At 72.1% G+C, this 41,510-nt stretch carries 32 protein-coding genes and 3 pseudogenes; 14 read left to right on the forward strand and 21 right to left on the reverse strand.

Annotation, left to right across the window (positions count from 1 at the left end; all coding sequences use genetic code 11):
• Positions 1-96: 96 nt before the first annotated feature.
• Entirely contained in the window at positions 97-312 is a 216-nt protein-coding gene (locus ACFV7Q_RS21705; protein ID WP_385430670.1) for a dodecin, read from the reverse strand.
• Between the two features lie 165 nt (positions 313-477).
• Here ACFV7Q_RS21705 and ACFV7Q_RS21710 point away from each other — a divergent pair, with 165 nt between their 5' ends.
• The 3 genes and pseudogenes from ACFV7Q_RS21710 to ACFV7Q_RS21720 form a co-directional block, all read left to right on the forward strand.
• On the forward strand, positions 478-1,740 hold the full coding sequence (locus ACFV7Q_RS21710; RefSeq protein ID WP_385430671.1) for an extracellular solute-binding protein: 1,263 nt from the start codon (positions 478-480) through the stop codon (positions 1,738-1,740).
• Between the two features lie 134 nt (positions 1,741-1,874).
• Positions 1,875-2,699 carry a GNAT family N-acetyltransferase gene (locus ACFV7Q_RS21715; RefSeq protein WP_385430673.1) on the forward strand — a complete coding sequence of 275 codons (825 nt, stop codon included), beginning with the start codon at positions 1,875-1,877 and terminating at the stop codon, positions 2,697-2,699.
• A pseudogene (locus tag ACFV7Q_RS21720) lies at positions 2,696-3,223 on the forward strand (lysophospholipid acyltransferase family protein); the annotation flags it as partial. The gene ACFV7Q_RS21715 and the pseudogene ACFV7Q_RS21720, both read left to right, overlap by 4 nt.
• A gap of 239 nt (positions 3,224-3,462) precedes the next feature.
• Here ACFV7Q_RS21720 and egtD read toward each other — a convergent pair.
• The 4 genes from egtD to ACFV7Q_RS21740 are packed head-to-tail and all read right to left on the reverse strand — an operon-like array spanning position 3,463 to position 8,010.
• Entirely contained in the window at positions 3,463-4,509 is a 1,047-nt protein-coding gene (gene egtD / locus ACFV7Q_RS21725) for an L-histidine N(alpha)-methyltransferase (RefSeq protein WP_385430675.1), read from the reverse strand.
• Entirely contained in the window at positions 4,506-5,264 is a 759-nt protein-coding gene (egtC, locus tag ACFV7Q_RS21730; protein WP_385430676.1) for an ergothioneine biosynthesis protein EgtC, read from the reverse strand. The genes egtD and egtC overlap by 4 nt, the downstream gene beginning before the upstream one ends.
• A complete protein-coding gene (gene egtB, locus ACFV7Q_RS21735) occupies positions 5,264-6,640 on the reverse strand; it encodes an ergothioneine biosynthesis protein EgtB (RefSeq protein ID WP_385430678.1) in 1,377 nt (458 codons plus the stop codon). The genes egtC and egtB overlap by 1 nt, the downstream gene beginning before the upstream one ends.
• Positions 6,637-8,010 carry a glutamate-cysteine ligase family protein gene (locus ACFV7Q_RS21740; RefSeq protein ID WP_385430680.1) on the reverse strand — a complete coding sequence of 458 codons (1,374 nt, stop codon included), beginning with the start codon at positions 8,008-8,010 and terminating at the stop codon, positions 6,637-6,639. The genes egtB and ACFV7Q_RS21740 overlap by 4 nt, the downstream gene beginning before the upstream one ends.
• A gap of 131 nt (positions 8,011-8,141) precedes the next feature.
• On the opposite strand from ACFV7Q_RS21740, the gene ACFV7Q_RS21745 reads away from it, so the two are divergent.
• Positions 8,142-8,990, forward strand: a complete 849-nt coding sequence (locus ACFV7Q_RS21745; protein ID WP_385430682.1) for a TIGR02452 family protein — start codon at positions 8,142-8,144, stop codon at positions 8,988-8,990.
• A gap of 117 nt (positions 8,991-9,107) precedes the next feature.
• On the opposite strand, the gene ACFV7Q_RS21750 is transcribed toward ACFV7Q_RS21745, so the two are convergent.
• A complete protein-coding gene (locus ACFV7Q_RS21750) occupies positions 9,108-10,586 on the reverse strand; it encodes an amidase (RefSeq protein ID WP_385430684.1) in 1,479 nt (492 codons plus the stop codon).
• A 412-nt stretch (positions 10,587-10,998) separates the two neighbouring features.
• Here ACFV7Q_RS21750 and ACFV7Q_RS21755 point away from each other — a divergent pair, with 412 nt between their 5' ends.
• From ACFV7Q_RS21755 to ACFV7Q_RS21775, 5 genes are all read left to right on the forward strand, one after another.
• Entirely contained in the window at positions 10,999-12,120 is a 1,122-nt protein-coding gene (locus tag ACFV7Q_RS21755; protein WP_385430685.1) for a LacI family DNA-binding transcriptional regulator, read from the forward strand.
• 152 nt (positions 12,121-12,272) lie between these two features.
• The gene (locus ACFV7Q_RS21760) at positions 12,273-13,472 is read left to right on the forward strand and encodes a thiolase family protein (protein WP_385430687.1); all 1,200 of its coding nucleotides are present in this window, start codon (positions 12,273-12,275) and stop codon (positions 13,470-13,472) included.
• 217 nt (positions 13,473-13,689) lie between these two features.
• The gene (locus ACFV7Q_RS21765) at positions 13,690-15,129 is read left to right on the forward strand and encodes a benzaldehyde dehydrogenase (RefSeq protein ID WP_385430689.1); all 1,440 of its coding nucleotides are present in this window, start codon (positions 13,690-13,692) and stop codon (positions 15,127-15,129) included.
• A gap of 127 nt (positions 15,130-15,256) precedes the next feature.
• Positions 15,257-15,628, forward strand: coding sequence for a thioredoxin family protein (locus ACFV7Q_RS21770; protein ID WP_385430691.1), 372 nt, complete (start codon positions 15,257-15,259; stop codon positions 15,626-15,628).
• 56 nt (positions 15,629-15,684) lie between these two features.
• The gene (locus ACFV7Q_RS21775) at positions 15,685-17,139 is read left to right on the forward strand and encodes a dihydrolipoyl dehydrogenase family protein (RefSeq protein WP_385430692.1); all 1,455 of its coding nucleotides are present in this window, start codon (positions 15,685-15,687) and stop codon (positions 17,137-17,139) included.
• A 180-nt stretch (positions 17,140-17,319) separates the two neighbouring features.
• Here ACFV7Q_RS21775 and ACFV7Q_RS21780 read toward each other — a convergent pair whose 3' ends face one another.
• From ACFV7Q_RS21780 to ACFV7Q_RS21805, 6 genes are all read right to left on the reverse strand, one after another.
• The gene (locus tag ACFV7Q_RS21780) at positions 17,320-17,970 is read right to left on the reverse strand and encodes a hypothetical protein (protein ID WP_385430694.1); all 651 of its coding nucleotides are present in this window, start codon (positions 17,968-17,970) and stop codon (positions 17,320-17,322) included.
• Positions 17,967-18,458 (reverse strand): DUF6114 domain-containing protein, encoded by a 492-nt coding sequence (locus tag ACFV7Q_RS21785; protein ID WP_385430696.1) that lies wholly within the window; start codon positions 18,456-18,458, stop codon positions 17,967-17,969. The genes ACFV7Q_RS21780 and ACFV7Q_RS21785 overlap by 4 nt, the downstream gene beginning before the upstream one ends.
• A complete protein-coding gene (locus ACFV7Q_RS21790) occupies positions 18,449-19,111 on the reverse strand; it encodes a DUF6230 family protein (protein WP_385430698.1) in 663 nt (220 codons plus the stop codon). The genes ACFV7Q_RS21785 and ACFV7Q_RS21790 overlap by 10 nt, the downstream gene beginning before the upstream one ends.
• Positions 19,112-19,241: 130 nt before the next feature.
• Positions 19,242-20,018 (reverse strand): MerR family transcriptional regulator, encoded by a 777-nt coding sequence (locus ACFV7Q_RS21795; RefSeq protein WP_385430700.1) that lies wholly within the window; start codon positions 20,016-20,018, stop codon positions 19,242-19,244.
• A gap of 28 nt (positions 20,019-20,046) precedes the next feature.
• Positions 20,047-21,270, reverse strand: a complete 1,224-nt coding sequence (locus ACFV7Q_RS21800; protein WP_385430717.1) for a methyltransferase — start codon at positions 21,268-21,270, stop codon at positions 20,047-20,049.
• Positions 21,271-21,385: 115 nt separating this feature from the next.
• Positions 21,386-21,736: a tetratricopeptide repeat protein gene (locus ACFV7Q_RS21805; RefSeq protein ID WP_385430701.1), complete on the reverse strand. Its 351-nt coding sequence runs from the start codon at positions 21,734-21,736 to the stop codon at positions 21,386-21,388.
• A gap of 106 nt (positions 21,737-21,842) precedes the next feature.
• On the opposite strand from ACFV7Q_RS21805, the gene ACFV7Q_RS21810 reads away from it, so the two are divergent.
• Complete coding sequence (locus ACFV7Q_RS21810) at positions 21,843-22,808, forward strand: pirin family protein (RefSeq protein ID WP_385430702.1); 966 nt, start codon at positions 21,843-21,845, stop codon at positions 22,806-22,808.
• Positions 22,809-22,907: 99 nt separating this feature from the next.
• On the opposite strand, the pseudogene ACFV7Q_RS21815 reads toward ACFV7Q_RS21810, so the two are convergent.
• The 9 genes and pseudogenes from ACFV7Q_RS21815 to ACFV7Q_RS21855 all read right to left on the reverse strand — a co-directional run.
• Positions 22,908-23,069, reverse strand: a pseudogene (locus tag ACFV7Q_RS21815) (alpha-L-arabinofuranosidase); the annotation flags it as partial.
• Between the two features lie 84 nt (positions 23,070-23,153).
• Positions 23,154-23,867, reverse strand: coding sequence for an L-ribulose-5-phosphate 4-epimerase AraD (gene araD, locus ACFV7Q_RS21820; protein WP_385430703.1), 714 nt, complete (start codon positions 23,865-23,867; stop codon positions 23,154-23,156).
• Between the two features lie 77 nt (positions 23,868-23,944).
• Positions 23,945-25,453 (reverse strand): L-arabinose isomerase, encoded by a 1,509-nt coding sequence (gene araA, locus ACFV7Q_RS21825; RefSeq protein WP_385430705.1) that lies wholly within the window; start codon positions 25,451-25,453, stop codon positions 23,945-23,947.
• A gap of 73 nt (positions 25,454-25,526) precedes the next feature.
• Entirely contained in the window at positions 25,527-27,233 is a 1,707-nt protein-coding gene (gene araB, locus ACFV7Q_RS21830; protein ID WP_385430707.1) for a ribulokinase, read from the reverse strand.
• Positions 27,234-27,535: 302 nt separating this feature from the next.
• Positions 27,536-28,582, reverse strand: coding sequence for a LacI family DNA-binding transcriptional regulator (locus ACFV7Q_RS21835; protein WP_385430708.1), 1,047 nt, complete (start codon positions 28,580-28,582; stop codon positions 27,536-27,538).
• A gap of 270 nt (positions 28,583-28,852) precedes the next feature.
• A complete protein-coding gene (yjfF, locus tag ACFV7Q_RS21840) occupies positions 28,853-29,860 on the reverse strand; it encodes a galactofuranose ABC transporter, permease protein YjfF (protein ID WP_385430710.1) in 1,008 nt (335 codons plus the stop codon).
• Positions 29,857-30,966 carry an ABC transporter permease gene (locus ACFV7Q_RS21845; protein ID WP_385430711.1) on the reverse strand — a complete coding sequence of 370 codons (1,110 nt, stop codon included), beginning with the start codon at positions 30,964-30,966 and terminating at the stop codon, positions 29,857-29,859. Before ACFV7Q_RS21845 ends, yjfF begins: the two co-directional genes overlap by 4 nt.
• Positions 30,963-32,522, reverse strand: coding sequence for a sugar ABC transporter ATP-binding protein (locus ACFV7Q_RS21850; protein WP_385430713.1), 1,560 nt, complete (start codon positions 32,520-32,522; stop codon positions 30,963-30,965). Before ACFV7Q_RS21850 ends, ACFV7Q_RS21845 begins: the two co-directional genes overlap by 4 nt.
• A gap of 65 nt (positions 32,523-32,587) precedes the next feature.
• Positions 32,588-33,580: an ABC transporter substrate-binding protein gene (locus tag ACFV7Q_RS21855; protein WP_385430714.1), complete on the reverse strand. Its 993-nt coding sequence runs from the start codon at positions 33,578-33,580 to the stop codon at positions 32,588-32,590.
• 588 nt (positions 33,581-34,168) lie between these two features.
• Here ACFV7Q_RS21855 and ACFV7Q_RS21860 point away from each other — a divergent pair.
• From ACFV7Q_RS21860 to ACFV7Q_RS21875, 4 genes and pseudogenes are all read left to right on the forward strand, one after another.
• Positions 34,169-35,716: a sigma-70 family RNA polymerase sigma factor gene (locus ACFV7Q_RS21860; protein ID WP_385430715.1), complete on the forward strand. Its 1,548-nt coding sequence runs from the start codon at positions 34,169-34,171 to the stop codon at positions 35,714-35,716.
• Between the two features lie 683 nt (positions 35,717-36,399).
• Positions 36,400-37,263, forward strand: a pseudogene (locus ACFV7Q_RS21865) (endo-1,4-beta-xylanase); the annotation flags it as partial.
• A gap of 51 nt (positions 37,264-37,314) precedes the next feature.
• Entirely contained in the window at positions 37,315-38,697 is a 1,383-nt protein-coding gene (locus tag ACFV7Q_RS21870) for a non-reducing end alpha-L-arabinofuranosidase family hydrolase (RefSeq protein WP_385430719.1), read from the forward strand.
• Between the two features lie 42 nt (positions 38,698-38,739).
• Positions 38,740-41,367, forward strand: coding sequence for an RICIN domain-containing protein (locus ACFV7Q_RS21875; protein ID WP_385430716.1), 2,628 nt, complete (start codon positions 38,740-38,742; stop codon positions 41,365-41,367).
• Positions 41,368-41,510 lie beyond the last annotated feature (143 nt).

Genomic DNA, 41,510 nt, shown 5'->3' on the forward strand with positions numbered 1-41,510 from the left:
GGCCCGCGCTGCTGGGGGTGGGCCCACCCTCACCCCTCTCTGCCGCGACGCCGGGCGGCGGGGCCCGGGGGCGCCCCCCGGGGGCCCCGCGGCGTCTCAGTCCCCCTCGTCGAGCCGGAATCCGACCTTCAGTCCGACCTGGTAGTGGGCGATCTGGCCGTTCTCCAGGTGGCCGCGCATCTGGGTGACCTCGAACCAGTCCAGATTGCGCAGCGTCTGGCTGGCCCGGGCGATCCCGTTGCGGATGGCCTGGTCGATGCCCTCGGTGGACGTGCCGACGATTTCGGTCACCCGGTAGGTGTGGTTGGACATGGGGCTCTCCCGAGCGTGGGGGCTTTGTCGTGTTCTACGGTGCCCCAGTACGCCCCGGTCCGCGAACTTTGGCACGACAATTCCCGGGTGGAAGAGCCTTGACCCACCCATTGGTCTATGCCAATTTTCAAGCCATCTCCGATCACCCGCGGAAGGTGGCCCTTCGTGAAGACGCGTTTCCCCGCCGTGTGCACCGCCCTCGCTGCCGCGGCCGCACTCACCGGGTGCAGCAGCCCGGGAGGTGCGGCCCCCCGGCCGCAAAAGGTGACGCTCTGGCTGATGAAGGGCAGTGCTTCGGAGGACTTCACCACGAGGTTCACCGCCTCCTTCGAGCAGGACCACCCCGGCGTCGACCTCGACGTCAGGATCCAGGAATGGACGGGCATCGGGGACAAGGTCAACGGCGTGCTCTCCGGCAGGAGCACCGAGCGCGCCGACGTCATCGAGGTCGGCAACACCCAGGTCGCCCAGTACATCGAGAACGGCGGCCTCTCCGAGCTCACCCTCGAAGGGCTCCGCAAGTGGGGCAACCAGGACTGGCTCGAAGGTCTCGCCGACCCCGGCAGCATCAACGGCGCCCAGTACGGCGTTCCCTGGTACGCGGCCAACCGCGTCGTGATCTACCACAAGGACCTCTTCGCGAACGCAAACGTCAAGTCCCCGCCCAGGAACCGCCAGGAGTGGATCCAGGCCACCCAGAAGCTCGACAAGGGCGACCAGCAGGGCATCTACCTCCCCGGCCAGAACTGGTACGTCCTGTCGGGGTTCATCTGGGACGAGGGCGGCGACCTCGCCACCGACGGCAACGGCAAGTGGAGCGGCACCCTGGACGACGACCGGGCCCTGGCGGGCATGGAGTTCTACAAGCAGCTCCAGGCCCTCGGCGACGGCCCCAAGGACGCCGACGAGGAGACGCCCCCGCAGGCCGAGGTCTTCGCCCGGGGCAAGGTCGCCCAGATCATCGCCCCGCCCGGCCAGGCCGCGGCCATCGAGGCCGCCAACCCCGCCCTCAAGGGCAAGCTCGGCTTCTTCCCGGTTCCCGGCAAGACCTCCGACAAGCCCGGCGCCGTGTTCACCGGCGGCTCCGTCCTGATCGTGCCCGCGCGGACCGGCCAGCGTGACCACGCCATCGACGTGATCACCGACCTGGTCAGCGAGCGGTGGCAGACCGAACTGGCCCGCGCCATGAGCTACGTGCCGAACAAGACCACCCTCGCGCACGTCGTCGAGGGCGACCAGGGTGCCGCGACCATGGCCGTCGGCGCCGCACAGGGCCGGGCGACCCCCAAGTCCGCCCGCTGGGCCGAGGTCGAGGCGGACAACCCGATCAAGCCCTACATGACGGCCGTCCTCACCGGCCAGGACCCGGAGAAGGCCGCCAGGGCCGCCTCCGAGGCGATCAGCAGGGTACTGAACTCCGCCCGCTGACCCCGCCGAGTTCAGCCTCCGCACATCCGCGGGCCGCGAAGCGGTCATGTCGAATCCAGCCGGTCACGGAAGAAGTAAAGGAGCCGGGTCGCCACACCTGCGGCCCGCACTCCGTGCCCGGACCAGGAGCCGCCATGACCATCGCCCCCCTCTCGCCGTCCGCCGTTCCCCCCATCGCCGCTCCCGCCCCCGCCCTCCTCACCCCCACCCCCACCCCCGAACACGCCGTCACCCCCCGGTACGCCGTCCGCCTCGCCCGCAACGAGGACGAGGTCCGCGCCGCCCAACGGCTGCGCCACCAGGTCTTCGCCGGCGAGCTCGGCGCCCGCCTCGACGGCCCCGAGCCCGGCCTCGACTCCGACGCCTTCGACGCGTACTGCGACCACCTCCTCGTCGTCGAAGAGGAAACGGAACAGGTCGTCGCGACCTACCGGCTCCTGCCCCCGGAGCGCGCCGCCGTGGCCGGACGCCTCTACTCCGAGGGCGAGTTCGACCTCTCCGCCCTCGCCCCCATCCGCCCCGACCTGGTGGAGGTCGGCCGCTCCTGCGTCCACCCCGACCACCGCAACGGCGCCGCCATCGCCCTGATCTGGGCCGGCCTCGCCCGCTACATGGACCGCTCCGGGCACAACTGGCTCGCCGGCTGCTGCTCGATACCGCTCGCCGACGGCGGGGTCCTCGCAGCCGCCGCCCGTGACGACGTGCTGACCCGCAACCTCGCACCCGACGAGTACCGCGTCACCCCGCACGTCCCGTGGAACCCCGAGGGCATCACCTTCCCCGAGCGCACCCAGCTCCCGCCGCTGCTGCGCGGCTACCTGCGGCTCGGCGCCTGGGTCTGCGGAGAGCCCGCCCTCGACGCCGAGTTCGGCTGCGCCGACCTGTACGTCCTGCTCTCGCTGCGCCGCACCAACCCCCGCTACCTCAAGCACTTCCTCTCGCTCGCCCCGACCTCATGAGCGTCTGGCTGCCCACCTCCCCCTGCACCCCGCAGGACTGCGCCGGCCACGACGGACACACCGTCGCCATCTCGCGCGCAGCCCTGCGGCTCACCGGCGCAGCCGCCCTCGTCCTCCTCGGCACCCTGGGCGCACCACCGGTCCGGCTGTTGCCGGCCGGCCCGCGGCACACCGTGATCCGGGCCTGGTCTGCCGCGCTGGTGCGGGCCTTCGGGCTGCGGATCGCCGTCCACGGCAGCGCGGGCGCGGACGGCGCCCGCCTCGTCGTGGCCAACCACATCTCCTGGTTGGACATCCCGCTCGTCGCCGCCGTCCTGCCCTCCCGGATGCTCGCCAAGAGCGACATCCGCTCCTGGCCCGGCCTCGGCCGGCTCGCCGCACGGGCCGGAACCCTGTTCATCGAACGCGACCGGATCCGCGCCCTCCCGGACACCGTCGCCACCCTCACCCGCGCCCTGCTCGCCGGCGACCGGGTCACCGTGTTCCCCGAGGGCAGCACCTGGTGCGGCCGCGCCCGGGGCCCCTTCCGGCGGGCCGCGTTCCAGTCCGCCCTCGACGCGCGCGTCCCCGTCCAGCCCGTACGGCTCGACTACCGGCTGCCCGGTGGGGACACCGCCGGGGCCGCCTCCTTCGTCGGCGACGACCCGCTGACCGCCTCCCTGTGGCGGATCGCCCGCGCCCGCGGCATCCGGGCCGAGGTACGGCTGCTGCCGCGGATCCCGCCGGGCCGCTACGCGCACCGGCGGGACCTCGCGGCCGCGGCTCAGGCCGCGATCACCTCGGGCGACCCGGCCTCCGTCCCCGCCCCTTCCACGCCGCTGCCGGGCCTGCCCGCCCAGCCGGACCCGCCGTCGGCCACCGACAGGGACAGCGCGAACCGGCCCCCGGTATCCGTCCACCACCGGGTCAGTTCCAGACCGGCTGCCGCCAGCTCCTTGCGCACGCCGTCCTGACGGAACTTCGCGGACACCTCCGTCAGGATCTCCTCACCCTCCTCGAACGGCACCAGCAGGTCCAGGGCCCGGACCTTCACCACCAGCTCGGACCGGGCGCGCAGCCGCATCTCGATCCACTCCTGCGCCCGGTTCCACACGGCGACGTGGTCGAAATCCTCGGTACGGAAGTCCGCCCCCAGCTCCCGGTTGATGACGGCCAGCACGTTCCGGTTGAACTCGGCCGTCACCCCCTGCGCGTCGTCGTACGCCGCCACCAGCACGGACTCGTCCTTCACCAGGTCCGTCCCCATCAGCAGCGCGTCCCCCGGCGACAGCATCGCCCGCACGGACGCCAGGAACGCCGCCCGCTCCGCCGGCAGCAGGTTCCCGATCGTGCCCCCGAGGAACACCACCAGCCGCGGCCCGGGCGCCCGGGGAAGCCGCAGCGGCTGGGTGAAGTCGGCCACCAGCGCACGCACCCGCAGCCCCGGGTACTCCTCCTGCAGGATCTGCGCCGCGCCCTCCAGCGCGCTCGCGCTGACGTCCACCGGGACGTACGTGTCCAGCGCGGGCATCGCCTCGAGCAGGTGCCGGGTCTTGTCCGAGGAACCGGAACCCAGCTCGACCAGCGTGCGGGCCCCGCTCACCGCGGCGATCTCCGCGGCCCGCGCCAGCAGGATCTCCCGCTCGGCGCGCGTCGGGTAGTACTCCGGCAGCCGGGTGATCTCGTCGAACAGGTCGCTACCGCGGGCGTCGTAGAACCACTTGGGCGGCAGCACCTTCGGTGACCGCGTCAGCCCGTTCAGGACGTCCTCGCGCAGCGCGGAATCGGCGGTGTGCTCGTCGAGCGTGCGGGTCAACTGGAAATCACTCACTGGACGGTCTCCTTGAGGGGGGTCAGGTCGACCCGTGTGCGACGGGCGGTCAGCAGGGTCCGGTCGGGCACCTCGTGCCAGCGCGGGTCGTCGTCGTACGGCTCCGAGGCCACCACGACGCGTTGCGCCGCCGGATCGGCCAAGTACCACAGCGAATCGCCCCAAGCCGTCGCGGCGATCGCCCGGCCGTCGGTCAACAGCAGGTTCAGTCGGGAGCCCGGCGCGGCCTCGGCGAGCTCCCGCACCGGTTCGGCGAGAGCCGTGCCCAGATCGTCACCCCGGCGCAGCCGGTGCAGCACCAGCGCCCAGACGAGGGCCGAATCCGTGGTCGCGGCCAGCGACAACACGTCGGCGGCCGGCAGGCCCGCCGTGAGCGGAGCCGCCGTACCCGGCCAGCCCCGTACCGCGCCGTTGTGGCTGAACAGCCACCGCCCACCCGCGAACGGGGCGGCCGCGGCCTCCCCCTCCGCCCCCGCCAGCGTGGCGTCCCGTACGGCGGCCAGCGCCGCACCGGCCCGCACCACCCGGGCCAGGTCCGCGAAGGTCAGGTCTCCCCATATCGGCCCCGCCCGCCGGTAGCGGGCCGGCACCGGATCCCCCTCCGCGTACCATCCCACTCCGAAGCCGTCGGCATTGACCGTGCCGTGGCGCTGCCTGCGCGGCCCCCACGACTGCCGCACGAGTGAATGTTCCGGATCGCTGAGCAGCCGCCCCAGAGGCACTTCCGGTCCGAGAAAGGCGATGTGGCGGCACATCAGACGTCCCTCGCGGTCCGGAACCCGGAGAAGATCTGCCGCCGTACCGGCAGGTCCCAGTTGCGGAACGTGCCCCTGCAGGCCACCGGGTCCACCGCGAAGGAGCCGCCCCGCAGCACCTTGTGCTCCGGCCCGAAGAACACCTCGGAGTACTCCCGGTACGGGAACGCCCGGAACCCCGGGTACGGCAGGAAGTCGGAGGACGTCCACTCCCACACGTCCCCGATCAGCTGGCGCACCCCGAGCGGGGAGGCCCCCGCCGGATAGCTGCCCGCCGGGGCCGGACGCAGGTGTCGCTGCCCCAGGTTGGCGTGCACGGGCATCGGGTCGGCGTCCCCCCACGGGTAGCGCGTGGAGCGTCCCGTCACCGGGTCGTGGCGGGCCGCCTTCTCCCATTCCGCTTCCGTCGGCAGCCGCCGGCCCGCCCAGCGCGCGTACGCGTCCGCCTCGTACCAGCTCACGTGCAGGACCGGCTCCTCCTCCGGCACGGGTTCGGTCACCCCGAACCGGCGGCGCAGCCACTGGCCGGACTCCCGGTACCAGAACAACGGCGCACCGATCCCGTGCCTGCGGACCTGCTCGAAGCCCTCCGGCGCCCACCAGCGGCTGTTGACGTAGCCGCCGTCCGCGATGAACGCCTGGTACGCGGCGTTCGTCACCGGCGCCGTGTCGATCCAGAACGGACCCGTCTCCCGGACGTGCGCGGGCCGCTCGTTGTCCAGCGCCCACGGCTCCACCGAGGTCCCCATGGTGAACGGGCCCCCGGGAACCAGCACTTCGGACGCCTCCGGCGGCGGCCCCGGCGGCGGCGACGGGTAGGGGGCCGCCAACACCGGGGCCCCACGCCGCAGCTGATGTGTGATCAACATCGTCTCGTCGTGCTGTTGCTCGTGCTGCGCGATCATCCCGAACGCGAAGCCCGAGTCGAGCAGCCCGGTGCCCTCCAGCGGGGTCCGCTCCAGCAGGTCGAACACCCGCCCGCGCACGTCGGCCGCGTACCGGCGGGCCTCGGCGGGCCCGAGCAGCGGCAGCTTCGGCCGCTCGGACCGCGGATGCTCGAACGCGTCGTACAGCGGATCGATCTCCGGGTGCATGGCCTCACGGCCGCCGACCCGGCGCAGCAGCCACAACTCCTCCTGGTTCCCGATGTGCGCGAGGTCCCACACCAGCGGGGACATCAACGGCGAGTGCTGGGCCGTCAGGTCCTCGTCCGTCACCGCATCGGTCAACCCGGCCGTACGGATCCGTGCCGCGGTCAGGGCTTCGAGCGCCCGCTCGCGGAGGGCCGCAGGCTCGACGGGCACGAAGGAACCGAAGGAACCGAAGGATTCGGAGGGTTCGGAGGGTTCGGAAGTCACGAAGGGTTCAGCGGTCATGGGCGGGCCCCCGTCCCGGTGAGTCGGTACGCGTCCTCGTCGGCCGGGCAGCGCCCGCGCAGCACGAAACGCTCGATGAAGGCGCCCACCGCGTCCTGCACGTGCGAGCTCGCCCCGAGCCGGGGCAGCGCCTCGGCCGCGGACCGGAAGCAGAAGGCGGCCGCCGCCCTCAGCTCGGGGTCGGCCAGGCCGTAACGGGCCGCGGACTGCCACAGCGGATTGCGGGGCGCACGCACCGGCCCGTAGCGGTCGGCGAGCGCCTTCGCGACCCGGTACCCGGTCTCGGCGGCCTGCGGGTCGTCGAACAGCGCGTGCACGACCGCGACCGGGACCAGCCAACCGTCGTCCCCGGGCTGCGCGTCGATCATCCGCAGTTCCAGGTGGCCGCGCGGGCGCACCGGTGGGAACAGCGTGGTCAGGTGGTACGCGAGGTCCTCGGCCGTCGGCGGGCGCAGGGCGCCGCCGGCACGGCGGCGCGGCTGGGATGAGGACGAGGACGAGGACGACGGGGACCGTGGCGGTGACGTGGCGCGCAACCAGTCGCGGAACGTCATCCCCCGGGGCGCCGTCCACGGTCCGTCGCCGTACGACCGCATGCACATGACCTCGGTGTCCAGAGCGTGCCGGACCCACCCCGACCGGGGCTGGGCGTCCAACGGCGGGGCGAGCGCCCGCCGGGCGTCCAGGTCCCGCCAGATCCCCTGGCGGGCACACCGCCATCCGGCGTACGGACCCGTGGTCGCGGGGGAGTTGGCGAACGCCGCCACGAACACTGCACCCAGCAGGTGGCCCAGCCGCCAGCGCCGCCCGTGACCGAGCGGGCCCGGCTCCTCGTAGCCGGCGTCCACACAGACCTGTACGGACGCGGAGGTGCGCATCATGGCGCGCCCCGCCGGCCCGAAGCGGTCGAGGTACGCCTCCATGGCGTCGTAGCGGGGGCTGCTCACCAGCCGGGGAACGGGGGCGCGGGGGTCGCGGCCGATGCCGCGCAGGACCAGGCCCTGGGAGCCCAGCGCGCTCCGTACGGCGGCGAGGTCGGCCCGCAAGCCGTCCACGCAGGCGGAGAGGGAGTCGGCGGGGGCCGAGCTGAGCTCCAGCTGGCCGCCGGGTTCGATGCTGAGGCGGGAGTGCAGGGGGAGTGCGCGGGCCGCGTCGTGCGCGGCCGTCAGCCGATCGGGCGGGAGCGGCTCACCAGGCCGCTCGGCGTCCATCACGAGCCATTCGAGCTCGGCGCCGAGGACGCGGGGCGGGCCGGTCTTGAAGCAGATGCCGTGGACGAGGTCCTCGGCGGCGGCCTCGGTGATGGGGGAGGGGGAGGTCGGTGGAGCGGGTGACGGTGAGGCGGATGGAGCGGGTGAGCCCTGGGGCATGGCCGAATCTCCTGTCCTGGACTGTGACCTGACCATGCCTACCCGTCCTTGTCCGGCTGAAGAGCCGAATCCGGTCGCGTTTGCGCAAATATGAGTGGTCCGAGTGCCCAACTGCGACTGATGATGGCCCGGTGAGCAGCAGATTGCGCGAGATCGCGCGGGAGAACGCGACGATCCTGGCGTCCGGTGGGTACCGGACGCGGTCGGGGCGGCACGTCTCCCTGGCCGCCGCCCTGGCGGAAGCCACGGCGGGAACCAGGATATATGGGCCGAACCAGGTCATTCCAGACGGACGACTTCCGGCCGGGCGACACCGGACGGCCATCGAGGTGACCGGGGAGAGCAGCACGGTCGCAGCCCGAAGGCTCGCCGCGGACGCCCCCGGACCGGGCGCGGTGGCCGTCCTGAACTTCGCATCGGCCCGGAATCCCGGGGGCGGCTACGTCCGCGGGGCCACGGCCCAGGAGGAGGCGCTGTGTCGGGCGTCCGCCCTGTACGAGACGCTTCTCCAGGCCCCGGAGTACTACGAGGTCCACCGCGCGGAAAGCAGCACCTTCTACACCGACCGGGTGATTCACTCGCCCGGGGTGCCCGTCTTCCGCGACGACCGCGGCGAGTTCCTGGAGGAGCCCTTCCGGGTGGGCTTCCTCACCTCCCCGGCCCCGAACGCCGGCACCATCCGCCGCCAGGAGCCGGAACGCGCCGCCGAGATCCCGGCCGCCCTGGCCCGGCGCGCGGAGCGCGTCCTGGAGACGGCGGCCCTGCACGGCTACCAGCGGCTGGTGCTGGGGGCGTGGGGGTGCGGGGTCTTCCGCAACGAGCCGGCGGACGTCGCCGAGGCCTTCCGGGGCCTGTTGCAGGGGCGCTTCACCGGGATCTTCGAACGGGTCGTCTTCGCCGTCCTGGACCGTGACCCGGCGCCGCGCAAGGCCTTCGAACGGGCCTTCACGGGATCGGCGGGCGGCGGTGAGGGCGGCTGAGGGAGGTCGAGGGAGGGTTGAGGGCGGCTGAGGGCGGCTGAGGGCGGTGATACCGGCGCGCAGCTCGTCGACTCCAGCGTCACCCGCTCCCTTCCCTGACCAGCCGGTGAGCGGGGCTCAGCTGCGGTGCGGGGCTGCGGCTCCGCCCGTCTCCGTCTCCGTCTCCGTTCCCGTCTCGATCCCCGTCTCCGCCGGCCAGTGCTCCTGCCACCGCTCCTCCCCCTCCAGTTGGCCGGCCAGGCCCAGCAGCAGGGGCTCCGAGGAATCCGGGCCCAGGAGTTGGGCTCCGATCGGCAGGCCCGTGGCCGTGAACCCCGCCGGGACGTTCACCCCGGGCCAGCCCAGGACGTTCCACGTCCAGGCGTACGGGCAGGCGGCGATCATCGCCCGGTCCGTCGCCATCGCGCTCAGGCCGGCCAGGGCGCCGATCCGCAGCGGGGGTGCGGCCGTGGTCGGCGTCAGGACCACGTCGAACCGGCCGAAGACCTCCCCGATCCGCCACCGCAGGTACGACTCCGCCCGCCGTGACGCGCGCAGCGGCAGTCCGCCCAGGATCCGGCCCGTGCGCATCGCCCCGTGCGTGCGGGGGTCCAGCAGTCCGGTGTCCGGCACGCGGGAGGCCCAGTCCCGTACGCCCCTGGTGGCCCGGGGGACGAAGGTCAAGCCGATCTGGCCGTACCGCGGGTCCTCCGGGACCACCTCGTGGCCCAGCGACTCCAGCCGCCCGGCGACTCGCTCCACCGCCGAACGGATCTCCGGGTCGAGGGACTTCGGGGTCGCCGTGAACGCCGTCCCGAACGACAGGGCGATCCGCAGCCGCCGCGGGGTACGGCGTGCGGCCTCTACCGCCGGGATCGGGGCGGGGCGGTGCCGGTCGCCGGGGTGCGGGCCGCTCGCCGCATCGAGCAGCAGGGCGGCGTCCCCGACCGTACGGGCCAGCACCCCGTTCACGGTGAGTCCGTGGAACGACTCCGGCTCCGGCCAGGTGGAGATGCGGCCCCGCTGCGGCTTCACCCCGACCAGATGCGTCCAGGCCGCCGGGATCCGTACCGACCCGGCCCCGTCGGAGCCGAGGGCCGCCGGGACCAGGCCCGCGGCGACGGCGGCCGCCGAACCGCCGGAGGAGCCGCCCGGCGTGTGGTCCGGGTTCCACGGGTTGCGGGTCGCGCCGAAGGCGCGCCCCTCGGTGAACGGCCACTGCCCCAGTTCCGGGGTATGGGTCTTGCCCACGATGACCGCGCCGGCCACGCGCAGCCGGCGCACCGCCTCGCTGTCGACGGCCTTCGGCGGGAAGTCCCCGGCGCAGCCGAACGCGGTCGGCTCCCCGGCCACGTCCATGTCGTCCTTGACGGCCAGCGGCACACCGAGCATCGGGAGCCGCTCGCCGGCGGCCAGCCGCCGGTCGGCGGCGTCCGCCTCGGCCAGTGCGGCTTCGGCGCGGACGATGCGGAAGGCGTTCAGACGGGGCTGGGCGGCGGCGATCCGGTCCAGCGCCCGCTCGGTCAACTCGCGTGAGGAGACGACCCCTTCGGCGAGATCGCGCGCCATGGCCGCCAGGCCGGCGACCGGTGCCTGTGTACGAGACGAGACGGCCATCGCCCCTCAACCCCTCCCCGTTACCGATCAGTAGGACTGACGGTAACCCCATGGCCCGGGATTCCCTAGAGGGTCGACGCTCCGCACGGCGCGGGCCACCCCCCAGCACGGGTCGGAGCACGCCGCCCCCCTACGAACCGGCTCGCGGTACACCGTGCGGACGCCACCCCGGGCCCGTAGGGGCGTGATCGCGCCAGAGCCCCGCGGCCGCGGGCGGGGGACACCGGCACGGGCCGGGGGAGGGCCGCATCCGCTCCTGCTGGCGGTCCCGGGGGGCGGGGCGGTCCGGACGGGTCCTGCCGCGACGGACGACCGGCTCCCGTCCGGGCCACGACGGGAGGCCGCGGCCCGGACCCGATTCCGGCCAAACGCCCGACGCCGGCCGCGAACGGTCTGGAAGGATGCCACGGCAATGTCACAGTCATCGAAGCCGCCGAAACCGTCCACCCCGGCGCCGACGCCGCCGTCCGTGCCCACCAGCGCCGACGTGGCCCGACTCGCCGGTGTCTCGCGCGCGACGGTCTCGTACGTCCTCAACGACGCCGCAGCGGTCCGCATCAGCGAACCGACCCGCCGCAAGGTCCGCCAGGCCGCCGAGGAGCTCGGGTACGTACCCCACGCCGCCGCGCGCAGCCTGCGTGCCGGCCACACCCGGATCGTGCTGCTGCCCGCCCCCGAGGGGCCGGTCGGCCCGCTCCACAGCGCCTTCCTCAACCAGCTCCAGCGGGCGCTGCGCCGTCTCGGCTACACGGTGGTCCAGTACGGCAGCCTCGGCCTGAGCGGTGACGAGGCGACCCGCGCCTGGGCCGAGCTGCGCCCCGTCGCCGTGGTCTGCCTCGGGCGGATCACCCTCTCGGCCCGCAACGTCGACACCCTCAAGCGGGCCGGGGCCCGGGCGGTGATCACGATGGGCCCGGCCCCGGTCCCCGGAGCCCACGCCCTGGTCACGGACCAGGCCGAGATCGGTGTGCGGGCCGCCGCCCACCTGCTGGAACGCGGCCGCCGGCGGATCGGGGTCGTCGTCCCGGTCGAGGAGGGACCGGCGCCCTCCGCCCGGTCCCGCCTCGAAGGGGCCCGTTCCGCCGTCCGCTGTGCCGTCAGCCCGGCCGCCCCATCCGCCCCGTCCGCCGACGGACCGTCCGGCGCCGCCGCCGCCGACGTCGGCACCGTCTCCGGCGCCGGTGTCGTACCGCTTCCGATGGCCTATACGGAGGAGTCGGCCGCGGAGCTCGCCGCGCGCTGGCGCTCCCTCGGCCTGGACGGGGTGTTCGCCTACAACGACGAGTACGCCATGCTGCTGATGCGCGCCCTGCTGGACGAGGGGCTGCGGGTCCCGGAGGACGTCGCCGTCATCGGGGCGGACGACCTGCTCCTCGGCCGGCTGCTGCGGCCCCGACTGAGCACCGTGCGGATCGCGATGCCGACCGGAGACCACCTCGCGGAGCTGGTGGACCGGGCCGTGCGGGAGTCGCCCGGGACCGCCGACCGGTACGGCCCGGTGGCCGTCACCGCCGTCCACCGCGAGTCCACCTGAGCGCGCCGCCCGACCCCGGACGCCGTTGACAGGCGGTGACCTGCGGACGGACACTGCGGGCGCGCCCCACCGGGCGCGCCCGGCGTCGTGCCCGGTGCCGACGGCGGCACCGTCCCGCCGCCGCCCGCACGGATCCGCCCAGGAGAGACGCGATGAGCATCCGCACCGTCCGCGACGTGTACGTCGTCGACGCCGTCCGCACCCCGATCGGCAAGTTCGGCGGCGCCCTCGCGGGGGTCCGCCCGGACGACCTCGCCGCGCACGTGGTGCGCGCACTGGTGGACCGTACGCCCTCCCTCGACCCGGCCCGGATCGACGACGTGGTCTTCGGCGACGCCAACGGCGCCGGCGAGGACAACCGGGACGTGGCCCGCATGGCGGTCCTCCTCGCGGGCCTGCCGGTGACCGTGCCCGGCGTGACCGTCAACCGGCTGTGCGGATCGGGACTCGAAGCGGTGATCCAGGCCGCCCGCGCCATCGCCCTGGGCGACTCGTCGATCGCCATCGCGGGCGGCGTGGAGTCGATGACCCGCGCCCCCTGGGTGGTCCAGAAGCCCGAGCGTCCCTTCCCCTCCACCCACCAGCAGATGTGGTCCACCGCGCTCGGCTGGCGCATGACCAACCCGCGGATGCCCGACGAATGGACCGTTTCGCTCGGTGAGGGCGCCGAACTCATCGCGGAGAAGCACGGCATCACCCGCGAGGCGCAGGACCTGTTCGCACTGGAGAGCCACCGCAAGGCGGCCGGGGCCTGGTCGGCCGGGCTGTACGACGACGAGGTCGTCCCGTACCCGGGGGTCGACCTCCTCCGCGACGAGTGCATCCGCGAGGGGTCCACCCCAGAGTCGCTGGCCCGCCTGAAGCCGGTGTTCCGCACCGACGGCAGCGGTACGGTCACTGCTGCGAACGCCTCCCCGCTCAACGACGGCGCCGCGGCGCTGCTCCTGACCGACGAGGCCGGGCTGGCGGCCACCGGCCGCGAGCCGCTGGCCCGCATCAGTGCCTCGGCGGTGACCGGCATCGAGCCGCAGCTGTTCGGGCTGGGCCCGGTCGACGCCGTGCAGCGGGCACTCGTCAAGGCGGGCACCGGCCTGTCGGATCTCTCCGTGCTGGAGCTGAACGAGGCCTTCGCGGCGCAGGCGCTGGGCTGTCTCGCCGCCTGGCCGGAGCTGGACCCGGCGGTCGTCAACCCGCGCGGCGGTGCCATCGCCATCGGTCACCCGCTCGGCGCGTCGGGCGCCCGCCTCGCCGGGTCGGTGGCCCACCAGCTCGCGGCGGCCGGCTCGGGCAAGGGCATGGCGACGCTGTGCATCGGGGTCGGACAGGGCATCGCGCTGGTCCTGGAGCGCTGAGCTCCTGGAGCGCTGCCACCGGAGCGGCCGCGGGGGCCGTCGGTGACGGCAGCAGCCGCGGGGGCGCGGCGATCGTTTTCGGTCACCGCCGCCCCTCAACTGCCCTATAACTGAACAGATGTGATGCCTCCGGTCTGGCACGATGGCGCCTGCTGCTGCTGCTCCGCCGCCCCCGCCGCCAGCCGCTCCGCCGACCCCCTTCCGGAGGCCCCGCGCCATGCCGCTCCTCGAACCGACGCTCCGGCAGGACGGGCCGACCCTCACGGGCGGTGCCGCGCCGGTCGTCGAGCCCGCCACCGGCCGTACCCTCGCCAGCCTCGACCTGGCCGCCCCCGCCGACGTCGCGGTGGCAGCCGTACGGGCCGGAGCCGCCCAGCGGGACTGGGCCCGGGCGCCCCACACCGAGCGCGCCGCCGTCCTGCGCCGGGCCGGGGACCTGTTCACCGCCCATGCCGCGGAGCTGCGCGATTGGCTGGTCCGCGAGTCCGGCTCCATACCCGGCAAGGCGGACTTCGAACTGCACGTCGCCGCCCAGGAGTGCTACGAGGCGGCGGCCCTGGCCTCCCGGCCCGCCGGACAGGTGCTGCCGAGCGAGGCGCCCCGGCTCTCCTTCACCCGCCGGGTCCCCGCCGGGGTGGTCGGGGTGATCGCCCCGTTCAACGCCCCGCTGATCCTGTCGATCCGCTCCGTCGCCCCGGCGCTCGCCCTCGGCAACGCGGTCCTGCTCAAGCCGGACCACCGGACCGCCGTGTGCGGCGGCCTCGCGCTCGCCGCAGTGTTCGCCGGGGCCGGTCTGCCCACGGGGCTCCTCCAGGTGCTGCCCGGCGGCGCCGACACCGGGGCCGCGGTGGTCGCCGACCCGCTGGTGAGGGTGGTGTCGTTCACCGGGTCGACGGCCTCCGGTCGGGCCGTCGGCGAACTGGGCGGCCGTCACCTCAAGAGGCTTCACCTGGAGTTGGGCGGGAACTCCGCCCTCGTCGTCCTCCGTGACGCCGATGTCGAGGCCGCCGTCGCCCAGGCCTCCTGGGGGTCGTTCTTCCACCAGGGCCAGATCTGCATGACCACGGGCCGCCACCTCGTCCACGCCTCCCTGTACGACGAGTACGTCGAACGCCTCGCCGAACGCGCCGAGTCGCTGGCGGTGGGGGACCCGTACCGCGAGCAGGTGCACCTGGGACCGCTGATCGACCGCACCCAGCTCGACCGGGTCCATGCGCTGGTGGAGGCCAGTGCCGAGCAGGGCGCCAAGCTCGTGGCCGGCGGCACGCACGAGGGGCCGTTCTACCGGCCGACCGTGCTGGCCGGGGTCGGCGACGACACGCCCGCCTACGCGGAGGAGGTCTTCGGGCCCGTGGCGCCCGTACGGCCCTTCGCCACGGAGGACGAGGCGGTGGCGCTGGCGTCGGCCGGCCCGTACGGCCTGTCCCTCGGCATCGTCACCCGGGACGCGGCGCGCGGGTTGGAGCTCGCCGGGCGGATCCCGACCGGGATCGCCCACGTCAACGACCAGACGGTGAACGACGAGGCCGTGGCTCCCTTCGGAGGGGTGGCCGCCTCCGGCACGGGGATCCGGTTCGGCGGGGAAGCGAACCTGGACGCGTTCACCGAGCTGCGCTGGACCACGCTCCGGTCCGGTCCCGCCCCGCACCCGTTCTAGCCCGGCGGACCGTCGGCCCCCGACCGACGGACGGGACCGCCACAGGAAGTACGGTCCCCGGATCCGGAACGCGCCGGGCGGGCCGTTCGTTCAAGGACCGTACGAGGCAATGAGGAGGTCTGGAAACGTGGCTACCGTCGAGCTCACCAAAGAGAACTTCGACCGAACGGTCAGCGAGAACCCGTTCGTGCTGATCGACTTCTGGGCGGGCTGGTGCCGGCCCTGCCTGCAGTTCGCCCCGGTGTACGAGAAGGCCTCCGAGGCCAACCCCGACCTCCTGTTCGCCAAGGTGGACACCGAGGCCCAGCCGGAGCTGGCCGCCGCCTTCCAGATCACCTCCATCCCGACCCTGATGATCGTCCGGGACCGCGTGGCCGTCTTCGCCCAGCCCGGCGCGCTGCCCGAGCCGGCCCTGGCGGACCTCATCGGCCAGGCCCGCACCCTCGACATGGACGAAGTCCGCGCGAAGATCGCCGCCGCGCAGCAGGACCGCGGCTAGTGTGACGGGGACCGGCGGGGGCTGACCCCGTCCCCGACACCCCCTGGAAGGCGCGCATGTCGGAAGCGGTGGAGTACGACGTCGTGGTCCTCGGCGGCGGACCGGCCGGCGAGAACGTCGTGGACCGGACCCGTGCCGCCGGTCTCAGCACCGCCCTGGTCGAGGCCGAACTCATCGGCGGCGAGTGCTCGTACTGGGCCTGCATCCCCAGCAAGGCGCTGCTGCGCCCCGCGCTGGCCAGGGCGGACGCCCGCCGGGTCCCCGGCCTGGCGGGCGCCGTCACGGGCGCCCTCGACGCGCAGGCGGTCTTCGCGCACCGCGACTACTGGACCGGGAACTGGAAGGACGGCGGCCAGGTCGCCTGGCTCGACTCGATCGGCGCCCACACCTACCGGGGACACGGCCGGCTCGCCGGCCCCCGGAAGGTCGCCGTGGAGGGCGCCGAGGGCGAGCACCGCGTCCTCACCGCCCGGCAGGCGGTCGTCGTCGCCACCGGCAGCCGCGCCGTGATCCCGCCGCTGCCGGGGATCGCCGGGGCGCGGCCGTGGACCAGCCGCGAGGCCACCTCCGCCCAGCACGTGCCGGGCCGGCTGGTGATCGTCGGCGGCTCGGTGGTGGCCGCCGAGATGGCGACGGCCTGGCAGGCGCTCGGCGCCCGTGTCACCGTCCTCGTCCGCGGCTCCCGGTTGCTGCCGCGGATGGAGCCCTTCGCCGGGGAGCTGGTCGCGGAAGCGCTGCGCGGAGCCGGAGCGGAGGTCCGTACGGGCGTCGTGGCGGAGGCGGTGGTCCGGGACGGGCCGTCCGGCCCGGTCCGGGTGGTGCTGGAGGGCGGCGAGATCGTGGAGGGCAACGAGCTGCTGATGGCGACCGGCCGCGCGCCGCGGACCGACGACATCGGGCTGGACACCGTCGGGCTGGCCCCGGGTGAGTGGATCGACGTCGACGAGAGCTGCCGCGTGCCGGGGCACGACTGGCTGTACGCGGTCGGCGACGTCAACCACCGCGCCCTCCTCACCCACCAGGGCAAGTACCAGGCCCGGATCGCGGGCGCAGCGATCGCCGCCCGGGCGGCCGGCACCGCCGCCGGTGCCGCCCCCGGTGCCGCCGAGCCCGAAACCGGCCCCTGGGGCGCGCACGCGGCGACCGCCGACCGGCGGGCCCTTCCGCAGGCGGTGTTCACCGACCCCGAGGCGGCCGCGGTGGGCCTCACCCTGGCCGAGGCCGAACGGGCCGGTCACCGCGTCCGCGCCGTGGACCACGACCTCGGCAAGGTGTCGGGCGCCGGCCTGTACGCCGACGGCTACCGCGGGCGCGCCCGGATGGTCGTCGACCTGGACCGGGAGGTGCTGCTGGGCGCCACCTTCGTCGGACCGGGCGCGGCCGAGCTGCTGCACGCGGCCACGATCGCGGTTGCCGCGGAGGTCCCGGTCGACCGGCTGTGGCATGCGGTTCCCGCGTTCCCGACGATCAGCGAAGTGTGGCTGAGGCTGCTGGAGGCCTACCGGGGATAGCCCCGTGCCCCGGCCCACCCCTGCCCCCGATCCCGCCCGCCGGGCTCCGGCAGCCCCGCCGCCCCGGTGCTCCTCCCGGCCGCGCCGCGCCTCCGGCTCCGTACGCGCGGCAGGCCCGCCCGCCCCGGAACGCCACGGGGTGGGCGGGCCTGCTCGTGCGCTGCGCGGGTCGGGCCGGGCTCAGGGGCCGACGGTGATCTGCTGCGCCGGGTCGGTGGTGTCGGTGACCTTGTAGACGGCGTTGAACGTGGACGTGGTCGCGCTCGTCGGGCAGCCGAACCCGCCCGTGACGGCCACCGGCACGGTCGCGCCCGTGAAGGTCAGGCTCGGCGGGGCGCCGTTGACCCAGGTCCCCGAGACGTTCGCCGGGCCGGAGGGCGCGGCGGTCACCGTGCAGTTGGCCAGGCCGCTCGTTTGCAGGACGAGCCCGCCGGCGGGGACCGTCATGGTGGCGGTGATGGGGGATCCGTCCTGCATCGACACCGACCAGGAACCGCTGGTCGTGACCGTCGGGGTCACGCCCGGCAGGCTGGCGGTGCACGAGCTGTACGTCGGCGGGGTGATCGGGGAGGAGACCGGCCCGGCCGGGTTCTGGTTGCCGGGGGCTGCCGGGACGGTGCCGGTGGCGACGGAGACCGCACAGGTCACCGTGACCGCGCCGGCCTTGAGGGTGGCCTTCCCGCTGAGGGTGGCCTTGAAGGAGTGGCCGGCCGGGGTGACGGTCGTCGAGCCGGCGGCCGGCCGGGGCACGGCGGTGGCGGTGGCCGAGGCCACCGACAGCACTCCGGCGGCTGCCATCCCGAGGGCGAGCGCGGTGCGCTTTCGGCTCATGGCTGTGCTCCTTGGGGATCGTGGTGCGGGGTGGGGGTGGGGGTCGGGGTGCGAGTGGGAGCGGGATCGCGAGCGGGAGGGGACGGAGCGGGCGCCTGCGGGGCCGTGGGGGAACCCTCCGCGGGCGTGGCGGCGGCGCGCGGGGCGGCGTACGGCTGCCAGGCGAACATCAGGCCGCCGCCGAGGATCCCGAGCAGGGTGCCGATCAGGAAGCCGCCGAGGTTGGACAGCACCAGCGCGGCGGTCGCGATGAGCGTGGTCAGGACCCCGGCGAGGCCGCGCTGGGCGGGGGCGAACCAGGCGGTGAGGCCGAGTACGATCAGGACGAGCCCCATGAGGACCGACGGGAGGCCCGCCACGCCCTGCTGGAGCATGACCTTCAGCGGTGCCAGCGGCAGGACGCATATCTCGGCCCCGGCGAGGACGGCGAAGAGCCCGCCCCAGAACGGCCTGGTACGCCGCCACCGCCGCCAGCGGCTCAGAAGCATTCCTTCTTGCCCTTGCTGATGTTCATGCTCAGGCCGGAGAGCTTGAAGGTGCCCGCGTTGGTCGCCCACGCGGTTTGTTGGAGGTCGGTGATGCTGACGGTGTCCGCCTGCTGGGCGAACAGGTCCTGCATGCCCACGGCTTCCGCCGGGCCCTTGTCGAGGGTGGAGGCGTCGCGGCCGATCTCGATGTTGGTGAAGACGGCGTTGCCGGAGAGCTGGGTGGCGTCGACGAAGAGGTTGCTCGCCTCGACCGGGGCCTTCTTGCCGGCGGTGAGGTTGAGGGAGATGTCACCGACGAGGGGGAGCGAGGTGACCACCGACTGGCACAGGTTGTTGAGCCGGGCTTCCTTGATGGCGGTGACCGCCACCGGGATGAGCTCCTGACGGGCGTTGACGTCGATGCTGCCGTACTGGGCGAAGCCCTCGCCCTCCAGGCTCGACGCAGAGACCTTGAACTGCTGCCCCGAGACGGCGAAGGACGCGGCGAGCACGCCTTGTGCGAGGGCGATGCCGAGGCCGGCGGTCACGGCGACGGCGGGGACGGTCAGGACGGCGAAGCGACGCCAGCGGACCCGTCCGGCCCCCTCGTCGGCGGCGGACGCGTCTCTGCCGGGCGGGTCGGACACGTCCGGTAAGTGCGGGGAATCGGTCATGGGATCGTCCCTTATTTTCGGCTGTGCACCGTTGTTACCGACGAGTTGAATGTAAGAGTGCCAATGGGGGTTGGCAAGGTTGCTCGGGCGTACCGTTTCGGCCGAGTCCTACTCGTCGGTCCTGCCCCGTCTACCGCTCCGACCCCAGGAGTTCGGCGACCTCGGCCTCCACCCTCCGGGCCATCGCCCGGGCGAACTCCGCGGCCACGACCTCGCCGGCGACCGGACGCAGGGCCGACGCCGCCTCGCTGATGTGATCCAGCTGCGCGGCCGAAAGGTGCTCCAGCCCGTCCGGTCCGATCACGTGCCGCCGGAACAGCCCGACGAACCGGTCCGCGAGCGCCGCCGCCTGCATCTGGACGAGGTCCCCCGCGTCCAGGATCTCCGTGAGCGGCACGCCCTGCCGCACCAGCGTGAGCGTCGCCTCCAGCAACCGCCGGCTCCGGTGGGTGACCAGGTCCCCGTCGATGCGTACGTACCCCAGCCGGGCCGCCCGCCGGGTGTCCTCGGCGGTCGCCGCCGGCCCGAACAGCTCGGCCAGCTCCGCCAGGGTCATGGTGACCGGCTCCTCCTGCACCCAGTCCCGGGTCATCGCCCGCTCCAGGCCGAGCAGTTGGGACAGGCCCCCGCCCTCCTCCCACGCGTGCAGCAGTTCACCGATGCCGTTGACGGTGTAGCCGCGCCCGAGCAGGTCGCTGATCAGGCGCAGCCGGGTCAGGTGGTCCTCGGAGTACCAGGCGATCCGGCCCTCCCGGCGCGGCGGCGGCAGCAGCCCGCGCTCCTGGTAGTAGCGCAGGTTGCGCACCTTGACGCCGGCCGCCTGCGCCAGCTCCTCGCGGCGGTAGCGCCCCGCGCCGCCGCCGTCCGCGTCCCCACCGTCCACGTCGTCCCGCACCAGGCTGTTCACGCGGCCGAGTGTAGGACGTACTGGCTGGTCACATGGGCCGCGGACGCTTCTCCCGCTTCACGGCCCGCAGGACCACGAACCGCGGTTCGCTCGCGGCGACTTCGCTGTTGCCGAAGAGGCGGCGCAGGTGCGTGTGGTAGCCGAGGTGGCGGTTGGCGACGACCCACAGCTCGCCGCCCGGCCGCAGCGCCCGCCGCGACTGCGCGAACATCCGCAGCGCCGTCGCGTCCGTGGTGGCCTGGTGGGAGTGGAACGGCGGGTTGCACAGGACGAGGTCCACCGACCCGGCGGGGAGCATCGACAGCCCGTCGCCGACGTGGAACTCGGCCCGGTCGCGGCGGCCGTGCCGGACGTTCGCCCCGTACGTGGCCCGGGCGGAGGCCACCGCCTGGTACGACTCGTCCGCGAAGACGAGCTCCGCGTCGGGGTCCGCGACCGCGACCGCCGTACCGACGATGCCGTTGCCGCAGCCCAGGTCGACGACGCGGGCGCCGTCCGTGTTCGTCGGGATGCTCTGCAGGAAGAACCGGGTGCCGACGTCGAGGCGGTCCGCGCAGAAGATCCCCGCGTGGTTGACGGCGGTCAGGCCCGCCCCCGAACCGGCGTCCCGGTCCAGCGTGTACGTCAGCGGCCAGCCGCCACCGCCCGGCGCGCCGGCGGACGCGGCCACTGCCGCCGCCGCTGCCGCGATGACCGCGGGATCCGGGGTGCAGAAGATCAGCCGGGCCTTCTTCTCGGCGAGGGAGGTCCTGGTCGGACCGAGGATCCGCTCGAACAGGTTCAGCGTGGAGGTGTGGATCTCCTTGACCATGCCCGTGCCGACCACGACCGTGCCGGCGTGGACGTGCGGGGCCAGCCGCTGCAACTGGTCCTCCAGCAGCGCCAGGCTCTTGGGCACCCGCACGAGCAGGACGTCGATCCTCTGCGGCGGCGCGTCCTGGGTGGTCAGCAGCGTCACCGCGCCCTCGGTGGCCCCGGCACGCGCCAGGTTGGCCTCGGTGGCGGCGCGGGTCAGGGCGGAGTCGGTGATCTGCGTCGGCCGGTACGCGGCGAGCGCCGTGGTCAGCGCCCCCCAGCGGTCCCCGAGCACCGTGATCTGCCCGGCGCCGGCCAGGTCCACCGGGCCGCGTCCGCCCGTACCGGACTCCAGGTGGCGCAGCAGGTACTCGTCGGCGGCGTCCCAGGCCCGCAGGCGGTCGCGCGGGTCGGCGGGGAAGCGGGTGAGCTCGTAGGAGCCGAAGGGCGTGGTCAGACGGTTCATCGTGCCCCCAGGCTAACCGAGCCGACCGCCCGCCCCGCACGGCCCACGGCGGGACGCGGGGCGGGAACCGGCGCGGGAGGCGGGCCGGGCGTGTCGGCGTGCCGGACTACTCGGGGAACTCGCCGGCCATGGCCGCGGCGAGCCGCAGGTACGGCGCCGCCTCGGCCGAACGGCCCAGGCGCTCCAGCGTCCGGCCGAGCATCAGCTGCGCGTAGTCCTCCACCGGCCAGCGTTCCAGGATCGCGCGGAGCTCCTGCTCGGCGCGCGAGAGCTGCGCGGAGTGGTAGTAGGCACGGGCCAGCAGCAGCCGCGGAGCCAGCTGCTCGGGGACCTCGGCCACCAGCGCGTGCAGGACCTGCGCGGCCGGCGCGTACTCCTTCGCGTCGAAGAAGAGCCGGGCGCGCGCCCAGCGCTCGTCCGCCGTTCCGTGCCCGTAGTACGTCGTCGGCGCGTCCATCGGGTTCCTTCCGCTGCTCCGGTGCTGCGTCCGCCCCCTCCAACACGTGACGGGAGCCGGGCATTCCACGGAACACGGCGACGACGACGGTACTAAGTTGGTCCGTATGAGCAATCTCGATCGCCAGCCCGCTCTCTCCGCCTGTGGCGGCCGCGGCTTCGTCGTCGCCGAACCCGTGCGCGAGCTCCTCAGCCCCCGCACGGTCAAGCTCGGGGAATCCAGCCAGGTCCGCCGACTCCTGCCGAACCTGGGCCGTCGCATGGTGGGCGCCTGGTGCTTCGTCGACCACTACGGCCCGGACGACATCGCGGGCGAACCCGGCATGCAGGTTGCACCCCACCCCCACACCGGCCTCCAGACGGTGAGCTGGCTCCACGAGGGCGAGGTGCTGCACCGCGACAGCGTGGGCAGCCTCCAGACGATCCGGCCGCGCGAGCTGGGCCTGATGACCTCCGGCCGGGGGATCAGCCACTCCGAAGAGAGCCCCCGCACGCACGGCCGGTTCCTGCACGGCGCCCAGCTGTGGGTGGCCCTCCCCGACGCCCACCGCCACGTCGAGCCGCACTTCCAGCACCACGCCGAGCTGCCGCACGTGACCGCCCCCGGCCTGAGCGCCACGGTGATCCTGGGCACCCTCGACACGGCGACCTCGCCCGGCGCGGCCTACACCCCGATCGTCGGCGCGGACATCACCCTGGCGGCGGGCGCCGAGGCCCGGCTTCCGCTGGAGCCGGACTTCGAGTACGCGGTCCTGTCGATGTCCGGCGAGGCCCACGTCGACGGCGTCCCGGTCCTCCCGGGCTCCATGCTCTACCTGGGCTGCGGCCGCAGCGAACTCCCGCTGCGCGCGGCCTCGGACGCAGGGCTGATGCTCCTGGGCGGCGAGCCGTTCGAGGAGGAGATCGTGATGTTCTGGAACTGGATCGGCCGCTCCCACGAGGAGATCGCCCAGGCCCGCGAGGACTGGATGAACGGGTCCCGTTTCGGTGAGGTAAAGGGCTACGACGGTGCTCCGCTTCCTGCCCCAGAGCTACCGCCAACGCATCTGAAGCCGCGGGGTCGGGTGCGCTGAACTGCCAGTTGTTCAGGGATTCGCTGGGTGCGGCACTCGCGCCCCGAGCCATCAAGCGGCGGTCTCGACAGCTTGTGTGGGTGCGGGATTCAGGATGCGAGCCTTGCCGCTGTTGCGGTTGACCAGCACGTACCAGGCGTTGGTGTCGACGGTCGCGGCACTGGCGGGCTGGGCACTGAAGAGGGTTGCCACGAGCAACAACGGCACCAGGGCGGCGACCAGGCGTTTCAAGCCGGCCGGTGGCCGATGGCGAATCCACATCAGAGGACCTGCTTTGGGAGGTTGGGGTGAAGCGACCCGGGGAGGGGGCGGGGGCGCGGAGCGGCCGCGGCGGGGACGGCTTCGTCAGACGGAGTGGGGGTTGCCGTAGTAGGCGTTCGGGCCGTGCTTGCGGGTGAAGTGTCGGTCCAGGACGTGCTGCGGGGGTTCGACCGTGCCCAGGGCGATGGTGTGGAGGGCCATCTCGGCCACCGCCTCGCAGATGATGGCGTGCTCCAGGGAGGTGGTGGCGTCGGTGCCCCAGGTGAAGGGGCCGTGGTGGGCGACGAGGGCACCGGGGACTTCCTCGGCCCGGGTGTCGTCACGGCCCAGCAGGTCCACGATGACCTGGCCGGTGTTGTACTCGTAGTCCGTGGCGCACTGCTGCGGGGTGAGGGGAGCGGTGACGGGGACGGGACCGTTGAAGGTGTCCGCGTGGGTGGTGCCGAGCACCGGTATCGGGCGCCGGGCCTGGGCGAAGGCGACGGCGTGGGTGGAGTGCGTGTGGGTCACGCCTCCGATGGAGGGGAAGGCGAGGTAGAGGCTGCGGTGCGTCTCGGTGTCGGTAGACGGGCGCAAACGGCCTTCGACGACGCTCCCGTCGGACAGGGAGACGACGACCAGGTCCTCCTCGCTCAGTACGTCGTAGGCCACCCCCGAGGGCTTGATGACGAAGACGCCGGCCTGTCGGTCCACACCGCTCACGTTGCCCCAGGTGAGGGTGGCCAGGCCGGCTCGGGGGATGCGGAGGTTGGCCTCCAGTACCTCTCGGCGCAGTTCCCTGGAAACGGCGGTGCTCACGGTGGGCTCCGTCCTGGTGCGAGTGGAGGTGGGCACGGCGCTCTGCAGGGCAGGGGCGGGGGCGGTGGGGTGGGTGCTCACAGGCTCTGGGCCAGACGGTGGTACGCCTGGTTCCAGCGCAGCTCGCGCGTGAAGCGCCCGATGGTGGTGTCTTCGTCGATGACGGCGAGTTCGGTACGGAGCATCTCGGCGAGGTCTTCGAGCTCCTCGCCGCCGAGAGCGGTGGTCAGGACGGTGTGGTGCGGTGCTCCGGCCGTCAGCCAGGCTTCGGTGGAAGTGCGCAGGTCGGGGCGGGGGTGCCAGACGGCTCGTGCGACGGGGAGCTGGGGCAGCGGCTCGGGCGGGGCGACGACGTCGACGTGGTTGGCGACGAGGCGGAACCTGTCGCCCATGTCCGCGAGACCGACGACGACGGCCGGACCCGGATCCGCGTCGAAGACGAGACGGACCGGGTCTTCGCGTCCTCCGATACCGAGCGGATGGATCTCGCAAGCGGGCACTACTGTCGTGAGGGAGGGGCACACTTCGAGCATGTGGGCGCCGAGGACGAGCTCCTGGCCGGCCGTGAGGTCGTAGGTGTAGTCCTCCATGAAGGAAGTGCCGCCGGGCAGGCCGTGGGCCATCGTCTTCAGGGTGCGCAGCAGGGTGGCGGTCTTCCAGTCGCCTTCGCCGCCGAAACCGTAGCCGTCGGCCATCAGGCGCTGCACGGCGAGCCCCGGAAGCTGGCGCAGGCCGCCGAGATCCTGGAAGTTGGTGGTGAAGGCGCGGAACCCGCCCTCCGTGAGGAAGGCGCGCAGACCGGCTTCGATACGGGCGGCGTAGCGGAGGGAGGCGTGGCGCTCGCCGCCCGGCCGCAGCTCGGGTGCGAGGGCGTAGAGGTCCTCGTACTCCTTGACGAGGGCGGCAATGGTGTCTTCGGGGGCAGCGTCGACCGCCGCGACGAGGTCGTTGACGCCGTAGGTGTTGACCGAGACCCCGAACCGCAGTTGCGCCTCGACCTTGTCGCCTTCGGTGACGGCGACGTCCCGCATGTTGTCGCCGAAGCGGGCGAGTTTGAGGGTGGTCAGTTCGGAGCGGCCGACGGCGGCGCGGGCCCATCCGGCGATGCGGTCGACGACGTCGGGGGCGGAGACGTGGCCGGCCACGGTCTTGCGCGGTACACCGAGGCGGGTCTGGACGAAGCCGAACTCGCGGTCGCCGTGGGCGGCCTGGTTCAGGTTCATGAAGTCCATGTCGATGGTGGACCAGGGCAGTTGGCGGTTGGCCTGGGTGTGCAGGTGCAGCAGGGGCTTGCTCAGGGCGTCGAGGCCGGCGATCCACATCTTGGCAGGGGAGAAGGTGTGCATCCAGGCGATCAGGCCGATGCACCGGTCGTCGGCGTTGGCCTCCAGGCAGACTGCGCGGATGGCGGCCGCGTCGGTGAGGACGGGTTTCCATACGAGGCGGACGGCCATCTGGGGCCGGCGGCCGAGGACGTAGCAGATGGCGCGGGACTGGTCGGCGACCTGGGCGAGGGTGTCCTCGCCGTAGAGGGACTGACTGCCGGTGAGGAACCAGATCTCGCGGTCGGGCTGGGCGGGCGTCATGTCGGGTGTGCTCCTCGGAGGTGCTCGGGCGGAGAGGTGGGGCCGATGGAGGCGGGGGCGGGTGGTGCCCCGGTCAGCGGGCGGTGGCGTGGCGTGCGGTGTTGCGGATCCGGCGCAGGCGGTGCAGGAGGAGGTCCGCTCCGGTGCCGAAGTGGTCGTGCAGGGCGCGGTATGCGCTGTACAGCGCGTCGTAGGCGTCCGCCCGTGCGGCGTCGGGGACGTAGGCGTGGCGCTGGACGCCTCCCATGGCGGAGGCGGCGGAGCGGACGTCGGGGTAGGCGCCCGCGGCGACGGCGGCGTGAAGGGCCGAGCCGAGCGCCGGCCCCTGGTCGGATGTGCCGAGGGAGACGGGGCGGCGGAGCACGTCGGCGTGGATCTGCATGAGCAGTGCGTTCTTCTTCAGGCCGCCGGTGACGATGAACTCCTCGACGGGGATCCCGGCGCCCTCGAAGTTCTCGACGATCATCCGGGTGCCGTAGGCGGTGGACTCGAGCAGGGCCCGGTAGACGTCTTCGGGCCGGGTGTCGAGGGTGAGGCCGGCGATGACTCCGGAGAGGTGGTGGTCGACCAGGGGGGAGCGGTTGCCGTTCATCCAGTCCAGGGCGACCAGACCGTGCGCGCCGACCGGGCCGGCCGCGGCCTTGCGGGTCAGGAGCTGGTGGAGGTCCTCGCCGGATGCCGCCGCCTCGGCGCGGTAGTGGCCCGGGACGCCCTGCCGGAGCCACCAGGCGAAGATGTCACCGACCGCGCTCTGGCCGGCCTCGTAGCCGTAGGCGCCCTCGACGACGCCGCCGTCGACGACCCCGCAGATGCCGGGGACCTCGGCGAGGACGGCGCCGTTGAGGATGTGGCAGGTGGAGGTGCCCATGATGGCGAGCATCCGCCCGTTCTCGACGGCGCCGGCCGCGGGCGCGGCCACGTGGGCGTCGACGTTGCCGGCGGCGACGGCTATGCCCTCGGGGAGGCCGGTCCAGCGCGCGGCCCGCCCGCTCAGTGCGCCGACGCGGGAGCCCAGTGGTGACAGTGGGTGCTCCAGGCGCGTGGCGGGGAAGTCGGCGAAGTCCGGGTGCAGCCGGGCCAGGAAGTCGGGCGAGGGGTAGGAGCCGTCCTGGTGGATGCCCTTGTAGCCGGCGGTACAGGTGTTGCGGGACTCGGTGCCGGTCAGCTGCCAGACGATCCAGTCGGCCGCCTCGATCCAGCGGGCGCAGGCCGCGTAGACGGCGGGATCGTCCTCCAGGACCTGCAAGGCCTTCGCATACTGCCACTCGGAGGAAATCTTGCCGCCGTACCGTGTGATCCACTTCTCGCCGTGGGCGTGGGCGAGGGCGTTGATGCGGTCGGCCTGTCCCTGGGCGGCGTGGTGCTTCCACAGTTTGGGCCAGGCGTGCGGGCGGTCGGCCCACTCGGGGATCAGGGCGAGCGGGGTGCCGTCCGGGGCGGTCGGCAGGACCGTGCAGGCGGTGAAGTCGGTGGCGATGCCGATGACGCGGTCGGGGTCGATGGCGGCGTCGGCGACCGCCGCGGGAACGGCGGTACGCAGGACGTCGCGCCAGTCCTCCGGGTGCTGCAGGGCCCAGTCGGGGAGCAGGGGGACGCCGGTGGAGGGAAGGCGGTCCTCGATGACGGCGTGACGGTACTCGTGGACCGACGAACCGAGTTCGGCGCCGTCCCGGACCCTGACCACGACGGCGCGCCCGGAGAGGGTGCCGAAGTCGACACCGATGGTGCAGGCCTCGGGATGATGACGGGTTGCGGGGACGGAAGGCACGTGTGGGGTCACGATGCGGTCTCTCTCGTCATGAGCAGCGGTCGGAGAAGCCCTCTGATTGTTAACGCTCACAATTCTGTTGGACAAGAGCTGTGGGCAGTTCAGTCGAGCATCGGGCAAGGAATGGGGCCTTGGTGTGCGCGCACTTGGTGCCGTGGCCGGAGGGGTGTGCCGGCAGCCCGCGGCGTCCGGTGCGGCGTCGGCGCCGGCACCGACGTCGGCGGAGCGGCGGCCGTGCGCCGCCAGACGCCGAACGGCCGGCAGGAGACCCGCCACCGGCGGTCGGAAGGCGGTGGCAAGAGCCGCCCGGTGCGTCAGTCGTCGCCTGAAGGGCGCGTGCTCGCGCGCATGATGAGCTGCGGTTCCACGAGGAGGTGCTCGGCCTTCCGGGCGCGCCCCTCGATGTGGTCGACGAGGAGTCCGATGCTCCGGCGCCCGATGGCCGCGAAGTCCTGGCGGACCGTGGTCAGGGGCGGAGGGAAGTACTCGGCTTCGGGGATGTCGTCGAAGCCGGCGACGGCCACCTGTCCGGGAGTGCGGATCCCCGCCTCGCGTAGCGCCCGCAGGACGCCGAGGGCCATCTGGTCGTTGGCGACGAAGACGGCGGTGACCGGTGTCGCTCCCCGACGGGCCAGGGCGAGCCCGGCGAGTTCCTGTCCCGCCCGGTATCCGGACAGCGGGCTCCAGTCCCCCGTCAGTACGCGCGGAGGTCTGATGCCGCTCTCCTGCAGGACCGCGCGCCATCCGGCGGTGCGGGCCTCGCTCTCCAACCAGTCGTCGGGACCCGCCACGTGCCAGACGGTGCTGTGCCCGGCGGCGAGCAGGTGCTCCGTGACCATGCGGGCCCCGAGCTCCTGGTCGAGGGAGACGCCGGGCAGGTCGAGCTGATGACCGCCCTCCACGGTGACCACGGGGAAGGGCGCGTCCAGTTCGGCGAGCGCCTGGACGTGCGAGCGCTGCGGGGTGATGGCGACCACACCCTCCACGCCCCAGGACGCGAGGTGGTCGATGGCGCCCTTGAGGCCCTGCCCCTCGCCGGTGCGCAGGCTGACGGTGGAAACCAGGTAGCCCTGCTCCCGGGCCGCCTCCTGCAGGCCGGTCAGGGTGCTTGCGGGTCCGTACAGGGCGGTGTTGACGGCGATGACGCCCAGCGTCCTCGTCCTGCGCGTCACCAGGGCGCGTGCGGCGGAGTTGCGGCGGTATCCCAGCCGCTCGATGGCCCGGGTGACCTGTTCCCGGGTGGCCGCGCGTACGTTGGGGTGGCCGCTCAGCACCCGGGAGACGGTCTGGTGGGAGACCCCCGCCTCGCGCGCGACGTCGGCCATCGTCGGCGGGCGGACGTCTTCCGCGGGATGCGCCACGTTCGCCTCCCTTCTCCCTGCTCACGGCTGTACATCGATGCGAGAGAACCTTAGCGCCTTTCGCATCACGCCATTGTGAACGCTAACAATCCAGCTCGGCCAGGGCGTCGACGCCCTGGCCACCCCGCCGGAACAGTGCTGACCCGATGGGGCGAGGACTCACTTCTGGTCGGGGTGAGCACCGTCCGGCAGCAGGCCGTCGAGGGCCTGGTGCTGCTCGCGGCGGTCGGCTTGGACGTGTGGAAGAAGCACGGGGGAGGAGCTGACACGCTAAGGCGCCGGGCGGGATCCGCCGAAGAGCCGTTGGAGGAGGATGAAGACGAACAGCAGGCCGCCGATGACGATGCGCGTCCACCACGAGCTGAGCGTGCCCTGGAAGCTGATGATGGTCTGGATCAGACCGAGGACCGTCACGCCCAGGGCGGTGCCGAGGACGAACCCGGAGCCGCCGGTCAGCAGCGTCCCTCCGATGACCACGGCCGCGATGGCGTCGAGTTCCATGCCGATGGCGTGCAGGGCATAGCCGGACAGCATGTAGAAGGTCAGCAGCAGACCGCCGAGGGCGGAGCACAGGCCGCTCACGGCGTACACCGCGATCTTGGTGCGTCCCACGGGCAGGCCCATGAGACGGGCCGAGGACTCGTTGCCGCCAATGGCGTACACGGTGCGGCCGAAGCGGGTGTGGTGGAGGACGACGAAGGCGAGCGCGAGCACGACCAGGGCGATGACCACGGCTGGTGAGACGAACAGTCCCCCCGGCAGGAGCACCCGAGTCTGGGCGATCCGCGTGGTCGACGGGTCGGTGAGGGAGATGGACTCGGTGCTGATCGTGTAGCAGAGGCCGCGGGCGAGGAACATGCCCGCGAGGGTGACGATGAAGGGCTGGATCTCGAAGGTGTGGATCACCCAGCCCATCAGTGCGCCGCCTCCTGCTCCCACCAGCAGGACCAGCGGCACCGCCAGGGCGAGCGGCGCGCCGTGCTGTTCGACGAGCCAGGCCGTCAGCATGGTCGACAAGGCCACCATGGAGCCGACCGAGAGGTCGATTCCGCCGGTGAGGATGACGAACGTCGTGCCGATCGCCACCACGAGTAGGAAGCCGTTGTCGATCAGGACGTTGAGCAGGACCTGCCCGGAGAAGAAGCCCTCGTAGTGCACGGAGCCGATCGAGAACATGGCGATCAGCAGAGCGGCGGTGACCATGAGCGGCAGACGGGCGGCATGCCGCACCGGGAACCGCTGGAGCGGCCTGGTGAAGGAGCTGAGGGTGGTGCTCACGGGTGGACCTCCTGCTGGCGGACTCCTGCGTCGCCGACCGCGGGGGCCGAGGCGGTGGGGCGGCGACGGCGTGGGAGTCGCGCGCGGAACGCGGGCGACTGGACGAGACACACGACGATGACGACCAGGGCCTTGAAGACGAGGGTGGTCTCCGGCGGTACGCCGAGGGTGTAGATCGTGGTCGAGAGGGTCTGGATGATCAGCGCGCCCAGGACCGTCCCGCCGAGGGAGAAGCGGCCGCCGGTGAGGGCCGTGCCGCCGATGACCACGGCGAGGATCGCGTCCAGCTCGATCCACAGGCCCGCGTTGTTGCCGTCGGCGCTGGACACGTTGGAGCTGATCATCAGACCGGCCACCGCGGCGCACACGGCACTGACGACGTAGACCGTGACCAGAAGGCCGGCCGCCCTGACGCCCACGAGTCGGCTCGCGACCGGATTGCCGCCCACCGACTCGATGAGCATGCCGAGCGCGGTCCGCCGGACGACGAGGGAGGTGACGGCGACGACGGCCGCGGCCAGCAGGACGGCGAAGGGGAAGGTGAGCCAGTAGCCGCCGCCGATCATCTTGTAGGTGCTGCTGGACACGCTGATGATCTGGCCGTCGGTGATCAGCTGGGCCACGCCGCGCCCGGCGACCATGAGCACGAGCGTGGCGACGATGGGTTGGACGCCCAGCCGGGCGACGAGGAAGCCGTTCAGCAGTCCGATGGCGGCGGCCACGCCGACCGCCACCGTGATCGCCGACATGACGGTGGGCAGATTTCCGGGGTTCTTCGCGTTGGCGATGTGCTCGCATGCGAGGGCGCCGGCGATGGCGACGGTTGAGCCGACCGAGAGGTCGATGCCCCGGGTGGCGATGACCAGCGTCATGCCGAGCGACACCAGGATCAGAGGAGCGCCGAACTGGAGGATGTCGATCAGGCTGCCGTACAGGTGTCCGTTCTGGACGCGGACGGCGAAGAAGTCATGGGTGAACGCGACGTTCCCGAGCAGCAGGGCGGCCAGGAAGGTGGCGGGCCAGAACAGGCGGTGCCCGGTGAGCTGCCGGGCGACAGGCGCCCGGGCCGGACGTCCCCCGGTGCCCGTGTCGTCAGATGGTGTCATGAGGTGGCTCCGGTGGCGATGGTGCCCAGGATCCGGTCGGGCGTCAGGGCCGGGTCGTTGAGGAGGGTGGCGACGAGTCGGTGGTCGCGCAGGACACCCACGCGGTGGCTCAGCCGTAGTACTTCCTCGATTTCGGCGGAGATGAAGACAACTGCAGTGCCTTCCGTGGCCAGGCGGGTGACCAGCTTCTGGATCTCCGTCTTGGCGCCGATGTCGATGCCCCGGGTGGGTTCGTCCAGGATCAGCAGCTCGGGGTCGGTGAGGAGCCACCGGGCGAGCAGGACCTTCTGCTGGTTGCCGCCGCTGAGATTGCGGACCTGGACCTCGGGGTTGGCCGGGCGGATGTCGAGAACCTCGGTCCACCGGGCGGCGATCTCGTCCTGGCGAGCGCGCGAGAGGGGCTTGGTCCAGCCACGGGCGGCCTGAAGGGCGAGCACGATGTTCTCACGGACCGTGAGCTCGGCGATCAGGCCCTCTTCCTTGCGGTTCTCCGAACAGAAGGCGATCCTGCGGGCGATCGCGGCCCGCGGGGACCGCAGGTGGGCACGTTCGCCGTCGATCCGGAGCTCTCCTCCGTCGGCGTGGTCGGCCCCGAAGAGCAGCCTGGCTGCCTCGGTGCGTCCGGATCCGAGCAGTCCGGCCAGGCCGATGACCTCGCCGCGGTGGATGTCCAGGTCGTAGGGCTGGACGGCACCGGAGCGGGCGAGCCCGCGGGCGCTGAGGAAGGGGGTTTCCGCTGGAGCGGGGGCGGCGGTGCCGGTGCGGGAGGTCTCCGCGAGTTCGTCGAGGGTGCGGAGTTCGCTGCCGACCATGCGGTGGACGAGGGTGACGGGGGTCAGTTCGTCGATCCGGTACTCGCCTTCGAGGCGGCCGTTCCGCAGAACGGTCACCCGGTCGCACAGGTCGAAGACCTGGTCGAGGAAGTGGGTGACGAAGAGGATCGCGACGCCCCGGTCGCGCAGCCGGCGCACCAGGGTGAACAGCTGGGCGACCTCGTCCCGGTCGAGGCTGGAGGTGGGCTCGTCGAGGATGAGGACCTTGGCCTCGATGTCCACGGCTCTTACGATCGCCACCAGTTGCTGGACGGCGAGGGACTGCGCGCTCAGCGGCAGGCGGACGTCGAGGTCGAGTTCCAGTTCGGTGATGAGTCCTGCCGCGCGTTCGTGGAGGGCCGACCAGTGGATCAGTCCGAGGCGCCGGGGTTCACGGCCGATGAGGATGTTCTCGGCGACCGAGAGGTTGGGACACAGGTTCACCTCCTGGTAGACCGTGCTGATTCCGGCGTGCTGTGCGTCCGGTGGCGCGGTGAACCGCTGGGTGCTGCTGTCGACGGAGACGGTTCCCGCGTCGGGTGTGTGGACCCCGGTGAGTACCTTGATGAGGGTCGACTTGCCGGCGCCGTTCTCGCCCATCAGCGCGTGTACCTCGCCGGGGAAGAGGCGCAGGTCCACGCCGTCGAGGGCGAGGACGCCGGGGAAGGCCTTGCGGATGCCGTGGGCTTCCAGGACCGGCCGGTCGGTGCGGGTGGGTGTGCAGGGGGTGGGTGGGGCTGCCATCCGCCCTCCTCTCCTGAGGAAGGGGGCGGCGCGAGGGCCGCCCCCGGTCTGGTGCGGGCGGGGGGTCAGTACTGGCGGCCGGGCAGGGCTGCCGTGGCCTGGTCCTGGGTGAAGACGCCCTCCTTGACCTCGATCCGTCGCGGGACGCTCTCCCCCGCCGCGACCTTCTTGGCGAGTTCCATCAGCTGGTCGCCGAGGAGCGGGTTGCACTCGACCACCACGTTGATCTTCTTCTCCTGCATGGCGACGAAGGCGTCCTTGATGCCGTCGACGGAGATCACCTTGATGTCGGTGCCCGGCTTCTTGCCCGCCTCCTCGATGGCCTGGATGGCGCCCAGAGCCATGTCGTCGTTGTGGGCGTACAGGACGTCGATGTCCTTGTGGGACTTGAGGAAGGCTTGCATGACCTCCTTGCCCTTGGCGCGGGTGAAGTCCCCGGTCTGGGAGTCGACGACCTTGAACTTGGGGTCGCCCTTGATGGCGTCGGCGAAGCCCGCCTTGCGGTCGTTGGCGGGGGCGGAGCCGGTAGTGCCCTGGAGCTCGACGACGTTGACCGGCTCGGAGGTTCCCTGGTACTCCTTCACCAGCCACTTGCCGGCCTCCTGGCCCTCCTTGACGAAGTCCGAGCCGAGGAAGGTCCGGTAGAGGGAGGTGTCCTGCGAGTCGACGGCGCGGTCGGTGAGGATCACCGGGATGCCGGCGTTCTTGGCCTCCTTCAGGACGGTGTCCCAGCCGGATTCGACCACCGGCGAGAAGGCGATGACGTCCACCTTCTGCTGGATGAAGGTGCGGATCGCTTTGATCTGGTTCTCCTGCTTCTGCTGCGCGTCGGAGAACTTCAGGGTGACGCCGGCCTTCTCGGCCGCCTCGCGTACGGACTTGGTGTTGGCGGTGCGCCAGCCGCTCTCGGCTCCCACCTGGGCGAACCCGAGCACCAGCTTGCCGTCGGGGGAGCCTTTGCCGGCGCTGCCGGTGGGCGCGGGCTCGGTGGTGCAGGCGGTCAGCACACTGCCGGCCAGGGCGGTGGCGGCGATGATGCGGAGGGCTCTGTGGGCCATGTCGTGGATCCTCTCGGGACGTGCGTCGTACCAGGCGGAGCCCGTGGGGGCGATGGGTCCGGCGAAGGCAGCGGTGCGGAGCAGGGTTGAGACGGGGCGGAGGCAGAGTGAAGCGTCGGCCCCGGCGAGCGGTGGCCGACGAATGCGAGACATTGTGAGCGCTAACAGACTTGTAACTCAAGGGCTGTTGCGACCGTTACCCGTTCTTGATGAGCAGGGTGAACGGGGACGGACGGTGTAGGAGACTCCTGAACCGGCAGGCACTGAAAGGCGACGAAGCTGCCGGCTGCACAGGCGACCGGATCGGGGCTCCGGCCACGCGCGGTGCGGCGACCCGAGGGAAGGAGCCGGGGAAGTTGTGAGCGCTAACACCCAATTGCCGTGCATGACTCGTCGAGGACGGGTTGGGAGCGGCGCATCGCATGCACCGAGATCTCTGTCCGACTCGTCCCGCCCGTTTCTTCGGCGGCGGGGCCGCTGTACCGGGCCCTCCCCACCGGCAGGGCCCGGTCCTTCGCCCGAGGCGGGGGCTTTGGTCGCACACCTTTGCGGACGTTAGGGTCTGACGCCGTGATGAGGAGGGTGGGAATGGGGCTCATGGATGCGGACCACGCGGGGCTGGTCGTCGCGGCGCAGGCCGGGGATGACCGGGCGCGTGAAGAGCTGATCGCCGCCTACCTGCCGTTGATCTACAACATCGTCCGACGAGCGCTGAGCGCACATGCCGACGTCGACGACGTCGTCCAGGAAACGCTGTTGCGCGTGGTGCGCGATCTGCCTGCCTTGCGCGCCCCCGACAGCTTCCGCTCCTGGCTGGTGTCGATCACGCTCCGCCAGATACACACCCATTGGAACCGGCAACGCGCCTTCGCCGACCGGACCGCGGTCATCGACGAGGCACTCCACATACCGGATGCCGGCCCCGAACCCGAGGACGCGACGATCCTGCGGCTGCATGTGTCGGACGAGCGCCGTCAGATCGCGGAAGCCGGCCGGTGGCTCGACCCGGACCACCGGGTGCTGCTGTCGCTGTGGTGGCAGGAGCGCGCCGGTCTCCTGAACCGTGAGGACATGGCCGCCGCGACGGGCCTCACGGTCGCCCACGTGGGAGTGCGCCTGCAACGCATGCGCGAGCAGTTGGACCTGAGCCGGACGATCGTCGCCGCGTTGGAGGCCCACCCGCGCTGCCCCCAGCTGGACGAGACCGTCGCCGGCTGGGACGGTCTGCCTGCATCAGTGTGGCGGAAGCGGATCGCGCGGCACACCCGCGACTGTCCGGTCTGCACGGCGACGACGAGCCGGGTCCCTGCTGAGCTACTGCTCCTCAGCCTCGCACCCCTGGCCGTCCCTGCCGGACTCATCGCCGCGCTGACCGCCAAGGGCCTGCTGTCGGGTTCGGCGGCGAGCGCCGCCGGGGCGGCCATGGCCCCCGTCGCCGTCGGCACGGCGACGGGGGGAGGCGGTCTGCACGGCGTGCTGACCGGCAAACTCCACGCGGTGACCGCTCATCCGCTGGCGAGCCTCGCCGCCGGCGCGGTGCTCGTCACCGGGGCCGCCACCTACGCAACCTGGCCGGAACCGGCGCACCGGGCGCCCGGCGTCAGCGCCGCTCCCGCGGTCGGCAATCCCACGCCGATCCCGTCGAGCACCCCCATGTCGACCGGATCGCCGTCGGCGAGTCCGTCCGCCGTCGCAGGCACGGTTCCGCTGGGTGCACAATCACTGGAGTCCGTGGACGAACCCGCCCTGTACCTGACGTATTCCGGCGACTTCGCGACGCTGGGCCGGGTCTCCACGTCCAGCAGCGCGCAGACACGGCAGCGAGTCACGTTCACGGTGGTCCAGGGGCTGGCGGACAAACGGTGCGTCACCTTCCGTGCTGCCGATGGCCGTTATCTGCGGCATCACTATCTGCGGCTGCGGCTGAGCACCGACGACGGCAGCGAACTGTTCCGCAAGGACGCCACCTTCTGTCCGCGGCCCGGGGCGGTCGCAGGGTCGGTGACCCTGCACTCCCACAACTACCCCGGATCGGTCATCCGCCACCGCGACGGCGGCATCTGGCTCGATGGCTCCGACGGCACTGGGGCCTTCGCCGGCCAGGCCTCCTTCGTCGTCCGCAAGGCCTGGTCTTGAGAACTGCTCCTTGAGCATTGCGGACCGGGCCGCGCAGTGACAGCCGGCGAGCCTGCACCCGGTTTCCAGCACTGCGCAGTTCACAACCCCGGCAGTGAGCCGAGTGCTGCGCCGCATCCGGCGTCAGTCCGCATGCATCGACGCGCGCCTCGTTGAACCAGCCTGAAAACCGAGCACGGCAACCGCCCACCCGTGCCGTTACAGACACCACTGCTGAGCAGGGCGGCCTCCCCTTTCACAGGGACGACCAGACCGCGGGGCGTGGCGTAACACTTTTTGCCTGCGAGATGCATCACGGGGCGATCGTCGGGGTGGCGCCACTTTTCTGTTACGCGGCCTCGGGTTAGGAAGCCTCCACTTCGTGGGGTGTCCTTCCCGCCGCTCACCATGCGTGCTGGCGGGGGAGGCCCCCACTTCCCCGTCGGCATATCCCCTGAAGAAAGCGCCCCCATGACGCGACATACCCGTGAACCCCGGGCGACCGGTACGCAGGATCGGCGCCACCTCCTGCACCGCACCCACCCCACGGCGGACCAGGCCGTAACGGCCGATGCACGCACGATCACGGAACCCAAGGCGACCCGAGACCCCCGAGGAGCATCATGAAGGGCCTGCACCGGCGCGGTCGGCGTCGCCGGACACTGACGATCGGACTGTCGGCCGCGGCGCTGGTGGCCGGCGTCATGACGCTCCTCCCCAGCTCCGCCGGAGCCGCAACACCCCTCGGCACGCAGGCGGCGCCCTCGGGCAGGTACTTCGGCACCGCTGTGGCCGCCGGCAGGCTCGGCGATGCGAAGTACGCCGCCATCCTGGACCGGGAGTTCAACATGATCACCCCGGAAAACGAGATGAAGTGGGACGCCATCGAACCGTCCCGTGGCAAGTTCACCTTCGGCCCGGCCGATCAGATCGTCAACCATGCCGCGGCACACGGCCAGCGCCTGCGCGGCCACACCGCGGTCTGGCACTCGCAGCTCCCCTCCTGGGTCAGCTCCATCGGCGACGCGAACACACTGCGCGGCGTGATGAACAACCACATCACCACCTTGATGACCCGTTACAAGGGCAAGATCCACTCATGGGACGTGGTCAACGAAGCCTTCGCCGACGGCTCCACCCAGCACCGCAGCTCGGTGTTCCAGAACGTGCTGGGCAACGGCTTCATCGAGGAAGCGTTCCGCACCGCCCGGGCGGCCGACTCCTCCGCCAAGCTCTGCTACAACGACTACAACATCGAGAACTGGTCGGACGCCAAGACCCAGGGCGTCTACAGCATGGTCAAGGACTTCACGTCGCGTGGTGTGCCGATCGACTGCGTCGGGTTCCAGAGCCACTTCGGCACCAGCGGCCCACCGTCCAGCTTCCAGACCACCTTGTCCAACTTCGCCGCCCTGGGTGTCGACGTCCAGATCACCGAGCTGGACATCGCCCAGGCGTCGCCCACCCACTACACCAACACGGTCAAGGCCTGCCTGTCCGTGGCCCGGTGTACCGGCATCACGGTATGGGGCATCCGCGACGGCGACTCCTGGCGCAGGGGCGAAAACCCCCTGCTGTTCGACAACAACGGCAACCCCAAGGCCGCCCACACCGCTGTCGTGAACGCCTTCAAGACAGCCCCCGGTACCACCCTCGGGACCGGCACCGGCGAGATCAAGGGCGTTGCCTCCGGTCGCTGCATCGACATCGAAGGTTCCTCCACTGTCAACGGAACCCAGGCGCAGCTGTGGGCCTGCCACGGACGAACCAACCAGCGCTGGACCCACACCTCCGGCAAGCAGCTGATGATCTACGGCAACAAGTGCCTGGACGCCAGGGCCAAGGGCACCAGCAACGGCACCGCGGTGGTCATCGAGGACTGCAACGGCGGCGTCAGCCAGCAGTGGAACATCAACACCAACGGCACGATCGCCGGGGTCCAGTCCGGGCTGTGCCTCGACGCCGTCGGCGCGGCCACCGCCAACCGCACCAAGATTCAGCTGCACTCCTGCTGGTCCGGCGGCAACCAGAAGTGGACCGGCCTGTCAGGGACGTCGACCCCGACAACGCCCGCGCCGACGGGCGGCACGTGTGCTCTTCCGTCGAGGTACCGGTGGACGTCGACGGGTGCGCTGGCGCAGCCGGCGAACGGGTGGTCCTCGCTGAAGGACTTCACCCACGTGACGTACAACGGCAAGCACCTGGTCTACGGGTCGAACTTCTCAGGATCCTCGTACGGCTCGATGATGTTCGGGCCCTTCACGAACTGGTCGGACATGGCGTCGGTCGGCCAGTCCGGCATGAGCCAGGCCGCGGTGGCGCCCACACTGTTCTACTTCGCGCCCAAGAAGATCTGGGTGCTGGCGTACCAGTGGGGGGCGTGGCCCTTCATCTACCGCACGTCGAGCGACCCGACGAACCCCAACGGCTGGTCCGCGCCGCAGCCGCTGTTCACCGGAAGCATCCCCCGCACCGATTCCCCCACCGGCCCGATCGACCAGACCCTGATCGCCGACGACCAGAACATGTATCTGTTCTTCGCCGGTGACAACGGCAAGATCTACCGCGCGAGCATGCCGATCGGAAACTTCCCGGGCAACTTCGGCTCCTCGTACACGACGGTCATGAGCGACACGCCCGAGAACCTGTTCGAGGCGCCGCAGGTCTACAAGGTTCAGGGCCAGAACCAGTACCTCATGATCGTCGAGGCAAGGGGCGCGAACCAGGCGCGCTACTTCCGCTCGTTCACGGCCTCCAGCCTGAGCGGTTCGTGGACCCCGCAGGCCGGCAGCGAGAGCAACCCCTTCGCGGGCAAGGCGAACAGCGGTGCCACCTGGACCAACGACATCAGCCACGGTGACCTGGTCCGCGACAACCCGGACCAGACCATGACCATCGACCCCTGCAACCTGCGATTCCTCTACCAGGGCAAGTCCCCCGCAGCTGGCGGCCCCTACGACCGACTGCCGTACCGGCCGGGTCTCCTCACCCTGCAGCGCTGACCTGCCCGATCCACGGTGATATTGCAAGGAGAACAACCCCCCATGAAGAACCCCACGAACAGCGGACGCCGCGGACGTCACCGCCGCCGCTGGACCGGGACCGGACTGCTGCTCGGTGCGCCCGCCGTCGTCGTGCCGTATCTCCTGTTCGTGCAGGACGACTCGCAGGCCGCGACGGTCGACGGCAATGCCTACTACAGGCTGGTTTCCGTACGCAGCGGCAAGGCGCTGGACGTCAACGCCTTCTCCACCGCCGACGGCACCCGCATCCAGCAGTGGACCGACCAGAACACCGCCAACCAGCAGTGGAAGCTGCGACCCACCGGGGACGGCTACTACGAGCTGGTGAACCGCAACAGCGGCAAAGTACTGGGCATAGCGGGGGATTCGACCGCCCAGGCAGCCGCCGCCGAGCAGCAGACCGACAGCTCCTCCACCTCCCAGGAATGGCGGATCGACGACGTGAGCGGTTCCAGCGCCGTCGTCTTCACCTCCCGCAGGAGCGGCCAGGTCCTGGACGTCTCCGGAGGCTCCACGGCCGACGGCGCGGCAGTCATCCAGTACCGCGGCCATGGCGGCACCAACCAGCAGTGGAAGCTGGTGAAGACGGCCGAGACCCAGGCGCCCGGATCCGGACCGTACACATGGCGAAACGCCCAGGTGGTGGGCGGCGGTTACGTCACCGGGCTGGTGTTCAACCCGCGGGAGAAGGGCCTGCTGTACGCGCGTACCGACATGGGAGGCGCCTACCGTTGGGACACCGGGGCCGAGCAGTGGATCCCGCTGACCGACTGGCTCGGAGAGAAGGACTGGAACCTGCTGGGCATCGACGCGCTGGCCACCGACCCCGTCGAACCCGACCGGCTCTACCTCGCCACCGGCACCTACACCAACAACTGGGCCGGCAACGGCGCGATCCTGCGCTCCAAGGACCGCGGCCGCACCTGGCAGCGCACCGACCTGCCCTTCAAGCTGGGCGGCAACGAGGACGGCCGCGGGGCGGGCGAACGGCTGGCGATCAACCCCGCGGACAACGGCACCCTCCTGCTGGGCACGCGCAAGAACGGCCTGTGGCGCAGCACCGACCACGGCGCGACATGGAGCCAGGTCGCCTCGTTCCCCGTCAAGGACGGGGCGAGCAGCGGCGCGGGCATCTCCTTCGTGACGTACGGCCCGGCCGGCAGCAAGACGGTCTACGTCGGCGTCGCCGACAGGTCCACCTCCCTCTACCGCTCGACCGACGGCGGCAGCACGTGGCAGGCCGTCCCCGGGCAGCCCACCGGACAGATGCCGCAGCACGGCGTGCTCTCCGGTGACGGTTCGCTGTACCTGACGTACACCAATGCCCTCGGCCCCAATGGCGTGACGGCGGGCTCGGTGTGGAAGCACACGCCGGCCGGCGGGACGTGGAAGAACATCTCCCCGTCCCAGGGCAACTACGGGTTCTCCGGTCTGGCCGTCGACCCGCGCAAGCCCTCCACCGTGATGGTCACCACCCTCGGCCGCTGGTGGCCGGAGGACGAGATCTACCGGACCACCGACGGCGGCACGACATGGAAGGCACTGGCCGACAAATCCGTGCGGGACGCCTCCGCCGCTCCGTACGTGGGTACCGGCACCGGGCACTGGATGACCGCCCTGGCCATCGATCCCTTCGACTCCGGACACGTGCTGTACGGCACCGGCAGCGGCATTCTGCGCAGCAAGGACGCCAACGCCTCCGACAGCGGCGGCACCAGCCACTGGAGCGTGGGGGCCCGCGGGCTGGAGGAGACCGCACTGCTGGACGCGATCGCCCCGCCCGGCGGCGCCCATGTCATCACGGCCATGGGCGACCTGGGCGGATTCCGCCACGACTCCCTGACCGAGGTGCCCGCCGGGCGACTGAAGAACCCGATGATGACCAACAGCACATCCATCGACTTCGCACAGTCCAACCCCTCGCTGATGGTCCGCGTCGGCCGGGGCGGTGCGCAGGACGGCGGCTACTCCACCGACGGCGGCCGCAGCTGGAACGGCTTCGCGTCAGAACCGGTGGCCGGAGCCGACAGCGGACGTGTAGCGCTCTCCGCCGACGGCTCGGTCATCGTCTGGACGCAGACCGGCCAGGCCCCGTACCGTTCGACCGACAAGGGAGCGAGCTGGTCGAAGGTCAGCGGCCTGGGCACCGACGCCGTGGTCGTCGCCGACCGCTCCTCGGCCGGGACGTTCTACTCGCTGGCCGGCGGCACGCTTTACGCCAGCACCGACGGCGGGGCGACCTTCAGCGCCCGGGCCGCCAACCTGCCCGCCGACGGCCGGCTCAAGGCCGTCCCCGGAGTCGCGGGGGACCTGTGGATCGCCGGCGGTGGCCAGGGGCTCCTGCACTCCACCGACGGTGGCCGCACCTTCACCAGGCTCGCCCCGGTGAAGTCCGCCTCCGCCCTCGGCTTCGGCAAGGCCGCACCGGGCGCCTCCTACCAGGCCCTGTACCTGATCGGCACCGTCAAGGACGTCACCGGCGTCTTCCGCTCCACCGACAAGGGCGCCACCTGGGTCCGCGTCAACGACGACGCCCACCAGTGGGGCAGCATCGGCGGCGTCGGCGTCATCACCGGCGACCCCGACGTCTTCGGCCGCGTGTACGTGGGCACCAACGGACGCGGCCTGCAGTACGGCGACCCGTCCTGACCCCGACGCTCCGGCGGGGGCGCACGGCCAACGGCCTGCGGCCCCCCCACCGCCCGTGCGGCTGGGGTGGTTTCCCTGCCGGAACCGCAAAAACCGGTTCGCGAGGAACGAATACAGGTTGTCGAGCCCCTGGTTTAGGCGTG

Origin of the sequence: Streptomyces sp. NPDC059851 (assembly GCF_042732005.1) — a bacterium.
Taxonomy (GTDB): domain Bacteria; phylum Actinomycetota; class Actinomycetes; order Streptomycetales; family Streptomycetaceae; genus Streptomyces.

Coding starts and splice junctions, on each gene's coding strand:
- ACFV7Q_RS21860 (WP_385430715.1), top strand. CDS start 34,169: ATGGGGCTCATGGATGCGGACCACGCGGGGCTGGTCGTCGCGGCGCAG.
- ACFV7Q_RS21775 (WP_385430692.1), top strand. CDS start 15,685: ATGTCGGAAGCGGTGGAGTACGACGTCGTGGTCCTCGGCGGCGGACCG.
- ACFV7Q_RS21760 (WP_385430687.1), top strand. CDS start 12,273: ATGAGCATCCGCACCGTCCGCGACGTGTACGTCGTCGACGCCGTCCGC.
- ACFV7Q_RS21855 (WP_385430714.1), bottom strand. CDS start 33,580: ATGGCCCACAGAGCCCTCCGCATCATCGCCGCCACCGCCCTGGCCGGC.
- araA (WP_385430705.1), bottom strand. CDS start 25,453: ATGACGCCCGCCCAGCCCGACCGCGAGATCTGGTTCCTCACCGGCAGT.
- egtB (WP_385430678.1), bottom strand. CDS start 6,640: ATGACCGCTGAACCCTTCGTGACTTCCGAACCCTCCGAACCCTCCGAA.
- ACFV7Q_RS21845 (WP_385430711.1), bottom strand. CDS start 30,966: ATGACACCATCTGACGACACGGGCACCGGGGGACGTCCGGCCCGGGCG.
- ACFV7Q_RS21750 (WP_385430684.1), bottom strand. CDS start 10,586: ATGGCCGTCTCGTCTCGTACACAGGCACCGGTCGCCGGCCTGGCGGCC.
- ACFV7Q_RS21755 (WP_385430685.1), top strand. CDS start 10,999: ATGTCACAGTCATCGAAGCCGCCGAAACCGTCCACCCCGGCGCCGACG.
- ACFV7Q_RS21780 (WP_385430694.1), bottom strand. CDS start 17,970: ATGAGCCGAAAGCGCACCGCGCTCGCCCTCGGGATGGCAGCCGCCGGA.
- ACFV7Q_RS21785 (WP_385430696.1), bottom strand. CDS start 18,458: ATGCTTCTGAGCCGCTGGCGGCGGTGGCGGCGTACCAGGCCGTTCTGG.
- egtC (WP_385430676.1), bottom strand. CDS start 5,264: ATGTGCCGCCACATCGCCTTTCTCGGACCGGAAGTGCCTCTGGGGCGG.
- ACFV7Q_RS21805 (WP_385430701.1), bottom strand. CDS start 21,736: ATGGACGCGCCGACGACGTACTACGGGCACGGAACGGCGGACGAGCGC.
- ACFV7Q_RS21850 (WP_385430713.1), bottom strand. CDS start 32,522: ATGGCAGCCCCACCCACCCCCTGCACACCCACCCGCACCGACCGGCCG.
- ACFV7Q_RS21810 (WP_385430702.1), top strand. CDS start 21,843: ATGAGCAATCTCGATCGCCAGCCCGCTCTCTCCGCCTGTGGCGGCCGC.
- ACFV7Q_RS21790 (WP_385430698.1), bottom strand. CDS start 19,111: ATGACCGATTCCCCGCACTTACCGGACGTGTCCGACCCGCCCGGCAGA.
- ACFV7Q_RS21715 (WP_385430673.1), top strand. CDS start 1,875: ATGACCATCGCCCCCCTCTCGCCGTCCGCCGTTCCCCCCATCGCCGCT.
- ACFV7Q_RS21705 (WP_385430670.1), bottom strand. CDS start 312: ATGTCCAACCACACCTACCGGGTGACCGAAATCGTCGGCACGTCCACC.
- ACFV7Q_RS21765 (WP_385430689.1), top strand. CDS start 13,690: ATGCCGCTCCTCGAACCGACGCTCCGGCAGGACGGGCCGACCCTCACG.
- ACFV7Q_RS21740 (WP_385430680.1), bottom strand. CDS start 8,010: ATGCCCCAGGGCTCACCCGCTCCATCCGCCTCACCGTCACCCGCTCCA.
- ACFV7Q_RS21875 (WP_385430716.1), top strand. CDS start 38,740: ATGAAGAACCCCACGAACAGCGGACGCCGCGGACGTCACCGCCGCCGC.